This is a genomic window from Pseudooceanicola marinus, assembly GCF_002786295.1.
GTDB classification, from domain to species: Bacteria; Pseudomonadota; Alphaproteobacteria; order Rhodobacterales; family Rhodobacteraceae; genus Pseudooceanicola; species Pseudooceanicola marinus.
The window spans coordinates 1-57261 of sequence record NZ_PGTC01000024.1 but is presented as its reverse complement, the minus strand read 5'-3'; the positions used below and the strand labels follow the sequence as shown (position 1 = coordinate 57261).

General features: G+C 66.7%; 46 protein-coding genes, 2 tRNA genes and 3 pseudogenes (1 of these 51 only partly in view). 29 read left to right on the top strand and 22 right to left on the bottom strand.

Annotated features, from left to right (window positions below):
• A protein-coding gene (locus CVM50_RS18030; RefSeq protein WP_085888759.1) for an NAD-dependent succinate-semialdehyde dehydrogenase crosses the window boundary here: on the bottom strand, positions 1-1400 show its 5' portion. The gene continues 76 nt to the left of window position 1, outside the view; the window shows 1400 of its 1476 coding nt (coding positions 1-1400); its start codon is at positions 1398-1400; the stop codon falls past the left edge of the window.
• Positions 1401-1460: 60 nt separating this feature from the next.
• Positions 1461-2450, bottom strand: a complete 990-nt coding sequence (locus CVM50_RS18025) for a P1 family peptidase (RefSeq protein ID WP_085888758.1) — start codon at positions 2448-2450, stop codon at positions 1461-1463.
• Positions 2451-2651: 201 nt separating this feature from the next.
• On the opposite strand from CVM50_RS18025, the gene CVM50_RS18020 reads away from it, so the two are divergent.
• The 10 genes from CVM50_RS18020 to CVM50_RS17975 all read left to right on the top strand — a co-directional run bounded on the left by CVM50_RS18020 (position 2652) and on the right by CVM50_RS17975 (position 13914).
• Positions 2652-3728 carry a hypothetical protein gene (locus tag CVM50_RS18020; protein WP_085888757.1) on the top strand — a complete coding sequence of 359 codons (1077 nt, stop codon included), beginning with the start codon at positions 2652-2654 and terminating at the stop codon, positions 3726-3728.
• Positions 3729-3860: 132 nt separating this feature from the next.
• Positions 3861-4991, top strand: coding sequence for a hypothetical protein (locus CVM50_RS18015; RefSeq protein ID WP_085888756.1), 1131 nt, complete (start codon positions 3861-3863; stop codon positions 4989-4991).
• 91 nt (positions 4992-5082) lie between these two features.
• Entirely contained in the window at positions 5083-7038 is a 1956-nt protein-coding gene (locus CVM50_RS18010; protein ID WP_085888755.1) for an AAA family ATPase, read from the top strand.
• A 169-nt stretch (positions 7039-7207) separates the two neighbouring features.
• Positions 7208-8032: a hypothetical protein gene (locus CVM50_RS18005; protein ID WP_085888754.1), complete on the top strand. Its 825-nt coding sequence runs from the start codon at positions 7208-7210 to the stop codon at positions 8030-8032.
• Entirely contained in the window at positions 8029-9423 is a 1395-nt protein-coding gene (locus CVM50_RS18000) for a DUF6638 family protein (protein ID WP_085888753.1), read from the top strand. Before CVM50_RS18005 ends, CVM50_RS18000 begins: the two co-directional genes overlap by 4 nt.
• Before the next feature lie 3 nt (positions 9424-9426).
• Positions 9427-9696, top strand: a complete 270-nt coding sequence (locus CVM50_RS17995) for a hypothetical protein (protein WP_232618295.1) — start codon at positions 9427-9429, stop codon at positions 9694-9696.
• Positions 9697-9707: 11 nt separating this feature from the next.
• A complete protein-coding gene (locus tag CVM50_RS17990) occupies positions 9708-10334 on the top strand; it encodes a DUF1523 family protein (RefSeq protein WP_085888752.1) in 627 nt (208 codons plus the stop codon).
• A 159-nt stretch (positions 10335-10493) separates the two neighbouring features.
• Positions 10494-11501, top strand: a complete 1008-nt coding sequence (locus CVM50_RS17985) for a diacylglycerol/lipid kinase family protein (protein ID WP_085888751.1) — start codon at positions 10494-10496, stop codon at positions 11499-11501.
• Positions 11502-11578: 77 nt separating this feature from the next.
• On the top strand, positions 11579-12418 hold the full coding sequence (locus CVM50_RS17980) for a metallophosphoesterase family protein (RefSeq protein ID WP_085888750.1): 840 nt from the start codon (positions 11579-11581) through the stop codon (positions 12416-12418).
• 221 nt (positions 12419-12639) lie between these two features.
• A complete protein-coding gene (locus CVM50_RS17975; protein WP_085888749.1) occupies positions 12640-13914 on the top strand; it encodes a glycerate kinase type-2 family protein in 1275 nt (424 codons plus the stop codon).
• Between the two features lie 32 nt (positions 13915-13946).
• Here the strand turns inward: CVM50_RS17975 and CVM50_RS17970 are convergent, their stop codons facing one another.
• Both CVM50_RS17970 and CVM50_RS17965 read right to left on the bottom strand, forming a co-directional pair.
• Positions 13947-14594: a GntR family transcriptional regulator gene (locus CVM50_RS17970; RefSeq protein ID WP_085888748.1), complete on the bottom strand. Its 648-nt coding sequence runs from the start codon at positions 14592-14594 to the stop codon at positions 13947-13949.
• Between the two features lie 60 nt (positions 14595-14654).
• Positions 14655-15341, bottom strand: coding sequence for a M48 family metallopeptidase (locus CVM50_RS17965; protein ID WP_085888747.1), 687 nt, complete (start codon positions 15339-15341; stop codon positions 14655-14657).
• Between the two features lie 118 nt (positions 15342-15459).
• Between CVM50_RS17965 and CVM50_RS17960 the strand changes: the two genes are divergently transcribed.
• From CVM50_RS17960 to CVM50_RS17950, 3 genes are all read left to right on the top strand, one after another.
• Positions 15460-15789: a TIGR02300 family protein gene (locus tag CVM50_RS17960; protein WP_085888746.1), complete on the top strand. Its 330-nt coding sequence runs from the start codon at positions 15460-15462 to the stop codon at positions 15787-15789.
• Between the two features lie 152 nt (positions 15790-15941).
• A tRNA-Ala gene (locus CVM50_RS17955) sits at positions 15942-16017 on the top strand.
• A 169-nt stretch (positions 16018-16186) separates the two neighbouring features.
• Positions 16187-16726 carry an AAA family ATPase gene (locus tag CVM50_RS17950; protein WP_085888745.1) on the top strand — a complete coding sequence of 180 codons (540 nt, stop codon included), beginning with the start codon at positions 16187-16189 and terminating at the stop codon, positions 16724-16726.
• A gap of 587 nt (positions 16727-17313) precedes the next feature.
• On the opposite strand, the pseudogene CVM50_RS17945 reads toward CVM50_RS17950, so the two are convergent.
• A pseudogene (locus CVM50_RS17945) lies at positions 17314-17484 on the bottom strand (IS5/IS1182 family transposase); the annotation flags it as partial.
• A 447-nt stretch (positions 17485-17931) separates the two neighbouring features.
• Between CVM50_RS17945 and CVM50_RS17940 the strand changes: the two are divergent.
• Positions 17932-19902 (top strand): putative bifunctional diguanylate cyclase/phosphodiesterase, encoded by a 1971-nt coding sequence (locus CVM50_RS17940; protein ID WP_100148542.1) that lies wholly within the window; start codon positions 17932-17934, stop codon positions 19900-19902.
• A 45-nt stretch (positions 19903-19947) separates the two neighbouring features.
• Positions 19948-22557 (top strand): CheR family methyltransferase, encoded by a 2610-nt coding sequence (locus CVM50_RS17935; RefSeq protein ID WP_085888743.1) that lies wholly within the window; start codon positions 19948-19950, stop codon positions 22555-22557.
• Here CVM50_RS17935 and CVM50_RS17930 read toward each other — a convergent pair.
• Entirely contained in the window at positions 22551-25412 is a 2862-nt protein-coding gene (locus CVM50_RS17930; protein ID WP_159457062.1) for a S8 family serine peptidase, read from the bottom strand. The genes CVM50_RS17935 and CVM50_RS17930 overlap by 7 nt on opposite strands.
• 301 nt (positions 25413-25713) lie before the next feature.
• Here CVM50_RS17930 and CVM50_RS22190 point away from each other — a divergent pair, with 301 nt between their 5' ends.
• Positions 25714-28296 carry a M10 family metallopeptidase C-terminal domain-containing protein gene (locus tag CVM50_RS22190; protein WP_143515621.1) on the top strand — a complete coding sequence of 861 codons (2583 nt, stop codon included), beginning with the start codon at positions 25714-25716 and terminating at the stop codon, positions 28294-28296.
• A gap of 90 nt (positions 28297-28386) precedes the next feature.
• On the top strand, positions 28387-29262 hold the full coding sequence (locus CVM50_RS17920; RefSeq protein WP_085888740.1) for a sulfotransferase family protein: 876 nt from the start codon (positions 28387-28389) through the stop codon (positions 29260-29262).
• A gap of 166 nt (positions 29263-29428) precedes the next feature.
• Here CVM50_RS17920 and CVM50_RS17915 read toward each other — a convergent pair whose 3' ends face one another.
• Positions 29429-30778, bottom strand: a complete 1350-nt coding sequence (locus CVM50_RS17915; RefSeq protein ID WP_085888739.1) for a glycosyltransferase — start codon at positions 30776-30778, stop codon at positions 29429-29431.
• The gene (locus tag CVM50_RS17910) at positions 30775-32073 is read right to left on the bottom strand and encodes a glycosyltransferase family protein (RefSeq protein ID WP_232618294.1); all 1299 of its coding nucleotides are present in this window, start codon (positions 32071-32073) and stop codon (positions 30775-30777) included. Before CVM50_RS17910 ends, CVM50_RS17915 begins: the two co-directional genes overlap by 4 nt.
• 193 nt (positions 32074-32266) lie before the next feature.
• On the opposite strand from CVM50_RS17910, the gene CVM50_RS17905 reads away from it, so the two are divergent.
• Both CVM50_RS17905 and CVM50_RS17900 read left to right on the top strand, forming a co-directional pair.
• The gene (locus CVM50_RS17905) at positions 32267-33187 is read left to right on the top strand and encodes a glycosyltransferase (protein ID WP_159457061.1); all 921 of its coding nucleotides are present in this window, start codon (positions 32267-32269) and stop codon (positions 33185-33187) included.
• Entirely contained in the window at positions 33174-34517 is a 1344-nt protein-coding gene (locus CVM50_RS17900; protein ID WP_085888736.1) for a glycosyltransferase family 4 protein, read from the top strand. Before CVM50_RS17905 ends, CVM50_RS17900 begins: the two co-directional genes overlap by 14 nt.
• Positions 34518-34675: 158 nt before the next feature.
• Here CVM50_RS17900 and CVM50_RS17895 read toward each other — a convergent pair whose 3' ends face one another.
• The 3 genes from CVM50_RS17895 to CVM50_RS17885 all read right to left on the bottom strand — a co-directional run bounded on the left by CVM50_RS17895 (position 34676) and on the right by CVM50_RS17885 (position 38319).
• On the bottom strand, positions 34676-36469 hold the full coding sequence (locus CVM50_RS17895) for a PAS-domain containing protein (RefSeq protein ID WP_232618293.1): 1794 nt from the start codon (positions 36467-36469) through the stop codon (positions 34676-34678).
• A gap of 2 nt (positions 36470-36471) precedes the next feature.
• Positions 36472-37521 carry an FIST signal transduction protein gene (locus CVM50_RS17890; protein ID WP_159457060.1) on the bottom strand — a complete coding sequence of 350 codons (1050 nt, stop codon included), beginning with the start codon at positions 37519-37521 and terminating at the stop codon, positions 36472-36474.
• Positions 37522-37638: 117 nt separating this feature from the next.
• Positions 37639-38319, bottom strand: coding sequence for a response regulator (locus CVM50_RS17885; RefSeq protein ID WP_085888734.1), 681 nt, complete (start codon positions 38317-38319; stop codon positions 37639-37641).
• Positions 38320-38557: 238 nt separating this feature from the next.
• Between CVM50_RS17885 and CVM50_RS17880 the strand changes: the two genes are divergently transcribed.
• From CVM50_RS17880 to CVM50_RS17870, 3 genes are all read left to right on the top strand, one after another.
• On the top strand, positions 38558-39037 hold the full coding sequence (locus CVM50_RS17880; protein WP_085888733.1) for a (2Fe-2S)-binding protein: 480 nt from the start codon (positions 38558-38560) through the stop codon (positions 39035-39037).
• A 99-nt stretch (positions 39038-39136) separates the two neighbouring features.
• On the top strand, positions 39137-41503 hold the full coding sequence (locus tag CVM50_RS17875) for a xanthine dehydrogenase family protein molybdopterin-binding subunit (protein WP_085888732.1): 2367 nt from the start codon (positions 39137-39139) through the stop codon (positions 41501-41503).
• A 60-nt stretch (positions 41504-41563) separates the two neighbouring features.
• Entirely contained in the window at positions 41564-42352 is a 789-nt protein-coding gene (locus CVM50_RS17870) for an FAD binding domain-containing protein (RefSeq protein ID WP_085888731.1), read from the top strand.
• A gap of 67 nt (positions 42353-42419) precedes the next feature.
• Here CVM50_RS17870 and CVM50_RS17865 read toward each other — a convergent pair whose 3' ends face one another.
• From CVM50_RS17865 to CVM50_RS17855, 3 genes are all read right to left on the bottom strand, one after another.
• On the bottom strand, positions 42420-43619 hold the full coding sequence (locus CVM50_RS17865) for a winged helix-turn-helix domain-containing protein (protein ID WP_085888730.1): 1200 nt from the start codon (positions 43617-43619) through the stop codon (positions 42420-42422).
• Positions 43620-44645 (bottom strand): LacI family DNA-binding transcriptional regulator, encoded by a 1026-nt coding sequence (locus CVM50_RS17860; protein ID WP_085888729.1) that lies wholly within the window; start codon positions 44643-44645, stop codon positions 43620-43622.
• 267 nt (positions 44646-44912) lie between these two features.
• Positions 44913-47285: a methyl-accepting chemotaxis protein gene (locus CVM50_RS17855; protein ID WP_159457059.1), complete on the bottom strand. Its 2373-nt coding sequence runs from the start codon at positions 47283-47285 to the stop codon at positions 44913-44915.
• A gap of 243 nt (positions 47286-47528) precedes the next feature.
• Here CVM50_RS17855 and CVM50_RS17850 point away from each other — a divergent pair.
• Positions 47529-47605: transfer RNA gene (locus CVM50_RS17850), tRNA-Arg, on the top strand.
• Positions 47606-47618: 13 nt separating this feature from the next.
• Here the strand turns inward: CVM50_RS17850 and CVM50_RS22035 are convergent.
• From CVM50_RS22035 to CVM50_RS22025, 6 genes and pseudogenes are all read right to left on the bottom strand, one after another.
• Entirely contained in the window at positions 47619-48185 is a 567-nt protein-coding gene (locus tag CVM50_RS22035) for a site-specific integrase (protein ID WP_232618299.1), read from the bottom strand.
• Between the two features lie 285 nt (positions 48186-48470).
• Positions 48471-48653, bottom strand: a complete 183-nt coding sequence (locus CVM50_RS22030; protein WP_232618292.1) for a hypothetical protein — start codon at positions 48651-48653, stop codon at positions 48471-48473.
• 14 nt (positions 48654-48667) lie between these two features.
• Positions 48668-48811, bottom strand: a pseudogene (locus CVM50_RS22280) (helix-turn-helix domain-containing protein); the annotation flags it as partial.
• Complete coding sequence (locus CVM50_RS21515; protein ID WP_157792224.1) at positions 48811-48963, bottom strand: hypothetical protein; 153 nt, start codon at positions 48961-48963, stop codon at positions 48811-48813. The pseudogene CVM50_RS22280 and the gene CVM50_RS21515, both read right to left, overlap by 1 nt.
• Positions 48956-49150, bottom strand: a complete 195-nt coding sequence (locus tag CVM50_RS17835) for a hypothetical protein (protein WP_085888726.1) — start codon at positions 49148-49150, stop codon at positions 48956-48958. The genes CVM50_RS21515 and CVM50_RS17835 overlap by 8 nt, the downstream gene beginning before the upstream one ends.
• Before the next feature lie 137 nt (positions 49151-49287).
• On the bottom strand, positions 49288-49677 hold the full coding sequence (locus tag CVM50_RS22025) for a DNA cytosine methyltransferase (protein ID WP_232618291.1): 390 nt from the start codon (positions 49675-49677) through the stop codon (positions 49288-49290).
• Here CVM50_RS22025 and CVM50_RS22020 point away from each other — a divergent pair.
• The 3 genes and pseudogenes from CVM50_RS22020 to CVM50_RS17815 form a co-directional block, all read left to right on the top strand.
• On the top strand, positions 49667-50194 hold the full coding sequence (locus tag CVM50_RS22020) for a hypothetical protein (RefSeq protein ID WP_232618290.1): 528 nt from the start codon (positions 49667-49669) through the stop codon (positions 50192-50194). The genes CVM50_RS22025 and CVM50_RS22020 overlap by 11 nt on opposite strands.
• Before the next feature lie 496 nt (positions 50195-50690).
• Positions 50691-51197 carry a ClbS/DfsB family four-helix bundle protein gene (locus tag CVM50_RS17820; RefSeq protein WP_085888724.1) on the top strand — a complete coding sequence of 169 codons (507 nt, stop codon included), beginning with the start codon at positions 50691-50693 and terminating at the stop codon, positions 51195-51197.
• Positions 51198-52051: 854 nt separating this feature from the next.
• Positions 52052-52152 (top strand): annotated as a pseudogene (locus tag CVM50_RS17815) (transposase); the annotation flags it as partial.
• 39 nt (positions 52153-52191) lie between these two features.
• On the opposite strand, the gene CVM50_RS21780 reads toward CVM50_RS17815, so the two are convergent.
• The gene (locus CVM50_RS21780) at positions 52192-52878 is read right to left on the bottom strand and encodes a hypothetical protein (RefSeq protein ID WP_085888723.1); all 687 of its coding nucleotides are present in this window, start codon (positions 52876-52878) and stop codon (positions 52192-52194) included.
• A 12-nt stretch (positions 52879-52890) separates the two neighbouring features.
• Complete coding sequence (locus tag CVM50_RS21775) at positions 52891-53208, bottom strand: hypothetical protein (protein WP_085888722.1); 318 nt, start codon at positions 53206-53208, stop codon at positions 52891-52893.
• Between the two features lie 445 nt (positions 53209-53653).
• Between CVM50_RS21775 and CVM50_RS17810 the strand changes: the two genes are divergently transcribed.
• From CVM50_RS17810 to CVM50_RS17800, 3 genes are all read left to right on the top strand, one after another.
• Positions 53654-54823 (top strand): hypothetical protein, encoded by a 1170-nt coding sequence (locus tag CVM50_RS17810; RefSeq protein ID WP_143515619.1) that lies wholly within the window; start codon positions 53654-53656, stop codon positions 54821-54823.
• A gap of 531 nt (positions 54824-55354) precedes the next feature.
• The gene (locus CVM50_RS17805) at positions 55355-56167 is read left to right on the top strand and encodes a hypothetical protein (protein WP_085888720.1); all 813 of its coding nucleotides are present in this window, start codon (positions 55355-55357) and stop codon (positions 56165-56167) included.
• Between the two features lie 530 nt (positions 56168-56697).
• Positions 56698-57261 (top strand): NYN domain-containing protein (locus CVM50_RS17800; protein WP_232618289.1); only part of this gene is annotated, 564 nt, incomplete at its 3' end.

Below are 57261 nucleotides of genomic sequence, written 5' to 3'. Positions count from 1 at the left end.
GACTGCTTCACCCCGCCGAAGGGCGCCACCTCGGTCGAGATCAGGCCGGTGTTCACGCCGACGATGCCGTATTCCAGCGCCTCCTGCACCTGCGTCACGCGGGACAGGTCCTTGGCGTAGAAATAGCTGGCCAGGCCGAAGATCGTGTCGTTGGCCAGTTCGATCACCTCTTCGACCGTCTCGAATTTGAACAGCGGCGCGAGGGGCCCGAAGGTTTCCTCGGTGGAGAACTTCATCTCCGGCGTGGCGCCGGTGACGATGGTGGGATCGAAGAAGAGGCCGCTTTCGCCCTTCTGGCCGCCCAGGATCACCTCGGCGCCCTTGGCGCGGGCGTCGGTGATGTGATCCTCGACCTTGTCCACGGCCTCGGCGTTGATCAGCGGGCCCAGTTCGGCGCCCTCTTCGAAGCCGTCGGCGACCTTCATCTGGGCCACGCGGTCCTTCAGTTTCTGCGCGAAGGCGTCATAGACGCCCGATTGCACGTAGATGCGGTTGGCGCAGACGCAGGTCTGGCCGTTGTTGCGGAACTTGCAGGTGATGGCGCCCTCGACGGCGGCATCCAGATCGGCGTCGTCGAAGACGATGAAGGGGGCATTGCCGCCCAGCTCCATCGAGCATTTCATCACCTGGTCGGCGGCCTGTTTCAGCAGGATGCGCCCCACCTCGGTGGAGCCGGTGAAGGTCAGCTTGCGCACCTTGGGGTTCTCGCAGAATTCCTTGCCCGCATCGGAGGATTTCGAGGAGGTGACCACGTTGAAGACCCCTTTGGGGATACCCGCGCGATCGGCCAACACGCCCAGCACCAGCGCCGACAGAGGCGTTTCCTTGGCGGGGCGGGCGACGAAGCTGCAACCGGCCGCCAGGGCCGGGCCGGCCTTGCGGGTGATCATCGCATTGGGGAAGTTCCAGGGCGTGATCGAGGCGGCGACACCGATGGGCTGCTTCAGCACCGTGATCCGCTTGTCGCGCTGGTGGCCGGGGATTGTCTCGCCGTAGATCCGCTTGGCTTCTTCGCCGAAGAACTCGATGAAGCCGGCACCGTAGGCGATCTCGCCCTTGGCCTCGGCCAGCGGTTTGCCCTGTTCGGCGGTCAGGATGGTGCCCAGGTCGTCCTGGTTTTCCATCATCATGTCGAACCACTTGCGCAGGACCTTGGCGCGTTCCTTGCCGGTCCATTGCGCCCAGTCCTTCTGCGCGGCATGGGCCGCGTCGATCGCCTTGCCGATCTGGGCACGGCTGAGGTCGGCGACCTGGGCGATCACGTCGCCCCGGGCGGGGTTCACCACGTCGAAGGTGCCCTCTTCGCCGCGGATCCAGTCGCCGTTCACATAGGCGGCGTCGGCCAGCAGGCTGGGGTCCTTCAACAGGGATTTCAGGTCGGTCTTGGCGGCGTCGGGCATGGGGCTCTCCTTCGTCTGTTGCGCAGGAGGGTAGCGCGGTTTGTGGCAGGTGCCAGCCCGTCAGAGATCGGACCAGCAGGGGAAGGGGTTGCCGGGCAGCGGACGGGCCGTCTGCACGCCGCGCGCGATGGCGCGGGCCATGCAGATCGCGGCGGCATGGCCCAGCTCCAGCAGGCCAGTGCCCTCGCCCAGCGGTTTCGCGCCGGTGGCGGCGGCAAAGATCAGGTCGCCGTCTTCGGGGGCGTGGCTGGGCACCAGGGCGCGGGCGTAGCCGTCATGCGCCGCCGTCGCCAGCCGCTTGGCCTGGGCCTGGGTCAGATCCGCATCTGTGGCGACGATGCCGATGGTGGTATTGGCGCGGGCATTGGCCGCCTCGCGCGCCAGGCCGGCCTTGGTGACCGCTGTGTGCGGGTCCGGGAACTGCGACGGCAGGCCCAGCCCGCCGAATTCCTCGCCCATCTCCCACGGGGCCGCCCAGAAATGCCGGGTGCCGCCCACATGGGCCGCGCCGAGCGCATTCACCGCCACCAGCGCCGCCACCACGTGGCCCGAGGGAAGCCGGACGGAGGCCGAGCCCAGCCCGCCCATGATGCCAGCGGTGACACAGCCGGTGCCCGCGCCTTCGGTGCCAAGGGCCACGTCCTGCCCGCGCGCGGCATAGGCCGCCTGGCCGAGCGCCTTGTAAGGATTTTCGTCCCAATCCTTGTCGCCGCCGTTCACCAGGTCGAAGAGGATCGCGCCCGGCACGATGGGCACCCGCACGGGGCCGGCCTGGAACCCGCGCCCGTCCCGGCGCAGCGCATCCGCCACGCCGCCCGCCGCATCCAGGCCGAAGGCCGAGCCGCCCGAGAGCACCAGCGCATCCACCTGCTGCACCGTCTTGTCAGGCGCCAGCAGGTCGGTTTCGCGGGTGCCCGGCGCGCCGCCCATGACGTGCACGGCAGCGGTGAAGGGCGCCTCGGCCGTCAGCACCGTCACCCCGGTCTTGACCGACAGATCCTGCGCCTGGCCGACCAGCAGCCCCTCCACATCGGTGATCGTGTTGCGCATCCCGCCTCTCCTTCTTCCGGCCCACATTCCCGGCGCACTAAAACCCGCCGGTGCAGGCACCGCAACGGGCAAAGCGGCTTGTGTTGCGCGCCGTCCCGTCCCATGAACGTGGCCAAGGGATTTTATTCGGGGACGGCCAGGTGGATGTAAATCCGATTAACTCTCCCCATATAGTTGACGACATTTCCGACGGAGGACGCCATGTCGAGTTTCGAGGCCCAGCTTGAGCAGAGCCAGAAAGAGGTTGCCCAGGCGCAATCGAAGATTTCCGAACTGACCGGCCGGATCGAGACGGCGCGCGCCAAGATGGACACCGGCGAGGACGTCTCGATCGAGATCGAGAACGCAACGCTGGATGACGTCCATGCCCATACAGAAGCGATGAACGCCAATATCGCCGAGCTGATCATGGGCCTCGACGATGTGACCGCGCAGTTCTCGAAGGACTTCGACGAGATGCGCAACAAGACCGGCTGGGAGAGCTTCGTCGGCATCTTCTCCAAGGCGAAGGCGGACAACATGCGGCAGGAGCGGATCCGCACCGCCTCCATCGACGACAAGCTGCAGGACCTGATCGCCAAGTCCGACACCATCACCCGCCTGCTGGAAGGCCAGCTGGCCGTTCTGGAAGAGCAGAAGGACAAGGTGGAAAAGAACCTGACCGCCACGCTGGATGAACGCGAGGCGACGGTGCAGGGGCTGGAGGACCTGCGGTCGGAGATCACCGACATGGATCCGAAGATCATCGAGCTCGAAAACAAGATCGCGGTGGAACAGGACGCGGCGGCGCGTACCCGGCTGGAATCGGAGCTGGCGGCGCTGAACACCAAGTACAACGCGCTGGTGCAGGACGAGCAGGTGAAGATCGCCAAGTCGCAGACGCTGGAACGCTACATCGAGAAGGGCAAGACCTGGGTCGACAGCCTGCAGAACCAGGCGGCGACGCAGATGGTACTGATCAACAAGCTGAAGACGGACACCAACCAGCGGGTCATCCTCTACGATGCGCTGACCAAGTCGCTGAAGACTGCGCAGCAGCAGGAAGTGGCCCACCGGATCAACGAGATCGGGGTGGAGACGGACAAACAGGCACAGCAGGCCATGGCCCAGATCGGCGCGGCGACGAACTCGCGCATGGCCGACATGATGGAGGCCCACGAGGGCCAGATGGTCTTTGCCCGCGAGGTGCTGGAGGCCAAGGCCAAGGCGGATGAGCGGTTTGCCCGGCGGTTCCAGAAGATCGTCGAGACCCACGACAAGAACCTCTACGGCGCCTGAGGCGGGGCGGGCGGTGCGGCGCTGGCGCCCTGCGGGACGCCTCGCCCCGCCCGCCGTCCCGTCCCCCTGCGGGGATGATGTGCCAGCTGGGACAGGCAGGCCCCCGATGACGACCACCAAGGCCGGGAAGCGATGCAACAGGACGATCTGAACGACCGCGTGGGGATCACCGATTTCCATGCCTCCCGCCGCTACTTCCGCAAGTTCGAGGCGATCATGGCCCACCTGGCCCATGTCGCTGCCGCGATGCGCGCGGAAAGGACGCTGAGCGAGCCGGAGACCGAGGTGCTGGCCCGCCATATCTCGGCGCTGACCTTCACCTTCCGCGCGCTGTCGATGAAATACCTGCTGGCGGGGCGCGACACCGGCCGCTTCTTCGGCTCGCTGACCATCGACAACCACGAAAGCGGCTTTCCCACGGCGCAGGAGCTGATGGTGATGGCCAATGACGCCGGCCAGGCGGGCAAGCACCTGGCCTCCATGCCCTCGGTCGAGGCGCTGAAGCGGCAGATGCTGGATCAGATCCTGTCGGATCACGCGGTGCCCACCAAGACGCAGTTCGCCCTGTCGCAACGCCTCTACTACGAGGAGCTGGCGCGCGGGGACCTGTTCTGGCCGCGCAACGATCCTGACGCCGTTTGGCTGGAAAACCTGGGCGGCAAGGGCGCGCAGCGGCGGCGTTACCTGCTGCACTGGTCGGTCTACGATAGCGGCACCAACCTGCCGGTGATCTACCTGATGGAGGTGGAGGACAGTGGCCGCACCGGCCTGCCCAAGGACCAGAGCCGCTGGCCGCAGGTGCAGGCGCATCTGGTGGCGCAGAGCCTGGGCGGGCTGAAACTGCTGACCATCGCGCAGGGGTTCGACCAGGATTTCGACGACCTGCACCCGAAACGCCTACGCCGCATCCATATCGGTCCGATGTATTCCCACGCCTTCACCCGCCAGTCGGGACCCATCCGCGACGTGCTGGAAGGCGCGGGCGGTGCCGAGGGCGAGGATTGGGCGCTGGCCTGGACCTCGGAGGAGCTGTTGTCGGAACGGGTGAAGACCGAGAAAAGCGGCTGGTTCGGGCAGGTGGAGCGGGAAATCTTCGCCCTCGACCCGCTGTCGGGTGGGGCCGAAACGGGCGCCACCTCGCAGGACCGGGCGCTGATCCTGCCCGCGCGGCCCTTCCAGGTGCTGTCGGAACTGAACCCGCCAGGCTTTGCCCGTATCCGCAAGTTCGTCGTCGGCGCGGGGGACCGCGTGCTGCGCTACTGAGCTGATTGTTTTCAGACCCGTCCGCGCCGCGCGCGGATGTCTTTCGCAGGTTTGAGTATTTGGAACGAAGTGAAGAGGGGAGGGGCGCGCCATGAGCCTGACCGGAGACCAGATGGAGCTGCGCGAGGAGGACATCCGGCAGCACTACGCCGCCGCCGAGGCCCTGCTGGAGGGGTTCGACCACGCCCCCCGGCTGGCCCGGGAAAGCGCCGCGTCGGCGCCCGCGCAGGGCGAGGAGCGGTCTCCCGGCATCGGGCTGTCGCGCCGCCGCTTCCGCTCTACCACGCCCGGCCTTGCGACGCGCCGCACCCGGCCCGCCGGGGGCGTTCATCTGCTCGACACCATCGCTGCCTGTGACGGTGACGACCCGCTGACCTCGCCCCGCCAGGCCGCCGTGGCCCGCGCCATCCGCCGGGCGCTGGCCATCGCCATGGCCCTGGGCGACAGTTTCGCCGAGGCCACCGCCCTGGCGGAGCTGAAGGGGGCCAACCTTGCGGGCAGCCTGCCGCGCGACCGCGCCGCCGAGTTTTCCGAATTGCTGGCAGCCCAGTCGCTGCTGCAGCTGCATGTCACCGCCAATGCCCTGTCCTACCTCCTGTCGTCGCAGATGGGAGAGCTGACGGTCGACCCGGGCGACGCGGAGGAGATCCTGACCGACAACGCCCCCCTGGCCCTGCAGGGGATGCTGTGGGAGCTGGATCAGAAGCTGGCAACCTTCGCCACGGGCGAGGAAGAAAAGCTGGTGCCGACCCTCACGGGTTACGCCGCGCTGGTAATGGAAAAGACCGCCCTGCGCGCCGACAGCCACCCGCACCTGGGCGCCTTCACCGCCGCCACCTGGCGCATCGAGGCCGATGACCTGACCATCCGTGGCTTCACCCCCGCGGCCCATGCGAAATCCACCCAGCTGGTGATGACCTTCAAGAAGCCGCATGAGGTGGTGGGCAACCATATCGCCAAGTACCAGGCCATGAAGCTGGCCAAGATGCTGATGGCCTATGATTTCGACCGCAAGCTGAACCCCTTCGCGGAACTGGGCGGTTTCATCTTCACCTTCATGGGCGACGGCATGCCCGGCACCGGCAAGACGACCCTGATCCAGATGATGGCGGGTCTCTTGAACGACTACTGCCAGACCGCCGGCTACCCCTTCCGCTACCGCAACCTCTCGACCGAGAACATCGACAGCTATCAGGGCAAGTCGGGGCAGAACGCCAAGGCCTTCATCTCCGACATCCTGGACCCCGCCGTCATCGGCTTCGGCACCATCGACGACATCGACCAGATCGCGGGCAAGCGCGGCGACCGGCAGTCCTCCGCAGGGCAGCAGGAGATCACGGCGGTGCTGATGGAAAGCTTCGCCGGCGCCAATACCGTGGTGCGCGGCAATTGCACCTTCGGCATGTTCTCGAACTACCCCGAGAACGTCGACGACGCCCTGCGCCAGCGCGCCGGCGCCCGCTTCCTGGTGGACGGGCCGCAGACCCGCGACGACTACGTCGACATCCTGGCCCTTCTGCTGGGCAAGCGGCACGAGATCCCGCTGGGCGATCACGAGCTTTACGCCGCTCAGGAGATCCAGCGCGCCGTTGCCGAGAGCTTTGCCAGCCACGCGCGGCCCAAGGAGGCGCAGCTGGTCGAGGTCTACGACGAGATCCAGCGCCGCACCGGTCCGCTGGACACGATCGCCAAGCTGGGCAGCTACCTGAAGGCGATCCAGCAGGCCGACCCGCGTTTCACGGGCCGCGCGATCAAGAACATCACCGACGCGGTGAAGGTCCGCGCGATGGATTTCGAGCTGCCCGACGAATGGATGGAGGAGCCGGAGCTGTTCCTGTTCAAGGACTACGACACCAAACGCGCCATGATCGAGGAGCTGCGCCAGCCGATCACCGTCGAGATGGTGGTGCAGGAAATCAACCGCTACGCCGACAGCGAATTCCGCTATGCCGACAAGTCCGATGCCGCGGCCATTGACGCCATGGTGCGCGACATGGAGCGTACGGAAGAGGCGAAGCGGCGGTATCTGAAGGAGCGGGGAGAGTGATGGGGAACTGTGCCCCATGACCGATGGCCGTGACGGGTTGGCCCAAAGTGCCGAGGGCAGCGCCGGACCCGAGGGTGGGCGTGTAGCGCCCGCCCTGGGGGGCGGGTCGGGCGCTGCCCGGCGGTGCCCGCCGGGCGGGACAGGGGGAGGGGGGGAGAGGATGAAGGGGATGGCCTGGCATCTAAGGCAAAAGCTGACACCTATGCGTTTCGGTGCTTTAGGGACTCTTGCGGTTTTCGTGGGTGTCTACTGGCTCGGTCGCCAGCCCGCGCCCGGTGAGTCCGGGGAAACGCGGGCATCCGAGTTTTGGTCTCTGCCCCTGAATTCCATGGGAGACGCCCTCGCCGGGCTCGCCGCTTCTTTGGCTTTCCTCTGGCTGATCGTAACTGCCTTCATTCAGAAGAACGAACTGAAGGAGCAGCGCGCAGCGCTTGAGGCGCAGCGTGATGAGTTGGAGCTTGCGCGCGAGGTCCAGGGCAAGCAACTCAAGGCGATGGAAGCGCAAGCCGACATCTTTCGGGGCGAACAAAAGCAGCGAGCTGAGGGGGCGGCCCGACGAGTCTTGTTCCGCCATTTGGAGCAGCTCGTCATCTTCACTTCGGAATTGAAAGTCGAGGACAATGTCTGGGCCAGAATAGGACGCACAGGCACTCCCATTACGCAATATGAAGCTGCAATCCCGACCATCGCAGACCAACGTGTCTTAACTCAGGGAGAGGCGACGCTTGGGCTGGCTGTTCGCCAGTTTTGCAAGCAGTCAGTTCGTCTTGAACAACAGCTGTTGGGAAGCGGATTGGCGGGGGAATGCGAGAGGCAGCCGGAACTGCTGCCTGAGCATCTTGAAATCTCTCTCATTCTGAACAGAATTTTGCAGTTGTCGTCGGATCTCAGCGAAGACGACAACATCTGGCTGGAAAGCCTCTGGCTTGAGCAGGCTGCCTATGCTTGGTCGGATCTAGTTGGCTCGGAAGAGATTTGGAGTAACATGCCATGAACCGCCTCATCCAAGCCGGCCTGATGTTCGCCAACCTCACCCGCGTCGACACGCCCGCGCTGGTCGAGCGGTATAACCGCGCGCTCCACCATCTGACCGGCAAACGCACCGCGCTGACCGAGTTCGCCATCGACATCTCGGGCTATTCCCCCGAGGTGGCGGATGAGCTGGGGGATCCGCAGTACCTCAACCGCAACGGGGTGAACCGGCAGATCATACTGCTCAGCACGCGGCAGAAATCGGCGCCGCTGCTGAACGCGCGCTTCTCGACCACGCGGGCCCTGCTGCGCCAGTTCATCGATCGCAACGAGGCGCAGCTGTTCGCCCTGACCGCCCGCGATGCCGTGGCGGGGGAGATGGTGAACGGGGTCTTCGATATCGACAGCGCGCAGAAGCTGATGGATGTCCGCCGCCTGACCATCGAGGCCGACACCACCACCGGCACCCTGCGCGATGCCGAGGCGCTGGCCGCGCGCGCCGAACGGTTCCTCGATGAGGAGGACGCCTGGTTCGATGATGCGCTGATTGACGAGATGATCGCCCTGGCGCGCAAGACCGGCGACGTGACGCGCAACCCGATCCGGCTGAAACACACCGCCTTCCACCAGGACAATTTCTGGACCTCGCATCTGGGCGGCGTCTACCTGTTTTCCGAATGCGACACGCCGGCGCTGCTGGCCCGCGAGCCCGCGCGCCTGGGCAAGCCGCCGCTGCCGGTGGTCGACATGGGCGACCCGCGTGACGTGGCCGCCTGGCTGCATGGCAACGGCCTGGTGCAGCCGCTGGTCACCGCGCGCGGCTTCGATGCGGCGCGGGTGCTGCGGCAGAAAATGGATTTCATCGTCGTGGATGCGGCCCAGGACGGCGGGCTGGACCTGGCCGGCGCCACCGCCCGCGACCTGCGCGCCCTGGCCCGTGACAATGCCGAGCGGCTGCCCGCGGAATACCACCAGATCCGCCGCGTCGTCGCCTGGCTGGAGGAGGGAGGCCGCCGCCCGCGCCATTCGCCTGAGGACCCGGCCTATTTCTACCTGCTGCGCGCCGCCGATACCCCGGACCGCGACCTGGTGAACATGCTCCTGGCGGAACTGGCGCCGAAGGACGTGCGGCAGCTGTTCATCTGCCACAAGGAGCTGTTCTATGCGCTCTACGCCGGGTGGAGCGACACCAAGAAAAGCTATGTCGCGGATTTCCTGTCGCGCGATTACCTCGCCGACAAGGCCGGTACGCGTGAGGCGCTCTTTGGCCATGATGCCCCGGCGCCCGCCCCCGCGCCCGCCGCGGCGCCCAGTCGGCGCACCGGCCCCTGGTCGCGCACCAACAAGAGCCCGGCGCCCGATCCCGTGCCGATCGTCGGCCCCTGGGGCGCGGTGATCCGCGAAAGGAGGTAGCCCGTGGTCTTCGCCTTTGTCCGCCTGGCCCTGGTAGCCTTCGTCGTCATGACCCTGGCCTATGTCGTGATCTCTATCTGGTCGCGCCAGGTCCGCCGCCGCAAGCTGAAGCGCGCCTGGGAGGAAGAGGGTCGCCCCGGCGACCGCGCGGACTATGTCGAACGGGGGCTGGACGACTACGACGATTCCCTGCGTCGCAAACTGATCCTGCTGATCTACATCCTGCCGGTGGTGATCGTGGGCTTCATCATCTATCTCGTGAACTTCATGTAAGGGAGACCGCCATGCGCTACGTGAAATGGGCCCTCTGGGCCGTCTTCTGGCTGCTGATCGCGGCCTTCTTCCACTACACCCTGCCGCAGCGCGACATCGTGCGCATCACCGACACCTTCGAGCGGCGTGTCGATTTCGGCGAGAATTCGATCTTCTGGGCCAAGGCCGACACCGGCAATGCCAGCGAAACCGTCAACCGCGACGTCTTCTTCATCCAGTCGATCCGTGAAAACGGTCGTCCGATGGTCTATCGCAACGAGGACACGGGCTGGGGCTGGCCGCCCTATTTCAAGTTTGACACCAACAACCTGCAGACCGAGGCGGCCGACCTGCGCTCCACCTCCGCCAACCCGCAGTGGGTGGCGGTGACCCATTACGGCTGGCGGAACGAGTTCATTTCGATCTTCCCCAATGCCGTCGGCGTGCGCGCCCTGGACAGCCCCGACGTGACGCTGATCCCCTGGTTCAACATCATCATCCTGCTGATCTTCGCCGCGATCTGCTGGGCGATCCGCGTACGCTGGATCCGTTTCCGCGAACGGCGCATCGACCCGGTTATGGAGAACGTCGAGGACAGCTGGGACGACGGCCGGGGCCGTGTCTCGGGCTGGTTCGCCAGTTGGCGCAAGAAGAAGTGACCCCGGGGGCGGGGCCGGTTTCGCCCCGCCCCGCCTGTCTTCGGTCCGCCCCTGCACCCGCCGTTTTCGGCGGGTGAACCTTTTGTGGCCCTGCGGCGTTGTCCTGCCAGGACAGTCCCCAGCGACATCAGGCCCGGAGGGCAGAGCTTGGCTCAGGCAATGGCAATAGATCCCGACCGGGCAGAGGCCCCGGACACCCCCGAGCGGGCTGGTGAGGCGCGGCGGAATGGCCCCTTCCTGGTGATCGCCAACGAGGCCTCGGGCACCAACGCCCGCGACGGCGACGCCATCCGCCGCGCCATGGCGGTGCTGGAGGACGCGGGCGCCCGCCTGCGCCACTGGTCGCCCGGCGATACCGATGCGCTGAACGCGATCCTCGACGAGGAGATCGCCGATGGCGCCCGTACGGTGGTAGCCGCCGGCGGTGACGGCACCGCGATGGCCCTGGCGGATGCCATGGTCGGGCGCGACGCTGCGATGTCGGTGCTGCCGCTCGGCACCTTCAACTACTTCGCCCGCGGCCTGGGCCTGTCGGAGGCGCCGGAGGAGGCCGCCCGCACCCTGCTGGAGGCCGAACGCCGGCCGATCCGCGTGGGCGAGGTCAACGACCAGGTCTTCCTGAACAACGCCTCCCTGGGGATCTACCCGTCGATCCTGAAGGAACGCGAAGACGTCTACCGTCGCTTCGGGCGCCGTCGTTTGATGGCCCATTGGTCGGTGGTGCGCACCTTCTGGCGCTTCCAGCGGCCGATGCATCTGACCCTGACGCTGGCAGACGGCGAGCGGAAGGAGTATCGCACACCGCTGCTCTTCGTGGCGCGTTCGGCCTACCAGTTGCAGCGGTTCAACCTCGCCGGCTGCGACGCGATCCAGCGCGATCACCTGGCCCTGCTGATCGGGCGCGGAAAAAGCCGCGCGGCGCTGTTCCGCCTGGCCTGGCGGCTGGTGACGCGCAGCATGCAGCAGGGGCGTGACTACGACCTGGTGGAGGCGGAAAGCGTGCGGGTCGAAACCGCGCGCCGCCGCCCGCTGCTGGCCTTCGACGGGGAGAAGCGGCGTGATACCAGCCCCTTCGATTTCGCCATGACCGACCAGAAGCTGACCATCCTTCTGCCGCCGAAGGACACCGACGCCAGCTCTGAACCCGGCCCCGAGAGTGGCACTTAGGCGCCCGTTGAGGCCAGCTAGGGCGACCCTGTCCGCGGCGTTGCCCCATGGGACGTGAACACGATGAAAGACCGCCGATGAAACGCATTCTGCATCTGTCCGACCTGCATTTCGGCCGCGCCCGCCCGGATCTGGAGGCGCCGCTGCTGGCCGCCATTGCCCGCAACCGGCCGGACCTTGTCGTGGTCTCGGGCGACTTTACCCAGCGGGCCCGCCACGTCCAGTTCCGCCGTGCGCAAGACTTCTTGGCGAAGCTGCCCGCCCCGGTGCTCTCGGTGCCGGGCAACCACGACACGCCGCTGGACCGCCCCTTCGAGCGTCTTCTGGCCCCCTTCCGCCGCTACCGCCGCTACGTTGACGAGGACACCGAGCCGGTCTTCTCGGACGGCAAGCTGACGGTGGTGGGGGTGAACACGGTGAACCCGCTGGCCTGGCAGCAGGGGAAGTTCTCTTCGCGGGCGCGCGACCGTGTGGCGCGGCGCCTGGCGGAGCATCCGGCGGATCTTTCGGTCGTGGTGGTGCACCATCCTCTGGAACATGGGCCGAAGGTGGACAAGCGGCTGATGCGCGGGGCGCGGGCCGCCCTGGCGCAGCTGTCCGATTGCGGCGCCGACGTGGTGCTGTCGGGCCACCTGCACAGGGCGTCCTCCGCGCCCTTCCGCGCCGCGCCGGGGCTGCTGTTCGTGCAGGCGGGCACGGGTCTGTCGTCGCGCACGAGGGGGGACGACAACACCTTCAACCTGCTCGACTGGGAAGAAACGGGCGCCCTGCGGGTGACCACCTGGGGGGCGCGTGGTCAGGGGGCCCAGGCGGTCTTCGCCCCCGAGGCCTCTGCGATGTTTCGCCGCGAGGGCCGGGTCTGGGCGCGCCAGCCCGCTGCGCCGGGCGCTGCCGCCCTGTCGCGCCGCTGTGCCTGAGGGGGAGGGGGCTCTGCCCCCGCCACGCCTGCGGCGCGCCTCGCCCCGGGATATTTCCGGCAAAGAGAAGGTTGGGGTCGGGCGCGGTCTGCAGCCTTCTGTCGGTCGCCTGTCGCTGCGCGGATCAGCAGGGCCGCCACAGTGGGCCGCCGGTGCCACCTTCGGGGCTGGTCCTTCTTGGGCGGGCTGCTAAGCTGATCTTTCGTGACCCGGAGACCTCGATGACCCCCGACGACCGCGCCTTCCTCGCCAGCCTCTTCCGTGCCGCCGTGGCGGCGGCGGACCCGGCCCGCGCGCTGGAGGGGCAACTGCCCGAGGCGCCGCGCGGCCGCACGGTGGTGATCGGGGCCGGCAAGGGGGCCGCGCAGCTGGCGCAGGCCTTTGAAGAGGCCTGGGAAAAGGCCGGCAACCCCACCCCCGAGGGCCTCGTCGTGACCCGCTACGGCTATGCCGCCCCCTGTCGCCACCTGGAGGTGCTGGAGGCCGCGCACCCCGTCCCCGACGCGGCAGGCGAGGCCGCCACGGCGCGCATCCTCGACCTGCTGTCGGGGCTGACCGAAGATGACCTGGTGGTGGCGCTGATCACCGGCGGCGGCTCCGCCCTGCTGGCCGCGCCGCCCGAGGGTCTGAGCCTGGAGGATGAACAGGCGCTGAACACCGCGTTGCTGTCGTCGGGCGCGCCGATTTCGGCGATGAACGCCATCCGCAAGCAGGTCTCGGCGGTGAAGGGCGGGCGCCTGGCCGCCGCCGCCGCGCCTGCGCGGGTGGTGTCGCTGATCGTGTCGGACGTGCCGGGGGATGACCCGGCGCAGGTGGCCTCCGGCCCGACGGTGCCCTGCCGCAAGGGACGCGCCGAGGCCATGGCAGCCATCGCCGCACATGACATCCCGATCCCGCAGCGCATCCTCGATTTCCTGCGCGACGCGCCGGAGGATGCGCCGGATCCGGACACCCCCTTCTTCGCCCGCAACGACGTCCGGGTGATCGCCTCCGCCGCCCGGTCGCTGGAGGCCGCCGCGGCCCTGGCCGAGGCGCGCGGCCTGCCCGCCGTGATCCTGTCGGACGCGATGGAGGGTGAGGCCCGCGAGGTGGCCCGCGTCCAGGCCGCCATCGCCCGCGAGGTGCGTCTGAAGGACCGGCCCTTCCGCGCCCCGGTGCTGATCCTGTCGGGGGGCGAGACGACGGTGACCCTGCGCCACAAGGGACGCGGCGGGCGTAACACCGAGTTCCTGCTGTCGCTTGCGATGGAGATCGATGGCCAGGAGGGCATCCTGGCCCTGGCCGCCGACACCGACGGCATCGACGGGTCCGAGGACAACGCGGGCGCCTTTGCCGACGGGGAGACCGCCGCGGCCATGCGCGCCGCCGGCGTCGATCCTGCCGCCGCCCTGGCGGGCAATGATGCCTTCACCGCCTTCGAGGCAGCCGGCAGTATCTTTGCCCCCGGTCCTACGGGTACGAATGTCAATGATTTCAGGGCGATCTGGGTGCAGTGACCCGGGGGGGCTGAGCCAGATGGTCAGCAGACTCAGGTCGTCAGCATCCGCAGACCCTGGGTCACGTCCGAGCGCACCGCCAGGCGCAGCCCGGGTTCATCTCCGGCCTTCAGCGCGGCGATGATGTGACGGTGGAAATGGGGCGCCTCGCTGCGCCGCATCCGCCCGTAGAGCTTGCACATGGTCGGCCCCAGTTGCAGCCAGACCGTTTCCGTCATCGCCAGCATCGCGGGCGCCTGGGCGCGCAGATAAAGTGTGCGGTGAAATTCCAGGTTGGTGCGGATATAGCCCACGGGGTCGTGGGCGCGCACGGCGTCGGCGATGGTGCCGTTGATCGTCTGCAGCCGGTCGATCAGCGCCATATGGGCCCGCGGCAGGGCGCGGGAGGCCAGCTCGACCTCGATCAGCGCGCGCAGGGCCGCCAGCTCTTCGATCCGCTCGTTGGACAGGTCCGGGGTGGAGACACGGCCAGACGACGACAGCTGCAGCGCCCCCTCGGCCACCAGGCGCCGCACGGCTTCGCGCGCCGGCGTCATCGACACGCCGAAGTCCTTGCCGATGCCCCGCAGCGTCAGGGCCTGGCCTGGCGGGATCTCCCCATGCATGATGCGGCTGCGCAGCCCGCGGTAGACGCGGTCATGGGCCGAGGGAGAGGGATCGGGGCGCGTCTGGATCAGCATGGACGCTATGTGATCACAGTCGCACCCGCCGTCAAGCGCCGACCGCCCCCGCTCCGACCGTCAGCCGTCGAACCGGTAGCGGTGCAGCACCGTGCCCTCGCTCTTCAGCCAGCGGCGCGCGGGACGGTGATCGCCGTAAAGACGCGTCACCACATCCCAGAAGGCACTGGAATGGTTCATCTCTTCGAGGTGCGCGACCTCATGGGCGGCGACGTAGTCGAGAATGCGGGGCGGGGCCATCACCAGACGCCAGGAAAACATCAGCGCGCCGTCGGCGGTGCAGCTGCCCCAGCGGGAGCGCGTGTCGCGCAGGGTCAGGCGGTTGTAGGGGCGACCCAGGGCGCGGGCGTGGCGGTCGCAGGCCTCGGTCAGCCGGTCGCGCGCCAGCTCCCGCACCCAGGCGGCCAGCCGTGTACCGACGCGGTGATCGGGCACCTCCAGCCGGTCGCCGTCGAGGCGCACGCGCCGCGTGCTGCCCATGCAGATCAGCCGCGGCACCCCTTCGACCGGCAGGCGGGTGCCCAGGTCGATCACCTCCGGCGCGGCATGGCGCGACAGGTTGCGGCGCAGCCAGGCCTCCTTCTCGGCGGCGAAGGCCAGTGCCTCGTCCTCGGCCACGCGGGCCGGCAGGGTCAGGGTCACGCGTCCGTCCAAAGAGGAGACACGCAGCGAAATCCGGCGCGCCCGGGCGGAGCGGCGGAGAATCAGGGGGATCGGGGGGTTGCCCGGCAGCATATGCTGGCCCATATGGCTCCTCGGAGTGTGTTGCGTCCGCGTGGCGGTCGAAAGGTCTTGATAGATCGGGACCGTTATGGCAGGTGGCGCAGATCCTGGACAAGTGATGTCAGCCAAGAAGGAACCAGAAATGCCCAAGGAAGAATGGGGCACGAAGCGCGTCTGCCCGACCACCGGCAAGCGGTTCTATGACCTGAACCAGAACCCGATCGTCAGCCCCTACACCGGCGAGATCGTCGAGGTCGAGACTGGCAAGAGCCGCATGATCGCCGCCGATGCCGCCGATGCCGCCTCGTCGAAGAAAGCCGCCTCGCGCGAGAACACGTCGGACGGCGATGTCATCGAAGAGGATGATGTCGATGTCGAACTGGACGATGATCTGCTGGACGACGATGACGATGACGACAACGTCTCGCTCGACGAGCTGGCCGACGTCCCCGGCGACGACGACGAAAGCTGATCCAGCGCCCGTCGGGCCGGTGGCCTGGCGGGGCAAACAGGGGGCGGAGGATCCCCTTCAGAAATTCCTCCCCGTGGCGCGATTTTTCGCTTGATCCCGCCCCGGCCTTCCCATAGATAGCGCCGCACAAGGTCGAAACGGCCTTGCGGAACGGGGCCTTAGCTCAGCTGGGAGAGCGCTTGCATGGCATGCAAGAGGTCAGGGGTTCGATCCCCCTAGGCTCCACCATTCCCCTATTGAAAAGCACCAGATAGTTCTGCCTTTCTCGTCAGAGGTTTTGCCTCTTCCACGCAGACCGGTGCTGTTTTCCCTACGAAAATCCATGCTGCTTTGATCCGCGCCTTTCGGAGCGTCGATCGCTGCGCAGCCCTTCCCCTGTCAAACCTGAGGATGGCCCATGAGCGACCATTTCTTTGTCGTGACGGGCGGCCCCGGTTCGGGCAAGACCAGCCTGATCACCGAGCTCGCCCGCCGTGGCCTTCACACGATCCCCGAATCCGGCCGCGCGATCATCCGCGAGGAGATGGCGCACGGCGGCGACGCCCTCCCCTGGGCGGACCGCATGGCCTATGCCGAACGGATGCTGGAGCGAGACCTGCGCGCCTACGAGGACGCACAGGCCCTCTCAGGCCCCGTGATCTTCGACCGCGGCATTCCCGACATCATGGGCTACCTGACCCTCTGCCGCCTCCCCGTGCCGCCCCACGTCGCTGCAGCAGCCAAGGCAGCCCGCTACAACGCCCGCGTCTTCCTTACCCCCTACTGGGATGAGATCTTCACACAGGACACCGAACGCAAGCAGACCCGCGCCGAGGCCGAAGCGACCTGCGCCGTCATGCGGGAGACCTACACCGCTCTCGGATACAAGATCACGGAGCTGCCGTGCACCGACATCGCATCACGCGCCGACTTTGTCTGCAGGCAACTGGCCAGTTGACCGTCACCCCGGATGTCACGGCTAAACCGCCAAGGCTGACAAACTGCACGCTCCCTGCGGCTTCCTCCTGCCCGAGGCCTCGGCCCACGGTCGACCTTCGGCACCGGTTCACAATGCTGAAGCGCGCCAATTCGAAAAAGTCGGCTGCTGAGGTTTCGAGCCTCGGCGGGACCGAAGTTCGCACGCGGACGGAGTTGCCGCAGCTTTTCCACGGTCGATGACCGCTGCTATACTGTCGTCAGTAGTTGATACGTGCCGACCACGCTTCGGCAACCCTCTCCGCGTCGGGGATTTTACCATCGTCGAACGCGTGCATAAATGCACGTCGCGCAAGTCGTGCAGTCAAATCTACCGGCGCCAACTTCGGCGGACGTGCAGCATGCACGATTTGCCCTCGCGTCTCGTGAAGTTCCCTCACCAACTGGTAGAGCATTCTTGCGTCAACATCTCCGCGCTCCGAGCTCAACATGGTGCGATAGTCGCTCATCGGCTGTGGCGTGCAACTCGCACTTAGGTGAATGCCACACATGTTGGTGGCTCGGCGGGTTTGCGAAGAAATGGTTTAGGCTCAGGACACATAGCCGGTGGATGACATCAGCGGCGAGAGCGTTGGCCGAGAGGACGACCTCGGGGCGCCTGTCGTATCGCGTGGCCACCCGCCGCCAGTCCTTGAGATTGTCGAACATGATCTAGATGCGATTGCGCCGCTTGTATCAGCGCTTGTCGTATGTCTCCGGCGCCTCCCGTTGTTTCCGGCCAACGCTGCCGGCGCGTACCGAAGCATCTGCCGTTAAGGGCTCCGCGCTGCTGTTCGCGGTACCCCGCGCTGGACCTACGTAGGGGCGCCATGGGGCCGGTGGTCCCTTGCGGGCCTCGTGACCTCAGGTCATTGGTTAACGACATCTTAACACTTTCTTTCGATCCTCTTTCGGTGGGCATTCTCCGCCTGGCGCGCGTTCGGCGGGCGCGGCGGTGCAAAGGCATGAGCGAGGGGCCGAGGTGGTGGCCCTGCTCAGACGGGACAAGACGCTCCTTGCCGGAGCCGGGACAGGATCGGATGGGACAGTCACAGGGAGGAGTCGGCCCCGGGGCCGAAGGGCCGGTCGCGTATCCGGCCGCGCATCGCGTCGCCACGGAGACGCGATGCGCCGGGCCGTCCCGGTGCGACCCCAGGGCATGGGCCTGTGAGCGGAGAGGGCGGCGCGATGCCCTGGCGTAGGCTGTTCAGCGACCCAGCGGAGGATGACGGAGCGCGACCGGCGGCGCGGGCGCTGCGCGATGTGGCGCGCCTGACGGAACAGCTGACCGGCGCCTCCGCGGTCATCCTGTCGTTGACGCCGGATCGGGCGGCCCAACTGGGGCTCGGCGATTGCATGATCGGGGACGACGCGGGCGTCGATGCCCTGTTGCCCTTGGCCACCGAATGCCTGCAGGGCTTCGCCGGTGCTGGAAACGGAGCCGGGGCGGAGGCGCAGCCGCCGGCGATCTCCGAACCACTGATCACCGATCGCACCGTCGGTCCGGGGGACCCGGCCATGGCGCGCGCGCTGTTCCTGCGGACCGGCGCCTGCGCCGGCGTCCTGGCGCTTTGCCTCGGCTCGGCCCGCGGCCGCCCCCTCGATGCCGCCGCGCGGGACCGGATCAGCCGCGGGCTCGACCTGCTGGGCGCCACGGTCGAGACGCTTTTGAATGACCGGCTGCGCGATCTGGAGTTGCGTCAGCGCCTGGCAGCTGTCCACACCGAGATGCAGGCCCTGCAGCGCGCCAGCGAATGCGACCCGCTGACCGGGCTGACCAATATCAAGGCTTTCGAGAGCTACAGCCGCGCCCTGCTGCAGGATTCCGCGCGGCCCGCTCTCCTCGTTCTGTTCGACATCGACCGGTTCAAGGCGATCAATGATCGCTACGGCCACCAGTTCGGGGACCTCTGTTTGCGCACCGTGGCCGGGGCGGTGCGCGACTGCGCGCCGGAGGGAGCGGTCGTCGGTCGCCTGGGCGGGGATGAGTTCGGCGTGGTCCTGCCGCTGGACCAGCCGGAGGAGCTGGCGGCGCTGCGGCGGCGTCTCGATGCCTTCACCAATGCGATCCTGCGGGTCACCGCCCCGCTGGACAAGCCGGGCCTGGGTCGGGTCAGCATCGGCGCCGCGCAGTTCCCCCGCGACGCGGCCGATTACGAATGGCTCTACAACCGGGCCGACCTGGCCCTCTATGCCTCCAAGTCCGTCGGCCACGGGGCGGCAACGCTCTATGACGCGGGGATCGGTGCACGCTATGACCACGCCGAGCTGGCAAAGACCTTTCGCGATGCCTGCCGCGCGGGCGAGGTGGTGCCCTATTTCCAGCCCATGGTCGACCTGGGGACGGGCGCGGTGCAGGTGCTCGAGGTGCTGTGCCGCTGGAACAACCCGCGCCACGGCCTGATGGCGCCGGAGGCCTTTCCCTCGATCTTCACCGACCCACAGTTCGCCTCGGACCTCACCCGCCACATGGCGCGCGAATCCCTGGCGGTCTTCGCCGAGGCCCGGCCGGGGCTGGCGCCGGGGGTGAAGCTGTCGCTGAACCTGACCTATTTCGACCTGATGGACCGGGAGTTCGTCTTCGACCTGCAGATGATGCTGGCGGACACCGGGGTCGGCTGGTCCGAACTGGTGATCGAGGTGCAAGAAACCGTAGTGCTGGATGAAGGCAGCGGGCAGGTGTTCCGCTCGCTGACCGAGTTGCGCCGGCGCGGGGCCGAGATCGCCCTGGATGACTACGGCACCGGTTACGGCACGTTGTCTCACCTGCAGACCTGGCCCGTGGACATGGTCAAGATAGACCGGTCCTTCGTCGGGGGGATCGGCACCAGCCGTCGGGATCGCGCCATCGTCGCCTCGATCCTGCAGCTGTCGCAGGAGTTGGGCTTTCGCGTCGTCGCCGAGGGGGTCGAGGGGCCGGCGCAGGCGGCGGTCCTGCGCGACATGGGGTGCGATCTGGGTCAGGGCTATGGCCTGGGCTACCCGATGGAGCCGGCGGAACTGCTGCGACGCGCAACACCACGGGCGGACAGGTCCAGATCGGCGGAGCTGGGCAGGCCGGCAGGGGCGGGTACGGCGGCGCAAGCGGACGACCGTGAACCCTCTGATCCGAAGGACAAAAGCAGTGCAGGTACCCGCAAAGGTTGCATTTCATCCTGACGCGCGCGACACTTGCCCGGTAAAGGTGAAATTGGTGCCCTTGGTATGAATCGGTCCGATGGCCAGAGGCGATACGGCGACGTGCCGGTAATCGTGATTGGTGCCGCGGCAGGCGGGGTGGATCCCCTCGAACGTTTCATCGGCGCCGTGCCGTCAGGGTCCGGCTGGTGCTGCGTCGTGCTCCGGCGCCAGTCTGGCGATCTGTCGGGCGACGGTGGGGGCGCCTGGGCTGATGCGCTGGCGCGGCGCACCTCCTGGCCGGTCCGGCCGTTGGAAGACGGCGAACGCCCCGTTCCCGGCACGATCCTGATCAACCGGCCCGGTACGCGGGTCGAATGGCGCGACGGCCGGTTTCGCGTCGCGGCGCTGACCGAGGACCAGTTGTCGGGCTTCCCCTTGATAGATACGGCCATGGCGTCTCTGTGCTCCCGCGCGGCCGGCGCGGTGGCCGGGGTGACCCTGTCTGGGGCGGGGGAGGACGGCGCCCGAGGGGGGCGCGCCCTGCGGGCGGCGGGCCATCCGGTCCTGGCGCAGGACCCTGCCGAGGCCCTCTTTCCTGCCATGCCCGCCGCAGCCATCGAGGCCGGGGCCGTCGTGGCCACGCGGCCCGCCGGCGATCTCCCCGACGCGCTTGCCGCCCTTCTGGCGGAACGGCGCCGCTCGGCGCCGACGCAGCCGTCAGAGGCAAAGGATGCCATACTCGACCTGGTCAGCAGCCGGATGGGCGTGGATCTTTCGGCCTACCGACAGGCCCCGCTGCGCGACCGCATCAACCGGGCGCGCCGGCACAGGGGCATCGACACGCCCGAGGCCTTCGCAGCGATGTTGCAACGGGATTCGGGCATGATCCAGGCGCTGTTTGCCGAGTTGATGACGACACGCCGGGGCCGCTTCCATGGCGATGCCCGGGCGTTCCGGGCTTTGCGGCGGCAGGTGATCGACCCCTTGGTCGCACAGAGCCGCCCGGAGGAGGCGTTGCGGATCTGGGTGCCCGGCTGCGGCACCGGCGAAGAGGCCTACAGCATCGCCATGGAGGTGTGCGATGCCCTGCGCGCCGCCGGGATCCGGCGGCGGTACCGGGTGATCGCCACCGACGTGCAACCCGCCGCGATCGAGAAAGCCTCTGCCGGTATCTTTCCGACCGAGGCGGTGAAATCCGTCCCGGCTCGGATGCGGCGCGCCTACTTCCACCGTCGTGGCGCCGGGGTCCTGATCGACCCGCAGCTGCGCGAACACGTGATCTTCTCCGTCCACGACGTGTTGAGCGATCCGCCCTTCCTGAATCTGGACCTGATCTCCTGCCGCAACCTGCTGGGCGCGTTCCGGGACGAGGCGCAGGCGCGCGTCCTGTCCATGTTCCTCTTCGGGCTGCGGCCCGGCGGCCGGCTGATGCTGGACCCCGAGGAGGCCCCGGGCGCGCAGAGCTCGGCCTTCATGCCGATCGAAGGAGGGACGGGGTTGTTCCAGGTGCGGCCCGGCGACGCGCGGGGCGCGGCCGCCGCGTCTGCCGAGACGGGGGAGGGCCCTGCGGACCCGGTTCCCTCCGCCGCGGCGAACTGGACCGAGGCCGCGGATAGGGACACGCGCCTGCTGCACTCCTACGAGGCGCTGATGCGGCGCTACGCCCCCTCCTCGATCATGCTGCGCCCCGACGATGGCGAGGTCGTGGCCTGGTTCGGCAATGCCGGTGCCTATGTCGATTCCCTGGGCCGCTCCGGGCGGCATCCCCTCTCGCAGGTGGTGCAACCGGATCTCGCCCGGGAGATCCGGGCGGGCATGGAAAAGCTGCGCGAGGCGCCCGCCCCCCCGCTGGAACAGAGGGTGAGCCTGCGCCTGGCCGAGGGCGAAACCCATGAGCTGATCTTGCGCATGGATTGGCTCGGGGCCGGGCTGTCCGCGCCCGGGCTGATCCTGGTGAGGCTGTCAGGGCGTGAGGAGGTCACCCGCCCCGAGACGGAGGGTACATCCCTTTTGGGCGGCACCGACCGGAGGCCCCCGGGGGCCGTGGCGGCGCTGCCGGAGCGCGCGTTGTCGACCAGTGACAGGACCCTGGACTTCGTTCTGGGACGGTTGCAGGTCAGCGGCGCCGATCTCTCCCCAACCCCCTTCGCGCCGGCGCCGGTCGCTGTGACCGTGCGCCCGACCCGAAGCGCGGCCGACGGTCCCGAGGCGCCGCCACGCACGGATCACGGTCTGAGCGTGGTGCCGATGCAAAGCGCGGGCAAGGTCGCGCTGCTGGCGGGGTTGAGCCAGGACATGGAGGAGGTGCTGGAGTTCATGCAGGTGGCGGCGGTGGCGGTGGATGCAGAGCGCCGGATCCTCCGGGCCAGCCGGCTGTTCCGTGCCGCGATCGGCGCGACCGAAGACGTGGCGGGCTGGCCCCTGTCGCGGCTGGCGCTGCGGGTCGGCGGGCTGTCTCCGGACGGGGTCGCCGCGGAGGTCCTGCGTCAAGGGGTGGCGCTGCGCGGGTGGGGCCCCCTGTCCGGGGCCGGGCGGGCCGCCCGATCATCGCTTTACGAGCTGCGCGGTCAGCCGATGCCCGGGGCGCAGGCCGCGCCGGGGTCGGCGGCGGTTGTGCTGACCCTGGCCGCCGCGCCCGTGACGGGCGATGCGTCCGCCGCTTCCGTCCCGCAGACCGGCGAGGCGGATCAGTAGAAGGCGAAATCCGCCTCATCCAGATCTGCGAAGTTCACCCCCGCAAGCAGGATCGTATTGCCCCCTCCGTTATGGATCCGAACCGACCCGCCGAGATCCTCCATGTGGTTGGCCCTCAGGTCGTCGTAGTCGGTGATCGGGCTGGTCCCGGGCTGGAACACGATCTCTTCCAGGTCGTTCAGCGCATCGAAATCGGCGATCGTGTCCTGCCCGGCGAATGAGGTGAAATAGAACGTGTCGGCATTGAAGCCGCCGTAGTAGACATCGTCGCCCGAGGAATCGAGCAGGGTGTCGAAATCGGCGTTGCCGTAGAGGGTGTCGTTGCCGGCCCCGCCAGACAACAGATCCTTGCCCCGCCCGCCGAACAGCCGGTCGTCGCCGTCCTGGCCGCCCATGATGTCGTCGCCATCGCCGCCGAACAGCCCGTCGTCGCCACTTCCCCCATAGAGGCGATCCCGATCCTCGCCGCCGAACAGCCGGTCAAGGCCCTGCGCGCCGTAGAGCGTATCGACCCCGGTGCCGCCGAAGAGGTTGTCGGCCTGCCGGCCCCCGTCCAGCCAGTCGTCGCCGCTCTGCCCCTCAAGCCGGTCGAAACCGCCCTCGCCATGCAGCCGGTCATTGTCGATGCCGCCGTAAAGCCGATCCTCCTGCGTGCCGCCATTCAGCGTGTCCGCGCCGGCGCCGCCATAGAGCAGGTCGTTCTCGGCGTTGGCATAAAGCAGGTCATTGCCGGCCCCGCCATAGAGGTGATCCAGGCCCAGTTCGCCGATCAGCCTGTCGTCACCGCTGTCGCCATGCAACTCGTCGGCATTGCTGCCGCCATTCAGCAGGTCGGCCCCGGTGCCGCCATAGATCGTGTCGAACCCCGCGTCGGCAGTGATCAGGTCGTCCCCGCCGTCGCCATGGGCCACGTCGTCACCGTAGCTGCCGCTGAGGCTGTCCTCACCGGCGCCGCCTTCCAGCGTGTCGTCGCCGCTGCCACCCTGCAGGATGTCGTTGCCGCGCCCGGCCAGGATCTGGTTGTCGGCGTCATTGCCCGCCAGGGTGTCGTGGCCGTCGCCGGCGGCCATATGTTCGATCCGGCCGTCGAATTCAGTCCATGGCGCCCCGTTGACCCGCAGGGTGGCGCTGCTGTTCTGCAGGCTGATCTGGGCGTGGCCGGTCAGGGCGGCGGCGTTGATCCAGTCGGTGCCGCCGTTGCTCTCGACCACCTGGGCGCGGCCGGCTTCCTCATCTCGCAGCGCGCGAAAGTCGTCGGTGAAGGTATAGATGTCGTCGGCATCCAGGGTCTGTCCCTCGAACTCCAGCCTGACGCTGTTCACCCGCCCTTCATCGCCGGTGGCCGTGTCGGTCACCCGCAGCGACCAGCTGCCCCCGTCCGTCATGCCGCGCAGCGAGGCGACACCGAAGGTCCAGTCGCCGTCGTAGCTGCTGCCGCCCTCCAGCTGCTTCAGAGGGACCACGTATCCGCTGGCGGAGACCAGCGAGAAGGTCAGGTCGGACTCCCAGGAATGCTCGTAGTCGATGGTCACGTAGACATGGTCGATGCGCATCGTGTCGGCCCCGGCGTCGAGGCGGATCGTGCTTGTCGCGTGGTCCCGGATGGCGGCCGTGCCACTGCTTTGCAGGGTGCGCGCCGTCAGCGTCGCGGCGGTATCGGGCTGCATCCGGCTCCAGACCTCGGCCATGCGGACCGCCGCATGGGCATCGACCATGCCGTAGCCATAGCTGCTGGCATAGCTCATGCCGCCGCCGTTCCAGGTGGTGGCCCCGTTGGCCCCCCAGGCGTCGCGTTCATACCCGCTGGCGCCGGAGCCGTAGGTGGAGCCGGTCTGCGCCGCTGAGGCGGCAAGGATGGACTGCACGTCGCGCCAGTGGAGCTCGGGATTGGCCTCCAGCATCAGGGCGGTGACGCCGGCGGTCACCGGCGTGGCGGCCGAGGTCCCGCCGAAGCCGGAGGTATACTCGGTCCCGCTATAGCCCGCGCCGCCGCTGCGGTCGGTGGTCACTGCCGCCGCCGGGGCGGAGATCAGCAGGCTGTGGCCCCAGTTGGAATAGGAGGCGACGAACCCAGACGAGCTCGTTGCGCCGACGGTGATGATCTCATGCAGGTTGTTCAGCCCGTCGCCGTGGGCATTGCCGTAGACCCCCGCGGCTTCGGACCCGCTGTCGTGGGCATAGTTGCCCGCGGCCTTGAGGAAGATCGTGCCAAGCCCGCCGCGCCCCTCGACCACCGCGGTTTCGATGGCGTCGCGCTCGCGCCCCGCCTGCTGCGTCGGTTCGCCGATGTCGGTGTATTCCCGGAAGGCTGGCATGCTGCCCCAGGAGTTGTTGATCACGTCGTATCGGGCGGCCTGTTCCAGCACCGCCAGGTAGTCCGTGTAGCCGAGCTGGAAGGCATCGTTGAGGTAGTCCACCCCGACCAGGGTCGCGCCATGGGCCACGCCCACCCCGCCGACCGCGTTGTCGGCCGCACCGATCAGGCCGGCCACCGCGGTGCCGTGTCCGTCGCTGCTGCTGTTGGGGCTGGCGTCCACCAGGTTCAGTTCGGCCCCGTCATCGTAATTCGCGGCCAGGTCCGGGTGTCCGGCCTCGACCCCGTCGTCATAGATCGCGACGGTCACCCCGACGCCGGTATAGTCGTCCCAGACTTCCTCGATGTCGCCGATCAGGCGGAAGTGCCACTGCGCGCCGTAAAGCGGGTTCGCGCCGTCCGGCATCGGCTGCGGCGGGACCAGCGGGGCGCCCGGCGCGGCGGGGCTGCTGCCCTCGAGGCCGATGTGGTCGGGCCCGGTATCCTTCGGGGCCAGGGGCGGGGCAGGCTGCGGCTGGATCGACGGGGCGGTGAGGGGCATGGGGGTCTCCGATCTCCGGGGCGTTTCCCCTGGGATAGGACCAGCCTGGTAAACGCGGCGGTTAATCCCACAGGCCGAGATAGGCAGCCCTTTAGCGGCTTGGTTAAGGTTTCCGGAACTTTCCACCGCATTTGAGGTGAAGGCAGACAAAGCGCCCAGATTTCGCCGCGTCGGCGGCCTCACGTTCGCGTTCTGGTCCTGCATTCTCCTTCGTGAGACAGAGCGGGCCGCGGGCGGGACAGATCCTCCGGCGCCCCAGTCGGGGTGAACGATGGGAACTTTGCACTTTCAGAACAGCAGCTTGCTGCCCGGTGCCGGGGGCGCCTTCGACTGGGGGATCACCGATCTCCTGGTGGATGAGACCAGCCAGGGCACGATGCTCTATTCCCTCACGCGGGCCGGTGGGGGGATCGCCAGCTATGCCCTGACCGACAGCGGGGCGCGTCTGCTGGAAACGGATGAAATCGGTGAAAATCGTCTGCAACTGACCGTGCCGGAGCTGGAACTGATGGAGGTCGGCGGCAAGACCCTGGCCGCCGCGATCGGCCTGTCGGGGGAGGCGATTGAGACCTGGCAGCGGCAGGAGAACGGCACCCTGACCTGGGGCACGGATTTTGCCAGTGACGGCCTGTCCCTCGGTCAACTGACTGAGCTGGAGGTGCGCAGCGACGGCGCCGGCGGCGCCTGGGGCTATGGCGCCCTGTCGGGCGGCGGGCTGGTGCGGCTGGACCTGACCACCGGCCGGGCCGAGGTGACCGACGTGGCGCGCGGCGGTCCCGGGGTGGGGCATGCCGAAAGCGACCTGTTGATGACCTCGGCGGGCGGGACCGAGTTCGTCGTGGCAACCTATGCCACGGCGGATGCCATCACTGTCTACCGGGTGGAGGCCGATGGCGGGCTGACCCGTACCGCCGACATCGGCGCCGGCAATGGCATCTGGATCGACGCGCCGACGGCTGTGGCCGATGTCACCGCGGGCGGTGAACGCTGGCTCGTGGTGGCCTCTGCCGGGTCCAGCTCCCTCACCGTGATGCGCCTGGGTGCGGATGGCAGCGTGACGCCGACGGACCATGTGATCGACGATCTGTCGACCCGGTTCCAGAGCATCACCACGCTGGAAACGGTCGAGGTGGGCGGCCGGGCCTACGTGCTGGTGGGCGGCGCCGACGACGGGGTGACCCTGTTCGAGCTGCTGCCCAATGGCGAGCTGTTCCATCACTGCACCATCGCGGATCGCACCGACCTCAGCCTGGCCAACGTGGGCGCCATCGCCGCCGCGGTCTCCGGCAACGTGCTGACCATTTTCGCCGCGGGCGAGGGTGAGGCCGGCATCACCCGGACCGAGGTCGACCTGTCGTCGGCGGGAGAGGCCCGCGCAGGCGGGGCGGGCAACGACACCCTGCAGGGCGGTGCGCTGGACGATGCGCTGACCGGGGGGGCGGGCCATGACCTGCTGCGCGGCGGGGCGGGGGATGACATCCTGGTCGACGGGACGGGGCGCGACACGCTGCAGGGCGATGCCGGCGCCGATGTCTTCGCCTTGTCGCTGGACGGGGAAACCGACGTGATCGCGGATTTCGAGCGCGGCACCGACCGGCTGGACCTCAGCCGGATCACCCATCACGGCGACACGTCTCGCCTTCTGTTCGTCAGCCGCGACTGGGGCGGAGAGTTTCACATCGGCGACGAGGTGATCGAGGTCCACAGCGCCGACGGCGATCCCCTGTCGGCGTCCGATTTCGGCGCCGACACCCTCTACCTGCTGTCGCGCCTGTCGCTGGACAGCTACGTCCCGGGCGAGGTGGGCCGGCTCCTCGAAGGGTCGGAGGCCGCCGATCTGCTGCATGGAGGTGGCGCCGACGACACGATTCGCGGGCTGGCGGCGGCGGATCGGCTTTACGGCGGGGACGGGGACGACAAGGTCTTCGGAGATGCGGGCAATGATCGGATCCACGCGGGCAACGGCAACGATCTGGTGGAGGGCGGCACCGGGATGGACCTGCTGACCGGCGATGCGGGGTTCGACACCCTCTATGGCGGCGGCGGCGGCGATTTCATCAACGGCGGCGGCCAGGCCGACCGGCTTTACGGCGACGGTGGTGACGACCGGATGCTGGGGGAGGCGGGGCAGGACAATCTCTATGGCGGCAGCGGCACCGACCGGTTGATCGGCGGCGACCAGAACGACCGGCTCTATGGGGGCGAGGATGACGACCAGTTGCGCGGCGGCATCCATGAAGACCGGCTGTACGGCGATGCCGGGCAGGATGTGCTCTTTGGCGACGGGGGGTTCGACCACCTGGAGGGCGGGTCGGGGGATGACCTGCTCTATGGGGGCAACCAGGCCGACAATCTCTTCGGCGGGATCGGCAATGACGCGATGTATGGTGATGCGGGCTTCGACCGGCTGTTCACCGGCGCGGGAGATGACCTGGCCTACGGCGGGGACGGGCCGGATGCGCTCTTCGGGGAGCAGGGCAATGACCGGCTCTACAGTGGTACCGGCGGGGATCGGATCTGGGCCGGGGCCGGGAACGATACGCTCTACGGTGGATCGGGGGATGACGAGCTGGCCGGTGGCGCGGGCTTCGACCGGATCGACAGCGGCGCGGGGGATGATCGGATCAGCGGCAACTTCAACGCGGATGTCTTCGTCTTCGCCGACGGGTTCGGCGACGACACGATCACCGATTTCGACGCGTTGAACGTCTTCGAGAAGATCGACCTGTCCGAGGTCACGGCCATCACGGATTTTGACGACCTGATCCGCAACCATGCCTTCGACGTGGGCGGCGCAGTGCTGATCGCCGGGGCGAACGGCGATCAGATCCTGTTGCAGGGCGTCGCGATCGAGGACCTGGACGCGGGCGACTTCATCTTCTGATCCCGCCGGCGGGCGGACGCCGGAGCCTGGTAAACGAATCTACAGGTTTCGCCCCTAGACCGACCTGATCTGACGATCAGGAGGATTACCATGGGCGCAACGGATCGTCCGTCTCTTTTCGGGGATCTCTTCCTCAGCGCGGGGGCGATGAAAGCCGGCACCACCTGGCTGTTCTCGGTGCTGGAACAGCACCCCGATCTGCATTTCTCCCCCGAGAAGGAGCTGCATTACTTCTACCACCGCTACGTCGACAGCCGCCAACTGTCGGACCGCAACCGCCTGCGCCTGGCGAAGGACCGCTACCTGGACCGCTTCGATCCGGAGCGGGCCAATCCCGACCGCGTGCGGCTGAACCTGCACTGGGTCGCCGCCTATCTGTCGCGGCCCGTCGATGACCTGTGGTATCGCAACCTCTTCACCCGCCCGCGGGGAGAGCGCTACGCCTGCGATTTCTCCAACCTCTACGCGCATCTGCCGGCGGAGGCCTGGCCGCGCATCCGGGCCGACTGCAGCCGTTTGCGGGTGATCTATACCCTGCGCGACCCGGTGAAACGGCTGTGGAGCCACGTGAAATTCCACCTTCAGGTGACGGGACAGCTGGACCGGCTGGCGACCTGGTCCCCGGCGCAGGTGGACCGCTTCCTGCGGCAGGATTTCATCTGGTCCAATGCCGAATACGGCGCCGCCCTGCGCCGGATGCGCGCGGGCCTGCCGGAGGAGTGCTTCCTGCCGCTGTTCTACGAGGAGATGCGCGCCGACCCGCGCGCAAGCCTGCGCCGGATCGAGACATTCCTGGGCCTGTCCCATGTCGACTATCCGGAGGCGTTGATCGCCCGGCAGGTCAATGCCTCTGCGGCGCTCCCGATGCCTGACTTCTTCCCTGATCTGGTGGCTCGGGACGTGGCCCGCATCGCAGAGGAACTGCGCGCCGAAGGTCTGGTTCTGCCTGAAAGCTGGGGCCTGTAGACCTGCCGCTGGCCAGGGCGACGGATCCGCGCCCATGCCGAGATCGCGCGACCGCCCGGCAGAGGAGTTGGCGGTGATCTTGTTCGACGTCGTGGTCTGCTGCAGCGGTCTCCCTGCGCTGGACGGACGGGGGCGTGTCGAGCGTCACATCCTTAAGAGCAGCCGTTCAGGCGCGGTGCGCCCGTTGGCGTGCTGGCGCAATCTCTTCCACGAGCTCCCTGGCGCGCGGGCTGATCGGTGCAAGCGGGGCCATGTCGCGGGGCAGGGCGTTTTCCTGTGACAGGTCCTCGGGCCAGACGCCCCGCGGTTCGATCAGCGGCGCGCTCAGGCGAACTAAGGCCTCCGCCTGCGCGGCGAAGCCGGTGACGGGTACCGGCTCGGCGTGACGGTCCGCCCGGTCGAGGGCATGCAGGATTTCCCGCCGCAGCGCCTCTGCCCCGGCACCGACCGGGATCAGGCGATCCCGGTCCGGCCCGGCATGTTCCACTGTGCCGCCGCTGTCCGTCTGGATCACCCGCACGCCGCGCGCCAGGGCTTCCCGCACCGTCAGGCCGAAGGTCTCCTTCCATTGCGACGGGAAAAGCAGCACGTCGATTTCGGCCCAGAAGGCATCCATGTCCCCCTGGCTATAACGGGGCCGGACCTGCCAATCCCCTGGCAGCGACTTGAGCGGCACATCCTGCCACCAACTGCCCTCCAGCGCGCCATCGACGAGCCACACGCGGAAGTCCTGTCGCGTCAGCGGGGCGAAGGCCTCCCGGATCAGCGGCCAGCCTTTCAACTGCGACGGGCCGCCGCAGAAGCCGAAGGTCAGCCGCGGATCCCGCGCGCGGCGTGCCGCCTGGCGGTCCGCGAAATCCGGACCCGGAAGCGTGACACCGTTCTGCCAGACGGCATCTGCCCGGGCGCCCAGGCCGGAGGCGCGCGACAGGTCGCGGGCGAAGGCGGACGGGTAGGTGACCAGGTCCGCCTCCGCCAGGGCGCGGGCGAGGTGACGCGCCCGCGTGCGCGCCCGGTCATGGTCAACGACACACCCCCGACACCCCTCGATGCGCACCGGGGACTGTCCGCAGTAGCGCCCGTCGGGACGGATCATGAACTGTCGCTCGCAGAGCCACCAGAAGTCGTGGGTGGAAACGACGACCGGCACTCCGGCCTCCCGCCCGGCGCGGATCAGCCCGCTGCCCAGCTCCTGCAGGCAATGCAGGTGCAGCAGGTCCGGAGCCAGGCTGTGCAGGAGGCGGCTGACCGTCTCGGTCACCTGTGGATTGCTGTAATGCGCCGCGTAGCTGCGCCCGGGGGGCAGGTTGATAAGGTAGTTCGGCACAGGCCCCGTCTGCACCTTGCGCAGGGCATAGGCTGGCAGGTCAGCGCGGCTGACGGCGGAGACCGCGCTGACCTGCCAGCCGTGATCCAGGGCCAGGTGCCGGGCCACCTCCTCGGCGACGATCGTGGCGCCGCCGTAGGTATAGGGGGCGAAGAATATGTTGCCGACCAGAAGATGCGGTGCGCTCATGCCATCACCCAGCGGATCATCTCCGGATCGATCACCGGCGTGTCCAACCCGGCGGCCCAGCGGGTTTCCAGGTCGCCGCGCGCGCGCTGGCCCATCCGGGCGGTGGTTTCAGGGGCGGCGGCCATGGCTTCCAGCGTCTCGGCCCAATTCGCCTCGGGGCTCAGGACGTGCCCGGTCTCGCCGTCGCGCACCATGGCCCCCATGTCCGAAACTTGCCCCACCAGGCTGGGGACGCCCACCGAGGCGGCGTCGATCACACGCACGGCGCTCTTGCAGCGGTTGAAGAGGTCATCGGCCAGCGGCATCACCGCGGCGTCGCAGCTTGCCAGATGGCCGAGGTAGCCGGCGTAGTCGGTGAAGGGATGGCGCTCGACCTGACCGCGCAGCGCGGATGGCAGGCGGGTCGGGTCGAAATGACCCAGGATCACCAGCCGGCGCCCGGGGTCTCCCTGCAGGAAACGCACCACGTCCCCTTCGATCAGTGCAAAATCCACCTCATGCCCATGCGATCCGCTGGCAAAGCACAGGCGAAACCCCTTGGTCGGGCGCCTGACCTGCGCAGGCCGCGCCTCCAGCGTGGCACGATCGGCGAAGTTGCGGCGCAGGAAGACCGGGCGCGGGGTGAAATCCCGCGCGTGCGCACGCAGCGCCGGGGTGGAGACGCTGACCGCATCCGCCAGGTTCATCACCTCGGCGAAGAAGGGCGCCTCGGCCAGGAAATGCTGCTGCAGGTCGTGGGGCAGGGCCGTCATGTTCTGATAGCCCGCATAGGCCGGCACGGAAAACAGCGGGTCGTCGATGTCGTAGAGCACCCGCAGGCGCAGGCGGCGGGCTTCGTAGAGGTGGCGCGTGACCACCGGGTGGCTGCGCAGCCGGTAGAGGAAGAGGTGCGTGGTATCCTGCAGGATATCCATGCAGCGCGGCAGGTCCTCGTAGTGAGCGAAGCTGTACTCGGCCCCCGCCAGGGCCATCACCTCGGCCAGCTGTTCCACCCGGTACTTCCGGCATTGCGGCAGGTTCAGGTCGCCGATCAGGGCCACCTTCCGGCGTCGTTGCAGGACGGGCGCGGTGGCCAGGCGAAAGGCCCCGCGCGTGGCGCTTTCCACCCAGAACGCCTGCAGGTCGTCGGCCCCGCGCCACGCCTGCCCGCTGCCGGGCGCAACGCTGGGCGGCTCGTCCCGGAGCCTGCGGCGTAGCCAGAGGCGGGTGCGCGCCAGAGCGGCCCACGGCCCATCCTCGGCCAGGATCTGCAGGAACCGGCGCCCGAGGCGCAGCGAAAGGGTCATGGTCGACACGGCGAGGTCCTTCTGGAGCATCTCAGCCGGTCATACGCTCCCGGCCGTGAAAGAAGGGTTTACCGCCACCGTTTCCCTGCGCTCCGCGCCCGGTATGGTCGCGGGTCGGGTTGCGCATACCTCGTGTTAACCGGCCCGGGGCAAGGATCCGGGTCAGGGTCGCGTCGGGCGGCCCGTCATGGGAGAGCGGCGCATGCTGATCCTGATGGGGCTCTACAACGGGGCCCGCCACCTGGAGCCACAGCTGACCAGTTTGCTGGCCAGCGGCCTAGATGCCTGGGAGTTGCGGGTCAGCGACGATGGCTCCGCCGACGCGGGGCCGGAGCTGCTCGCGCGGTTCGCCGCGCAGCTTGACGGGAGCGGTTATCGGATCCGCCTGACCGAGGGGCCGGGCCGGGGCTTTGCGGCCAACTACATGGCCTTGCTGGCGGACCTGCCGGAGGTGCCGGGCTACGTGGCGCTGGCGGATCAGGACGACATCTGGCTGCCCGGTCGCCTGGCGCGGGCGCGAGAGGTGCTGGGCCGCGTGCCGAACAGCCTGCCGGCCTTCACCTTTGCCCGCCGCATCGACTGGCAGCCGGAGGCGGGCCGCTATCGCACATCGCCCCCGCTGCGCAGGCGCCCCTCCTTCGCCAATGCGCTGGTGGAAAACGTGGCCTTTGGCAACACGCTGGTCCTCAACCCGGCGGCGGCGCGGCTGGCTCGACGGGCCGCTCCGCTGGCGCAGGGGATCTATGCGCACGACTGGTTCCTGTACCAGCTGCTCAGCGGGGCCGGGGCGCTCTGCCTGGCCGATCGTGCCCCGGCGCTGCTCTACCGGCTGCACGGGGACAATGCCATCGGCGCGGCGCGGGGGCTGCGGGCCTGGGCCGGGCGCAAGGGGCAGGTGCTGCGCGGGGCCTACGCGGCGCGGCTGCAGGCCCAGATCGATGCGTTGACACGGTGCGAGGACCTGTTGCTGCCGGAAAACCGCGCGATCCTGCGCACTTTGTGCCGCGTCCGCCAGTCGGGCCTGGGCGAGCGGCTGCGCCAGCTGCGTCGCGCCGGGCTCTACCGGCAGGACTGGCAGGGCAATCTCGGCTTCTGGGGGGCGGCGATCCTTGGAAAGGTCTGAGGCGCAGGCGGCGCGCCCCAAAGTGGTGCTGATCGGCGGGGACGGCGGGCGTTCCGGCGTGCCCCGGCATCTTGAACATCTGGTGCGAGCCTGCGGCGGCCAGGCCCGTTTCGTGGTCCTCTCGGCACCTGACCGGGGCGGCTACAGCGCCCTGCGCGGCGCGGGGGTGCGTCACATTCCAATGCCGGGTCTGGCCTCGCGCCTGCGGCCCTGGCAGATGCTGACGACCGCGCGCCGGCTGGCGCGGCTGCTCCGGCGGGAAACGCCGGATCTCGTCTGGGCCCATGCACGCATGGGGGTCGTGCTGCTGCACCTGATCCTCCTGGGCTGGGCGCTGCGCTTCGCCCTGCCAGGCGCCCGGGGGCATGCGTTGCCGCCGCCTGCCATCGCCATCACCTACCACGGGCTGCCCTTCGGCCCGGGTCACCGCCGGCTTCTGGCCCGTCTCGCCCTGTGGCTGGAGCGGCTGTCGCTGCGCAACGGCCCGGCGCGCTGCCTGATCTTCCTGTCCGCCACCGCCCGCGACAGCTATGTCGCTGCCACCGGCGCAGGCCTGATCCGTCGTCACCGGCTGGAGGTTCTGGCCAACAGTTCCACCGTCGGTCCCCTGCCGGCCCCTCCCGCCGCAGACCGGCCCGGGGCGGTGCGCCGCATCCTCGTGACGGGTCGGGCCTCGCGCCAGAAGAACCTCGACCGAGCGCTACATATCTTTGCCGCGCTGCCGGGAAGCTACCGTCTGAGCTTCTGCGGAGAGGGGACGGAGACCCATGCTTTCCGGCAGCGCGCGCGGCGGATCCTGGGCAGTGCCGGCTTGCGCCGGATAGATTTCAACGGCCCAGTGGAGGACCTGCGCCCCTGGCTGGTGGCGGCGGATTGCTACCTGCTGACCTCGCGCTACGAGGGGCAACCGATCGGGGCGCTGGAGGCTTTCGAAGCGGGATTGCCCGTGGCGCTGCCGGACCTGCCGGGGTGCCGCGATGTGGCACGGCACCACCCCCATGCCTGTTTTCTGACCGGCGCGACCGGGGGAGAGGATGCGGCGGAAGATGCCCTTCGCGTCGTCGCCCTGGCGGAGGCTCATGCCCGTGCCGGCTCGGCGCAACCTATGGCGATCCGGGAGGCCTGGGAAAGGCATCACGGTTTCACCGCATGGTCGCGGCAGATGGAGGCCTTGATGGCGAGCCTTCTGCCACCCCGCCCGACGGAACGGAAGCCTGCGCAGGCCTCAGGGGGCAGACCCCCGCTGTCGGTCGACGGCGCGGCGCCCGCTGTTGTCCTACCCTTCCCATCGGAGACGAAAGGCTCGTCCGGCGCCCGGCCGGGCTCGTAACCTCGATCCGGGCCGTGACGCCCCTGACGCCCGTGACCCGGGCGCGGAGCTATGTTTTGGCCGGAGGGCGATCCGCGCCTTTTGCGTTCTGGCCCTGTCGCATTCGGGGGGACGCCCTCCGCACGTCGGTTGCGCGCCGGTGAACCCGCCTGCTGCGTCTACGAATCGAACCGCAGGACGGGCAGGGTCACGGCGAACCGCGTGCCCTTGCCCAGCTCGGACGTGAGGGTCAGGTCGTGGTTCAGCAGGCTGCAGGCGCGTTCCACGATGGCCAGGCCCAGCCCCATTCCTTCCGACGCGCTGGCGGCGGAATCGAGGCGCTGAAACTCCCGGAAGATGTCGCGCATGCGGTCCTCGGGGATGCCGGGGCCGGTGTCGATCACCTCCACCGTCACCCGGTTGGCGTGCCGCCGGGCGCCCATCAGCACGCTGCCCTCGCGGGTGTAGCGCACGGCGTTGGTCAGCAGGTTCTGCAGGATGCGGCGCAGGTACGTCGGATCGCTGGCCACCACGGCAGTGGTCGGCACCACCCGCAGGTCCAGCCCCTTGGCGCGCGCCTCCGGCGCCAGTTCATCGGCCAGCTGCCGCATCAGCCGCGACAGGGAGACCTTGCCGACATGCACCTCCGTTCGCCCCGAATCGAGGCGCGAAATGTCGACCAGCGCGTCCATCAGGTGTTCGACGCTTTCCAGCGCCCGCCGGGCCTTGCCGAGCACCGGCGCCGCCTCCTCGGAGGCCTCGTCCTCGGCGGAGGCCAGGAACAGCTTGGCCGCCGACAGTGGCTGCAACAGGTCATGGCTGGCGGCGGCGACGAAGCGCGACTTGGTCTCGTTGGCGAGGGCGGCCTCGGCCAGGGCGGCCTCCAGCTCCTCGGTGCGTTCCGACACCCGCGCCTCCAGCGCCTCGTTGAGGAAGCTGAGCGCGCGGACCGCGGCGCGTTCATTGGTGATGTCGGTGAAGCTGATGACGAAGCCACGGTCGGGCATTTCCTGGGCGAAGACCCCCAGCGTCAGGTCGTCGGCGCTTTCGATCTCGAAGCTCAGCGGTGGGCGCCCATCCTTGCGGCGGGTCCAGTTGCGCACCATGTCGCCCTCGATCCCGTCGGTAAAGGTGAAGCTTTCGCTCATCCAGTCGATCAGCTTCTCGGCGTGGATGCCCATGTAGAACATGCGCAGGGGGAAGGCGAGCATCTCGCCCACGCGGCGGTTCCAGCCGACCAGCCGGGATTGCCGGTCGAAGATGCAGACCCCCTGGTCAAGATGTTCCAGCGTGGCGCGGATGAGCCGGGCCTGGTCGTCCAGCATGCGTTCGCGTTCCTGCCGCTCGATCCGCATGATATCGGTCACATCGGTTTGCAGGATGACGATGCCCCCGTCGGGGGTGCGGTGTTCGCTGACCTGCACCCAGCGGTTCCAGTTCAGCCGCACGTTCAGGCGCAGGTTCTGATCCTGGTGGCGCGCCAGGCGCCGGCGTTTCCAGTCCTCGCGCGACTCGCCCGGCGGCAGGGTCAGGTGCGGTGACCGGCTGACAAGGTCGATATAGTCCGCGAAGGTCAGCCCGGGGGCCAGGGCGGCGCGCAGGTCGGGCATATGCATGCCGAAGCGCGAGTTGCACAGCACCAGCTCTTCGTCGCGGCTGAACAGGGCAAAACCGCCCTGCACCGCCTCGATTGCGTTGATCAGGTTGGTGCGCACCGCCTCCTTTTCCCGGTAGGAACTGGCCAGGCGTTCGTTGGCGGCGTTCAAGAGGTCCAGCGTCTCTTCCAGCTCGCGGGTGCGATTGTGCACCTCCTGTTCCAGCAGGGTGGTACGATGCAGCTGAGCAAAGGTGGCCTCGGACAGGTCGGGTTGCTGTTCGACGCGTCGCATCAGCGCCTCGGCGATGACCCGTAGCCGGGCGATCTGGTCTTCCGGCGGTTCGCCTGGGTCGATGAGGTCGGACATTTCGGTCATGGCTATGCGTCTGGCGGTGGCGGGTAGATCGCCAGGCCCGCCAGGCTGTGGTTCAGGTGGCGACCGCCCTGTTGTTCGCCATGGCTGGACAGGCCGCGCAGCCGGTGCCGGGCCATGATGGCCGACAGGCGGTCCGACTGGCCGCGGGCGGTCGCTTCGCTGCGGCGCAGATGGGAATCGAAGGCCAGGATCATGTCGGGCGCGGCGCCCGTCGGGCTGTCACGGCGCAGGGCCTCCAGGTCGCGGTTCAGGCTTACGGCCATGTCGCCGGCCCGCGCCAGGGTCAGCACCATGCCCTCCCCCACGGCGGAGCGGAATTCCAGCGCGCCCTGGGGCGTCACCCGGCGGATGGCGCGGATGAAATGCTCTTCGCCGACGCGCACCAGAAGCGGGTGGGCGATGAAGTCGGCCGGCCCCAGGCGGGTCGGGTCCAGCCCTGTCAGGCGCGCATATTCCTGTGTGGCCGGCGCGCCGTTGATCCCGGTGACCAGGCGGAGGGCGGGATCGGCGGCGGTGACGACCATGCGCCGGTCGGTGGGGGTGAAGTGATCACTGCGAAAGGCCCGGACCGGACAGCGCCCGCGCACCATCAGCAGCATGGCGCCGCAGGCAACATTGCCGGAGCCGAAGATCACGCGGGCGGTGTCCGCATGGGGGGGCGACGGGACCGCCGCGGGGGCGAGGCTGGCGCCGATCATGGGGATCGGACCCAGGGCGGAGGCGATGCGGGCTGCCACGGTTTCCGCAGTCAGGCGGGCGCCGTCGATCAGCAGGACGGCGAAATCTTCCGACCAGTCCGGGGCCTCCTGTTGCAGGGCCCCGCGGGCCTGCAGGATCCGGCGCACCAGGGTGGTCGTGGCCTGGGCTTCTGCCTCGGTGAAGGCCAGGGCCCGGGCGCGAAAGTGGCTGCGCGGCAGACCCAGGCCGACCAGCCGGCCCGCGGCATAGCCAGAGGCGTCGATCTCGCCGCCCGCGTGGCAGCCGATGGCACGGCTGTCCCGAAAGGCGCCACCGGGCGTCGTGGTCTCCGGTGCGGCCTGCGGTCCTGACACCCTACCGTTCGATGGCCTGGACCGGTCTGCGGGCGCGAGCGGCCCTGCCCCTGTCGGCTCACGGCCCAAGGTCAGGGGCACGCGTTGCATGGGAGGGGCCTGGACTCTCACCGTGGCTCACCCCTCTCCCAGTAGGACGTTCCTGAAACTGGCCTCGCTGGCCAGAAGCGCGGCCTGAGTACGGCTTTGCACCCCCAGCTTGCGCATGATCGCGGTGACATGGGCCTTCACCGTGGTCTCGGCGATCGACAGCTCGAAGGCGATCTGCTTGTTCAGTTTGCCCGCCTTGATCAGGTCGAGGATCCGTGCCTGCTGATTGGTCAGCGTGGCCATGCGCGCCAGCGCCTCGTCGCGGTCCATCGCGCTGCTGTCGTCGGGGCTGTCGCTGCTGCTGAGGTAGCCCTCGGGCACGAAGGTGTCGCCGCGGCGCAGGTGGTCGAAGGCGGTGCGGAAAACCTCGCGATCGCTGTGCTTTGGAATATAGCCAGATGCCCCGGCGCGAATCGCCGAGGCGATCAGCCGGTCCTCCGACATGGAGGACACCACGACCACGGGCACGCCCGCCGCGTTGCGCAGCCTGACCAGGCCGTCCAGGCCGGTCACGTCCGGCAGGTTCAGGTCCAGGATGATGACATTGGGCACGCCATGGGCCTGCAACTGCTCCAGCGCCTCCTGCAACGTCGCGGCCTTGCGGATGTCGCTGATGCCGGCCACGCTGCGCAGCGTCAGCGCCAGCGCCTCGCAAAACAACGGGTGGTCATCGACGACCAGCGCGGTTTCCATGCGGTTATGATCCATCGGCGTGTCCCTCCGCCTTCATATGATCTGATGCTACATGACGTCGGCCGCTCTGGCAAAGGCGGCCATCCCCATGGCAATCGATCCACACCTATGGGTGACTCACAATAGCGTCTCTTCGCTACTACGACTTTAGTCGTATGGTCTCCGCCCCAATCCCGGGCCTAGCCTTTTTAACAAGGCAGCTTCGGGCGCGGCGGGGAGGCCGCGTGACCTTGCGCCACCTAGGGAGGAGAGAATGAAAGTCACGATGCACGTCAATGGCCGGCAGGTCAGTGGCGAGGCCGAGGGGCGTACGCTGCTGTCGGCCTTCCTGCGAGAAGAGCTGGGGCTGACAGGCACCCATATTGGCTGCGACACCTCGCAATGCGGCGCCTGTACCGTCCATGTGGACGGCAAACAGGTCAAAAGCTGCACCATGTTCGCCGCCGAGGCGGAGGGCGCGGAGGTCACCACGATCGAGGGGATGGCCAATGCCGATGGCAGCCTGTCCGCGATCCAGCAGGCCTTCCAGGATTACCACGGTCTGCAATGCGGGTTCTGCACCCCGGGCATGGTGATGGCCGCCGCGGCGCTGCTGGAGGAGATCCCGCAGCCCACCGAGGCGCAGATCCGCCACCACCTGGACGGCAACATCTGCCGCTGCACCGGCTACCACAACATCGTCAAGGCGATCCAGGCGGCCTCGGGCCAGCCGGTCGCGGTGGCGGCCGAGTAAGCATCCGGTTCCGCGCCCGGAGGAGGGGCGCGGCCCGTCTGGCGTGCCACGCGGCGCGTCGCCACGGTTGTCGTGGCAGCACCCAAGGGAGGAGAGACCATGCCCAAGGACGGCATCGGCGCCAGCGTGAAGCGGCGCGAAGACCTGCGTTTCCTGACCGGAACCGGACGTTACACCGACGACATCAATCTGCGCGGCCAGGCCCATGTGCATTTCCTGCGTGCCGATGTGGCCCATGCGACGCTGAACGCGGTCGACACCAGCGCCGCCGCCGAAATGCCCGGCGTGCTGCGCATCTTCACCGCGAAGGATTTCGAGGGCGTCGGCGGCCTGCCCTGCGGCTGGCAGGTGACGGACAAGCACGGCCAGCCCATGCAGGAGCCGAAGCACCCGATCCTGGCCGAAGGCAAGATCCGCCACGTGGGCGAAATCGTCGCCGCGGTGGTCGCCGAGACGCTGGAGCAGGCCCGCGACGCCGCCGAGGCGATCGAGCTGGACACCGAGGACCTGCCGGCGGTCATCGACATGAAGCAGGCCGTGGCCGAAGGTGCGCCCAAGGTGCATGACGAGCTGACCTCGAACCTGTGCTACGACTGGGGCTTCGTCGAGGAGAACAAGGCGGCGGTCGAGGAGGCGTTTGCAAACGCTGCCCATGTCACCACGCTGGAGCTGGTCAACAACCGCCTTGTCGCCAACCCGATGGAGCCGCGCGTGGCCATCGGCGACTACGCGTTGCACGACGACAGCTCGACGCTCTACACCACCTCGCAGAACCCCCATGTGATCCGCCTGCTGATGGGGGCCTTCGTGCTGGGCATCCCGGAACACAAGCTGCGCGTCGTGGCGCCCGATGTGGGCGGTGGTTTCGGCACCAAGATTTTCCACTATGCCGAAGAGGCGTTTTGCACCTTCGCCGCGAAACAGCTGCGGCGGCCGGTGAAATGGACCTCGACCCGGTCCGAGGCCTTCATCTCGGACGCTCACGGGCGCGACCATGTGACCAAGATCCAGCTGGCGCTGGACGCCGACAACAACTTTACCGCGCTGCGCACCGACACCTATGCCAACATGGGCGCCTATCTGTCGACCTTCGCCCCCTCGGTGCCGACATGGCTGCACGGCACGCTGATGGCGGGCAACTATCGCACGCCGCTGATCTACGTGAACGTGAAGGCGGTCTTTACCAATACCGTGCCGGTGGATGCCTATCGCGGGGCCGGGCGGCCCGAGGCGACCTTCCAGCTGGAACGTGTCGTCGACAAGGCCGCGCGGGAGTTGGGGGTGGATCCGGCAGAGCTGCGGCGGCAGAATTTCATCCGCAAGGACCAGTTCCCCTATGCCACCCCGGTCGCCGTCGAATACGACACCGGTGACTACGAGGCGACGCTCGACAAGGCCATGCAGATGGCCGGCTATGCGGGCTTCGAAACGCGCCGGGCGGCCTCCGCCGCGAAGGGCAAGCTGCGCGGGATCGGCCTGTCGCATTACATCGAGGCCTGCGGCATCGCGCCCTCGAACCTGGTGGGTCAGCTGGGCGCCCGCGCGGGCCTTTACGAATCCGCCACGGTGCGGGTGAACGCCACCGGCGGGCTGGTGGTGATGACCGGCAGCCATTCCCACGGGCAGGGGCATGAAACCTCCTTCCCGCAGGTGGTGGCGGATATGATCGGCATCTCGCCCGACCAGGTGGAGATCGTGCATGGTGACACCGCCAACACGCCCATGGGCATGGGCACCTATGGCTCGCGGTCGATCGCGGTCGGCGGTTCGGCCATGGTGCGGGCGACGGAGAAGATCATCGCCAAGGCAAAGAAGATCGCCGCCCACCTGATGGAGGCCTCCGAGGCCGACATCGAGCTGAAGGACGGCGCCTTCAGCGTCGCGGGCACCGATAAATCCGTGGCCTGGGGCGACGTGACCCTGGCGGCTTACGTGCCGCACAACTACCCGCTGGATGACATCGAACCGGGGCTGGAAGAGACGGCCTTCTACGATCCGGCCAACTTCACCTACCCCTCGGGCTGCTACATCTGCGAGGTGGAGGTCGACCCCGACACCGGCCGGGTCGAGGTGCAGAGCTTCGCCGCTGCCGATGATTTCGGCAATGTCATCAACCCGATGATCGTCGAGGGGCAGGTGCAGGGCGGTGTCGGTCAGGGGATCGGGCAGGCCCTGCTGGAAAACTGTGTCTATGATGCGGATGGGCAGCTTCTGTCGGCCAGCTACATGGATTACGCCATGCCGCGTGCTTCCGACCTGCCGATGATCGACGTGGATCATTCCTGCCAGACGCCCTGCACCCACAACCCCCTTGGGGTCAAAGGCTGTGGCGAGGCCGGGGCCATCGGATCACCGCCCGCGCTGGTCAACGCGGTGATCGACGCGCTGCAACGGGACGGGAAATCGGTCTCGCATATTGACATGCCGCTGTCGCCCGCCAGAGTCTGGGCCGCGATGAACGCCTGATCCGTCAGGGACTTCGCGGGGCCTTTCGGGCCTCGCGGAACCTCAACAGGGAGAGAACCCATGTACAATTTCGACTTCGTGAAACCTTCGACGGTGGAAGAGGCGGTGGCGGCCCTGGCGGATGACGAGGCCCAGCCCCTCTCCGGCGGTCAGACCCTGATCCCGACGATGAAACAGCGCCTGAACGCGCCCGAAACCCTGGTCAGTCTGCTGGGGATCGAGGCGCTGAAGGGGGTGACGGTGGGCGGCGACAGGGTGACCATCGGCGCGGCGACCACCCATGCGACGGTGGCAAGGGAGGTGGCGGAGGCCTACCCGGCGCTGGCCGCGCTGGCGGGCAACATCGGCGACCCGGCGGTGCGCAACCGGGGCACCATCGGCGGCAGCCTGGCCAACAACGACCCCGCCGCCTGTTATCCGGCGGCCGCCCTGGCCTCGGGCGCGACGGTGGTGACCAACCGCCGCGAGATCCCGGCGGACGAGTATTTCGAGGGCATGTTCGCCACCGCGCTGGAAGAGGGCGAGATCATCACTCGCGTCACCTTCCCGATCCCCGAGGCGGCGGCCTATGTGAAGTTCGAACAGCCCGCCTCACGCTTTGCCCTGGCCGGGGTTTTCGTGGCGAAATTTGCGGGTGGCGTGCGCGTGGCCATCACCGGCGCCTCCGAAGAGGGTGTGTTCCGCTGGTCCGAGGCCGAAGAGGCGCTGTCGGGCAATTTCTCTGCCGGGGCCGTTTCGGCGCTGTCGCTGGATGCGGATGGCATGATGGCCGATCTGCACGGCTCCGCCGAATACCGGGCGCATCTGGCCAAGGTGCTGACCGGCCGTGCGGTGACCGCGGCGGGCTGATCGCGCCGCCATCCCGTTGAAAACGGAAGGAGGGTCGCCGCGGGGCGGCCCTTCTGCTTTGGTCCGGCTATTTCGGATCTGCCAGCCAGTCGGGGGCAAAGCGGATCTGTTCCAGCCCGGCGAACCGCGCGACGCGGGTCAGTTCCGCTTCCAGCCGGGCGATACGGCCCTGGCCGAACCGGATGCCGCGCTCGGGCCACAGACGGGTGACGGCCAGGGTGCCGCTGTCCCGCTCCGCCTTCATGTCGATCCGGCCCACCATCCGTTCCCCTTCCAGCAGGGGGAAGACGTAGTAGCCGTAGATCCGTCTCGGCGCCGGCACGAAGATCTCGATTCGGTAGTGAAAGCCGAAGAGCCGCTGCGCCCGCGCCCGGTCGCGCAGCGCCGGGTCGAAGGGGCTAAGCACGCGCAGGCGGGGCGGAGCGGGGGGCAGGGTAGCGGCGGCTGCCGCCATGCCAGGGCGGGCGATGCTGCGCCGCAGTTTGCCGTCGTGGCCCGCGATCTCGATCTCTTCGACCTGACCGGCGTCCAGAGCGCGCTGCGTCCAGTCCTTCGCCTCCGCCGGTGTCGCGATATCCCAGAAGGCGGCCAGTTCGCCCGGCGTGGCAAAGCCCAGCCGGTCCAGCGCGCCGGCCATCAGCCAGTCCAGGGTCTCCGCCTCGGGCGGCTGGTCGGGCCAGCCCAGCACCCGCTCGGTCAGATCGTAGTATTTCCGGAACCCCTTGCGCCGCGAAATCGCCAGCTCGCCGCTGCGCCAGAGGTACTCCAACGCCGCCTTCGACGGGTGCCAGTCCCACCAGCCGGTGGATTTTTCGGCTTCCGCCGCCTTCAGGTCAGCGGAACAGACCTCGCCATGGGCGGTGACATGGTCGCGGACCTGCTGCAACTCGGCCAGGAAGGCCTCGCCCTGCCAACGCGGCCAGCGGCCCCGCAGGCGCGCCGCGTCGCGCTGAAACCGCAGGCGCCAGTGCGGCAGGTAGGCCGTGGGGATGACGGAGGCGTCATGGGTCCAGTGCTCGAACAGGCTGCGATCGCGTTCGATCAGCCGCGAAAGATGCGCCGGGCGATAGGCCGGGCGGCGCGCGTAGAGGATCATGTCGTGGGCGCGGGCCAGGGTGTTCACCGAATCGACCTGGACGAAGCCCAGCTGTTCGATCAGCGCCAGCAGGTCGGCGCCCTTGCCGGGGCCGGCCGGCGTCTGGCCCAGCTGGTGACGGTGCAGGAACAGCCGCCGGGCTGTCGCATTGTCGAGCTGCGGGCGTGTCACCTAGCCCAACCGCAGGGTGTCGCCGAAGTTGATCTTCGGGCTCAGTTCCACCTTGCCGGCGGGGGGCGTGTCCGGGTGTTCGACGCGCTCCAGGATGATCTCGGCGGCGCGGCGTCCGATTTCTTCGCGGCAGGAATCCATCGTCGCCAGTTTCTTCGGCAGGCCCTTCAGCAGTTCGACATCGTTGAAGCCGGCCATGCCGATCTGACCGGGGATGTCGTAGCCCTGCTCCATCATCCACAGCAGCCCGCCGGCGCCGACGATGTCATTGGAATAATAGAGACAATCGAGGTCAGGGCGGCGTTCCATCATCGCCTTGGTCATCTCGCGCCCTTTGCCGAGACCGGACCCCTGAGTGTAGAACTCGGTGTCGGCGATCTCGATCCCGCTTTTCGCCAGGGCCTCGGTGAAGCCCTCAAACCGTTTGCGGGCGCGATGGTCGCGGCCCAGCCTGGTGCCCATGAAACCGATCTTACGATACCCGGCGCGCAGGATGGCACGGGCCATCTCACGCCCGGCGCGGCGGTGCGAAATGCCGACCGCGCTGTCGATCGGCGTGCCGTCGGTATCCATGATCTCGACCACCGGAATGCCAGAGGCCTTCAGCATGGCGCGCGAGGCGTCGGAATGTTCCAGCCCGGCGATGATCACGCCGGACGGGCGCCAGGACAGCATCTCATAGAGGACGGTCTCTTCCTTCTCGGGCTGGTAGTCGGTGACGCCGACCACCGGTTGCAGAGGCGATGTTTCCAGCACGCGGGAGATGCCGGTCATCACTTCCGGGAAGACCATGTTGGACATCGACGGGATGATGACGGCGACCAGGTTCACCCGCTGGCTGGCCAGGGCGCCTGCGATCTTGTTCGGGACATAACCCATCCGCTTTGCCGCCAGCAGGACCTTCTGCCGGGTGGCTTCGCTGACATCGCCGCGATTGCGCAGGACGCGGCTGACAGTCATTTCCGACACGCCCGACGCTTCGGAGACATCGCGAAGGGTCAGCGGGCGGTTCGTCGGTCTGGTCAAGGGCGCGGTCCTGTCTGTCATGCCCTGCGCCTTGGCGCGCGCGGGCCGTGGTGAACAGATCGTATCCCGTCCGCGCGCCCTTCAGCAAGCCGCCATTGCCAGACCGTTCCGCTTTGCGGAAATTCACCGTCCAGACCTGCATCTGGCGCACCCATCGGCAGCAGCATCAACGGATGGGGTGTCCCGGACGGAGGTCACCAGGGGCGCCCCTCATCGGACACGCCCCTGGTCTTGCCTCTCCCTGGGGGAGGTCGGGAGAGGAAGCTCTCAGAACTCGGCCCATTCGTCGGCGCCATGGCTGTCCACGGCGGCGGGGGCATTGGCCACCGCGCGGGCCTGGCTGGCTTTTGGCACCGCCGTGCTGGTGCTCACGGCGCGGCGCATCTTGCTTTCGTCACAGCGGAAGCCGGCCGAGATGCGGTTCAGCTTGGCCGCCTCGCTGACCATCAGCTTGCCGGTGCCATGCACCGAGGAGGCCACCGCCGCGTTCTTCTGCGTGACCTGATCCAGCTGGTCGACCGCGGCATTGATTTCCTCCAGGCCCACGGACAGCTCGCGTGCGGCGGTAGCGATGGAGGAGACCGAGGCGGAGACCTTGTCAAACTCTCCGATCAGGCTCTCGAAGCTCTTGCCGGCCTTTTCGACCAGTTCTACACCACCGGACACATTCTCTGCCGCCTCCTGGATCAACTGGTTGATTTCCTTGGCCGCTTCGGAGCTACGCTGTGCCAGAGCTCGCACTTCGGAGGCGACGACTGCGAAACCGCGTCCGGCTTCGCCGGCCCGGGCCGCCTCCACCCCGGCATTCAGGGCCAGCAGGTTGGTCTGGAAGGCTAGATCCTCAATGACCGAGGTGACCTGAGTGATCTTCTGGGAGGAGGTCGCAATCTTGTCCATGGCGATCATCGCCTGGGTCACGACCTCGCCGCTTTTCTTGGCGCCTTCCTTGGCACGGGTCATGACGTTGTCGGCCTCGCCGGCGCTGTCCGCGGTGGATTTGACCGAGGCGGACAGCTCGGTGATCGCCGCCGCGGTCTCTTCCAGGTTGGCAGCCTGTTCGATGGCGCGCTGGCTGAGGTCGTTGGAGGCGTTTTCGACGTCATGGGCGGAATTGTCGATTTCCCGCGAGGAGGTCACCAGTTCCGAGATCGAGTCGTTCAGCTTCAGCAGGGCCGTGTTGAAACCGTTGCGCAGGCCCTCGTAGTCTTCCGCGAACTCCTGTTGGATCACTCCGGTCAGGTTGCCCTCGGCCAGCTGGGCGATGGCGCCGGTCAGGTGTTCGACCACTGCATGCTGATCGCGGGCCTGCTGTTCCTGGCGCCGCCGCATGTCCGCCGCCGCCGACAACTTGCCGCGCAGGTTTTCCAGGTTGCTGGCCAGGGTGCCCACGTCGTCACGCCGCCCGGTCATCGGGATGGCGGAGGAGAGATCGCCATCGGCTACGCCACGGATCGCTTCGCCGATGCGAACGAAGGGTTTGGAGATCGACTGGCCGATCAGCACCCCGACGATGCTGAGCACGACCATCAGCCCCAGAGCCTGCGTCAGCAGCTGGTTGCGCAGGTCGAGGACCGGCGCATAGACTTCCTCCTGAGCCTGTTCCACCAATAGGTTCCAGGTCACACCGTCGAATGCGATGTCATTGCCCATCATCTCCACCTGATTGCCGCGCAGTCCGACGCCGGACACGAAGACCTCGTTCTCACCGCCCAGGATGGAGCGCAGCGACGGGCCGCCGGGCGCAAGGTCAAGCATGCGCGGGCCGTCGTCGAAGCGCGAGTTGCTGCGCAGGCGCAGGTCATCGCCGATCAGGAAGGCCTCTCCCGTCTCGCCAAGCCCGTCGGCGCTGTTGAGGATCGCGTTGAAGCGATCGGTGGGCATGTTGTAGACCAGTACGCCCAGGGGGCTGCCATCCCGGCCCAGCACGGCCCGCGCCATGAAGCTGGCGGGATCGCCCTCGGCCCCGGCATAGGCGGTGAAATCCTCCAGGATCGTTTTCTGGCCGCGCGCTTCGATCGCCCGGCTGAAGGCGCGGGCCAGGGCGCTGTCGCGGTAGGGGCCGGTCAGAACGTTGGTGCCGAAATCGGCCTCTTTCTCTACCGAGTAGACGACGCTGCCGTCCCGCTCGATCAGGTAGACGTCCTCAAGATCGCGGACAGAGGCGAACTGGTCCAGGAACGGGTGATATTTCTCGTGCACCCGGTCAAACTGGGTGCCGGCGGGGGAGGCGCGCAGCATGTCGCGGTCACCACGCGGATTGGGATTGTCGCGAACGTAGTTCTGGCGAACGACCTCGCCGGGATCTCCCTCCAGCGCGGTCCAGGCCAACATGAAGCTGTTGAGGGCGGCGACCACCGTCGGATCCTCCGCCTGGGCACGCATCAGCCCCTCGGTTTCCTGCAGGGCGTCGGTGATCTGGGTGGCTCGGCCATGGACGGCGATCAGGAACTTCTGCTCCAGCTCATCTTCCAGCAGATTGCGGGAATTATTGTAGGACGTGAAGGTCAGGACCGCAGCGACAATCAGGCCAAAGGCCGTCAGAATCAGCGGTAGCTTCACGGCGAGTCGCATGTTGCCCAGGAGCGAGAAGGCCGCGCCATCCCCCCTGTTTGTCCTGCCAAGGCCCTTGATTGCCGTCATGTCGTCAACCCTCTTGAACGCTGAGATGGCCCTAGTCATGCGCACGCGCCGGGGGTCCCGGGCGCGGCAGGCCCAGGCTGCCATCCGAAAATCAGGGGAAGCTATGGCACCGGCACTTTAAGGACAGCTTAAACCGTCCCCGCTTCCCCGGCTTGGAGGGGTTTTTTTGTCTTGGATTAGAGCGTTCCCGGCCCGGAAAGCGCGTGATGACAAGCGGGAACGGAGCGGGTAAGAGGGGCCCGTGGCCCCGTGGCTCAACTGGATAGAGCAGCCCCCTCCTAAGGGGCAGGTTGCAGGTTCGAATCCTGCCGGGGTCACCATAAAATCAATGACTTACGTTGGCCTTAGGGTTTTCCCTATGGTTCGTTGAACCGAAGATGGCCCGCCAAACTCCAGGGAACCAGCGGCTCGGCGCAGATAGTCCGGTGAAAATTGGCTGTATGTCGATCTGGTTGTATTCGGATTGGAGTGCCCGAGATATTGGGCGATTTCTTCAATTGGCACCCCAGCCTCTGCCATGAAGCGCCCCGCGGTTCGTCGCAGGTCATGCGGGGTGCAGTGGTCGATTCCGGCCCGCGCGACGGCTGCATTGAAGCCGGTCTTGATCGAGCCAACCTGCCGCCCGCCCCACTCGACTACAAAGCCGGAGCGTGCAGCGGTCTGTGCAGCCGTGAGTGCAGTCAGCAGAGTGTCGTTGATAGGAACGGTCGCCCGGCCCTTGCGAGGTCCTAAGTCTGAGGTTGAAAGCTTGATGATGCGTCGGTCCAAGTCGACACGCGACCAAGTGAGCTCCAGCAACGCACCAATGCGCCCTGCGGTGGTGAGCATCAGCAACATGGCTAGGCGGAGGTGCGGCCCTGTAGCGGCATCGAGAAGTGCTCCAACCTCCTGCCTGTTCAGATAGCGTTCTCTAGGTGGCGGAGTTTATGGAAGCTCGATTGCCGGGGCGGCGTCGATCAACTTGGACTTCTCGGCCCATCTCAGCGCTGTGCGCAAGCACCCGAATTCTGTCCTGATCGTTGCATCCTTGCGCCCATCTTTTCTGCGCTTTGCAATGAAACGACGGCAGTCTTCGATGGAGGCATGTGCGGCAGACAAGTGGCCGAAGTCCGGCAACACGTTCTTTCCGGTCTGAGCCAGATTGGCTACTTGTCTGCGGCCTTCCACCTCAAGCTGGTAAGCCTCTCAGATTTGCTGCACGGTCTTCCCCTGGGCAGGGGCAGTTCTGCTCAGGATCAGATCGCGGACTTCGCGTTCGGCCTCCTTGGCCGTGTGTGCCGCAAGACGAAAGCGTCGCCTCTTTCCATCGGCCTCGTTCCACATGACGACGAAGCGGCCATTGAGCTTTCCGATTCGGTATTCGCGCACTCGTGTTGCTCCACAACTTCGGGCCGGATCCGGTACATTCGACCAACGCGAAATGCCGGCAGGCTCCCATTTCGGATCATGCTGCGTACCGTTTCGCCGCTACAACCCCATCGTGCAGCGAGATCGTCCGGCGAGTAGGGGCGGCTTTGGTTCTTCATCAAAGCACCCAGCGTTGGAGCGCGGCGCCTGCGATGAGTCCCACGATGAGCATCAGCCAGCAGATGGCGACGACCAAAAAGCCAAAGCCAACCTGTCGCCAGCGCGCCGCGTGCGGGGCTGCCAGTGGGAACAGAAGGGGGGCGTCACGCATGCTCGGCTTCCTTCATCTCTCCCTGTTCCTTGAGGCACTCGCCGCAGATCGGCTGGCCGTCGATGATCCGTGCGCCGAACTTCAGGTAGGCGAGCTCCTGGCACTCGATGCAGGTGTGGCCCAGGCCGGCGCGAAGCCAGTCCGCGCCGGTGAACTCGGGAAGAGCGTCCCAGGCCTCCTGGCGCAACGCGACGACCCACTCGGGCAGGTCCTCCTGGCCGTTCCGTTCTGCTCATTGCGCCCGGGCGCCTGCCTCGGTCTGGGCGTTGATCGCTTTCCACCCTTCGCCGTCTTCAGGGCCGACTGCCCACATCATCCGGTCGGTCATGCCACTTCCTCCTTCTCAGCCAACTGCCTACAATTCGGCTTCACCACGGCTGCGGCGACGGGCGGGCAGACGGAGTTACCGACGCAGCTGACCTGTGTGTTCTTGGTGAAGCTGCGCCAATCCCACGCACCGCTATCGTCCTGTTCCCAGACGCCCTCGATCACGTAGTCGCGGGGGAAGCCCTGGGCGGTGAAGACCTCGCGCGGGGTGAGCATGCGCATGCCAATTTCGGCGATGACGTAGCGTGTACCGGCGATGTCGAGGATGACCAGGTCGCCGCTGTCCCAGGCGCCATGGGCGCGGAGGGAGGTGGCGACCTTGCGGGCCCGCGCTTCGTGCGCTGCCGTGAAAGGCGGGGCCTGCAGGGCGGCTTGCATGTGGGCCATCCGGTCCTTCACGGTGATGGTATGGCAGGCCGAGCTCGGCTGCCGCGTGCAGGGCGGGGGAACGTCTGAGCCGCACCCTGATGCGGACGCGGTGGTCGACGCCCTGGCGCAGCTGCCTGAAGGCATAGGTGGCTGGCGCATAGCGCTGGTCACCGCGGATCTCTGCCGCGCGGGCGAAACCCTGGGGTGGGGCTCGAATCTCGCCCCGCAGGTGCAGCCCATCGACTGGAAGCAGACAAAGCACGGGCGGTCCGCCGTGACCGCGACCTGCGGCAAGGCACGCTACACCAGCCGCGGCAAGGTGCGCGAGGTGGACCTGCGCTGCTGTCCGATCACGATCGAGAACCACCCACGAGATCAGGCGCGCGCCCGGCGGGATTACCTGCTGTGGTGGTCGGCGCTGACAGAGCTCCGGGACACCTTCCGGATCTACGGCGGGCTGACCGCGCACCAGGTCACCGGGGCCCTGCCGCCAATGAAGCCATGGGAGGCAAAGAGGGCGGCGCGGGCGGCTTGAGGGCCGGGCAGGGCAGGGAGAGAGAGGGGCCGGGGCATTGCCTCAGCCTTCCTCTTCCAGGGATGCCGTTAGTTCAAAAGAAGACCTTCCTAACGCAATGCTTCAATGGCAGCTTTGCGCTGGTGGCGGACATGGCTGCGGGCGGACCTATGGCTTGGCCTCCTGGCGCTTCCGGCCCATAGCCGTCTTTCGATAGGCTGCGCCCGCTGCGGCGCGGCTTCCCCAAACCGGACATCGGTGGCAACGTGCAGCATTAAGTGACAGCCCAAGGTCAGCAGTGCGGGACAAAGCTTCCGTTGGGTGCAGGTGCGCCGATGTCTTCTATAGCAAGATCGTTGAGCAAATGGTCCTTTTAGTGAGTATGACGCGATGGACCAGTTTTGAGGCTAGAACCTCGTCACGAAAATATCGGCTAACGCAGCCCAACTGATCGCCAAGCGTGCCCACTTGACCAACTGAGAAAGCTTATATTCTCTTTGCTATGAAGGAGAATATCATGGCAATTCCAGCCTCAAAAACAGAGTTGTTAGATGCAATTTCAGGGACGTTTGACAAATTAGTCATCGACTTGTCAAAGGTGCCGACGAATCGTGCGCGAGAATGCTCACTCGAAGGTCACGTTAAAGGGACAACCATGAGTCCCGCCGATCTTGTGTCGTATCTCATCGGCTGGAACGAGCTTGTTTTGAAATGGCTGGATCAGGACGACAAAGGTCAGGATGTCGATTTTCCCGAAACGGGTTTTAAGTGGAACGAACTGGGACAGCTCGCGCAGAAATTTTACAAAGACTACGATGACGTCGGCTACCATGAGCTTTTGGATCGTTTGAAAAAAGCCAAGGAAAACCTCGTTGAAACAATCACGGCACGTTCGGACAATGAACTCTATGGCGGGCCCTGGTACGACAAATGGACCAAGGGTCGGATGATCCAGTTCAACACGTCATCGCCTTATGCAAACGCGCGTGGTCGTATCCGCAAGTGGCTCAAGACCCAGACGTAAGTTAAGCTTCGCCAAAGTCGTGGATAGCGGTCATCTGCGCATCGCGCAGCATCGGTCACTCTGGGCTCGAAGCCGATCATTCGTGCATCGCGCTGCATTTTTCGAGCGCCAACGGCAGGCCTGCGGCACTGCAGCACTCGCGTTGTGACTCGGACCCTATGTGGCGCAACCAAACAGTGAGCATCGGCGTCTGGCTGTGTAGATTGCGCGGGCATCATGAAGATGATAGCCAGATAGTCCCAAGCTGTTGCTAAATATGTAAAAGCAGAACCATTCAAATGTCGATGTCATGCCCCAAATTTGAGAAAGCCAGCCCTCTTAAGGTAGCGGTCTCAGTCTGCGTTCTCTGTCTGTCTTTAAACCCCGCTTTTGCCTGCATTGCTGTCAACGAGCCTTTTGGGGCTTTCGATGTGTCTTGCGGATACGTCATGGGAACTGCGCGAAGCTGAGGGAGATGATTTCCTCTTTTACTGTGCCGTAGATGAATACGCTGGTAGCGTCAGGGTTTTTGAGGGGGCACGAAGGACGGGCTGGAGAGCGAACGCGCTGCACGTGCCATGGTGATGTCCGACAGTCAGGAAACTCAGGATTTTACTCTTTTGAAAGCAGGAGAGGTTCCAAGCGGCAACTTTGTCTACGCAGCGCGCGGTTCCTTGAATGGCCGGTCCAACATTTATGTGACTACGGTCTCTGTGGGCCCAACAAGAACGCTATGCATTACCACTTGGCGCATAGGTGAAGCGCTCACGGATAGAGATCGTGAGCTGCATGTTGTCTTTGGGACGTTGCTGAAGACCGAGCAGTAATAGCGGCGGATTTGGCCGCCAGCGTACCCTTTGCAACATTGGCTGGAGAAGGTTCTGTTTGGCCCGCCGCTCAGGCAGACGACTGGCTTCGTCGAGAGCCTTCTGCGTCTGATGGCTTGGACTGGGAGGTGCCAGACTACAGCACCCTTTGCTGCCACCCGGCCCTGGAATCTGTCTGCTCCGGTATCTCAGGCTTGTTGTTCCGCGACCGCGAACCGATCCACATAGGCTTTTGCCTGCCGGACCCGTTCCTTGTCTTTTATGCTGTACCCCGGTGCGGATCGCACACGCATGTTCCAGTCGCTCATGACGGGTTCAAGGTAGGCAAAGGCGGCCTGATAGGCGCTGATGTCCTCATTCAGGTTCAGGTCGCCCCAAATCGGTGCGGGCCCGGCGGTGAGGGTCGTAAAAGTTCCTCTGTCATCAATCGTCAGGTCCGGCCCAAGCGCCTCGGAGGTGACAGCCAGTCGGTCGCGCAAGGCGCCGCCGATATAGGTCCGACAACCGACGTCGGGCAGGCCGGGGACATAGTCGAACAGGCCCGCCTCGCCAATTGCCCGACCCTTTGCGGCGCGCTTTTGTTCAAGCCGGCGCATGGTCACGAAGGATTGGTCGTGACGGACCAGAGGCGAGAAGGGCACTGGGTCCATCATCAATGCGCAGCGATAGCGTCGCTGGGCCGGCGGGACGAAGCTGACATAGTTTACGCCAAGCGCGCGCGGGGCAAAGCCGTAGCCCATATAACCGGTAGGGACCGGCACCCCCTCGAGAGCAGCATCAACCTGGGCCATCAGGTCCAGCGCTCCCTCCGCCTGCCATGGCAGCTCGATCCGGATCTCGGCCATTGGCAGAGGCGCATGCGCAAGGGCCAGCATTGGGTGGCCCGGCTATCCCTCCGCGTCCGTCCCGGTCAGGTACAGATAGCGATGATCTGGCAGCCCGGTAGCGACGGCTCGGGAGATCTCGGTCAGCCTTCCCTTGCCCGCGCGGGCCAGTTTCAGCGACTTGGACCCTGTCGGCCGGACCATCGCGTAAAAGGTCTGGGTTTTGCCTAGATGGTCGATGAATGCCTCGACGGCCCGCGCGGAGGCCGTGCGGACTGGCGCATCGGCAAAGGTCCCGGCAATCCACAAGTGGAACCGCAGGACTGGCGTCGCGATCGCTGGGCCGTCCTTATGGCACTTCTCGGAGTATAGCGGTTCCAATCCATATTCCCCAAGTGTGGTGGTGCATCGAGTAGGGATTGCCTGACGAAGCCAGCGAGTCAAGTTTTGGACGCTCCAAATGTCGCCTGCGGTCATCGCGCCATTCGCTCCGCCGCCATCCCGGCGCTCTCTTCGGGATCTGGGCCGCGAACGGGTCACACCACTTCTGGCGTGGCATGGTGACCGGCGCGAGATCACACGCCTGGGCCCCTGGAAAAGCACTTATGCTGTCGTATGGGAGACCCTGTATTGGGTCGAGCGGTTCAAAATGCGCCGCCTTCTTCATTAAAACGCGGATACCCCGTCAGCCGGGGCAAATGAGAAGGTTAATGAACAATGTGACGTTATTCGATAATGTCGCGTGAAACCGAGAAACTCTCTCGGGAAAAACCGGGACGGTTCAGATCGGCTGAACAACGGCGTATGGCGAGGACGCGACACTGCTGTGACACGTATTGAACACGCAAGTTGCGTGCGCTTGATCGCGCAAATTGGCGGTGCGCTGATGACAAGGAGATCAGCCGGCTCAGAGAGGAGTCCGCGCCGCGCTTGGCTGTTCGGGGTTGTCCTCATTGCCTTGGCTGCATGTCGGCCAGGTGATCAGGACTGCACCAACATACCTCAGACACGGGCCTATTTCGACCTGCCGGAAGACGAGCAGACGATGGACAAGGTTTTGTCCAACATGGTCCGGTGCCTTGATGAGGCCCCTGCCACCGGCCGGGCCTCTGCAGTCGCGGGCGACGAGGATGCGCAAATGCAGACCATGCTCAAAGCCCTCTATACCGATGCCGCCACTGACGTGGCCGGCCTCCGGGACATGGGTGGGCGGCTTGATCGGGTGATGCGTGCGCCGCAGGGCGTCTCGCTGCCGGTGACCACGCTGCTGAATGAGGCCGTGCGGCAGCAGAACATCCGCTGGACCCGGGCGCTGCTGGAGGCCGGGGCCGACCCGAACGCATCAGGCAGTGTCATGGCCTACTCGGCGGTGCAGCTATTCCACCCCGGCTCGCCGTCGCTGCACATATTCAACGACGGGTCGCCTGCAACGGTGTTCCTGCGGGCCTATATTGACCATGGCGGCTTGGTGAATACCGCCGAAGGCGGCGGGACGGGCGACTTACCTTTGCTCAGCGCCACAACGTCAAATCTGGCGGCCCGGGTCTTCCTGTTGGAGAACGGGGTCGACTCTTGGTACACGTCCTATTCCCCTAGTCGACTTCGTTTCCCGACCTCGGCCTTGGGCGCGCTGATCTGGGGGGGCAGAGCACCTGATTACGCGGAGCAGATCACGCAATTGGCAGAAAAGTGTTTGCTGCGCCCACCTGATCAACCGCTCTATCGCGAGATCAGCCAGCAAACCCTGCGGGACCATCTCGAACTCTACGGAGAGGCCAGCGGCCCCACTGAACGACACAAGCTCTGGCAGGTGCAAAAGGCGGTGCGTGCCCCGATCGATGCTGACGTTGTCAGACCGTCCCCGGCGATCCTCGACCTGCTGGACCGTCATGCCGTGCCCGACGCCGAAGGGGGCTGGATCCTGCATGAAGGCGCGCTCTGGCAGCGTCATGACGACCCGCACGAGGGCTCGGTGCTCGGAACGAACATCCACTGAGATGGCGTGGAAGCCTCCGACGACGGCTGCTCGGCAGTCGCTATCCGAGGTTGCTTTGTGCTCTACACGGATTTGCTGCACAAATGCGCTGAGTGAGTGCCATTGTATTGGCCGCCACGCTGATCGCGTCCCACTGGAGGCGTGGGGAGCGGGTCTTTGACGATGAATCCCCCCTCTTGTCGATCGAGCTGGTCCTGGTCGTTATTCTCGCCTGAATGTCCGCTTCCACGGTGCGGTAGGGATGCCATCGCGACCGCGGCGAACGGCAGCTCTCCACCCTTCCAGCATGACCTCTCGCAATCGCCGCATAGATCGGGCAATTGCAGCGAATGGCAGGAAAGTCCGCTATCGCGAAAGTGAACTCGAAATTTTGCGCCCGCAGCGAATGTCTTCTTCCCGCCCTTCGTGTCGGCGCCTGACGTCATGCTGCGGCTTGCACAAATGCCGTGGAAGCGTTGGAAGCGGATATGAAGAACGCTGGGTCTCTGACGAACCTGGATGGCGTAAGCGGCCCTTAGCCGCCGGCCGGCCTTGGCTTATGCCGCTTTGCCGCATTCCTTTAAGCTGTTGTTCGGCTTGCTCCGCAGCAAACTCCCCGCCAAGAATGGCCTCCATTCGGCCGAAGCGGTCGGTTACTTCTTCATAATCACGGCGCATTTTCGCCGCACTGACCAGCTACATGAGCCGTGCAAGGTGCAAGACAAAGTGAATAGCATGGGCATAAAAGAAATTTTCTGGGCAGCGGTCACATTGATATTGGTCTGGCTTGGGCATCTTTTTGCTCCGCACATCATATCCCTGACCGAAGCTCTAGGGGCTTTGGTCGCTATGGCGGCATACCCTATCGGTTTGCGTTTCAATAGGAAGCTGGCCTCTGCACAGCCGATCATGGTTTCAAGCTGTGGTCAAAGTGTCTTTCCTGTCCGGCGCCGAGGTATGCTTTGGCTCGGGTGGTTTTTTATTGCATTGGGAGTTGCGAGTTGCGCGATGATCTGGGCGCGTGAGTTCGCCGACGTTGGTGTCTTGCTGGCCTCCCCCGCATTGCTGTTCGCCGGAGTTTTTTCGATCGTCATGGCCAGAAATGTGCGGGAAATTAGAGTGGACGGCGACCGCATTCAGTTCCTGCCAGTGGGGGCTTCGCTGCCGCTTGATGAGATTATTGCGATTAAGAAACCTGCCCAAAGCGGTGCTCTAACCCATATCGAACTGTCCACGAAAGCCGCACGTAGCCGGTATGTTCCGGGTGCTCTCCTGCAATGGAACCGCGGGTGCAGACTGACAATCACAGGCAGCAATGGCGCCGCTGTGTTGGCGGCGCTGTCTCAGCGCTTCCCGGTCGCTTAGAGCACCTCGCCGCTTGGCATCGGTGCTTGTCTTCTAACGAAAGTCGTCTGGCGGATGACCTCTCTTGGCCGCCTGTCCCCAGCTTCGCTGTGACCGATTGGGTCAGGCCCCCGCCCTTTGTGCCGCCGCCTGGCGTAGTGCTGCGCCTTGTACGAATGTCGCGAAAGGGCTGCGACCATTCATCCGCTGCGCTTCGCCCGACCGACCGGTGAGGGCCGATCAAGACCGGTCCGGCGGCCCCGCCTGTCGCCGATAGGGCGTCTGCTGCCGACGTCTCACTGCCGTTGGCTAAAGTGCATCAGATGAAAACTCGCCACGCTTCGTATCGAAGGCACCCCTTCATGTAGCACTTTGGGAGGATGTCTCGTAAGGGGCTGAGCCTCACCGTTCCTTTGGAGCTGTCAGGTCGGGGCCTTCGACTGCCTTTACTCTTTGCCTGAAGGCGGGAATCCGAGGGGCCAAGGGGCCCGCGACATCCAGCTTGCTGGGCTGCTGCTCACGTAGTTATCTGTCGCCGAAGGAGAGCTCCTGTGTTCGGATTGATCTTCATTTTCGCCTTATCCCTCTCAGCTCTCCTGGCTAGCTTGTTCGTGCCTGGGCTTTCGGACCTTGTGCTTCTGGCGGGACCTGGCGTGATTGGCAGCCTGCTTCTTCTGCTCTGGCGTGTCTGGGGAACTGGCCTTTCGCGGCGTGTGAAGACGCCGTGGATCCTGCTGGATGGCTCCAACATCATGCACTGGAAGGGACGCGGTCCGGACATCGCTGCGGTTAGAGATGTCACGCAATGCCTGAGCACCAAGGGCTACGCGCCTTGCGTGGTTTTCGATGCAAATGTTGGATACAAGCTGGTCAATCGGTATCAGGGCGATGTCGAGCTTGCGAAGCTCTTGGGGCTTCGAGTTGGCAGGGTAATGGTTGTCGCCAAAGGTACACCTGCAGACGAGGTCATTCTCGCTGCGGCCCGCGATTATGATGCGCGCGTGGTCACCAATGATCGCTTTCGAGACTGGGTTGAACAGTACCCGGAGCTCGCCCGCGGCAACCGTCTCGTGCGCGGAGGTTATCGCTCCGGGGAGCTTTGGTTGGCGCTGCCT

What these genes read in the sequence shown, in the direction of transcription:
- CVM50_RS18025 (WP_085888758.1), bottom strand. Translation starts at nt 2,450, where the DNA reads ATGCGCAACACGATCACCGATGTGGAGGGGCTGCTGGTCGGCCAGGCG.
- CVM50_RS18020 (WP_085888757.1), top strand. Translation starts at nt 2,652, where the DNA reads ATGTCGAGTTTCGAGGCCCAGCTTGAGCAGAGCCAGAAAGAGGTTGCC.
- CVM50_RS18015 (WP_085888756.1), top strand. Translation starts at nt 3,861, where the DNA reads ATGCAACAGGACGATCTGAACGACCGCGTGGGGATCACCGATTTCCAT.
- CVM50_RS18010 (WP_085888755.1), top strand. Translation starts at nt 5,083, where the DNA reads ATGAGCCTGACCGGAGACCAGATGGAGCTGCGCGAGGAGGACATCCGG.
- CVM50_RS18005 (WP_085888754.1), top strand. Translation starts at nt 7,208, where the DNA reads ATGGCCTGGCATCTAAGGCAAAAGCTGACACCTATGCGTTTCGGTGCT.
- CVM50_RS18000 (WP_085888753.1), top strand. Translation starts at nt 8,029, where the DNA reads ATGAACCGCCTCATCCAAGCCGGCCTGATGTTCGCCAACCTCACCCGC.
- CVM50_RS17990 (WP_085888752.1), top strand. Translation starts at nt 9,708, where the DNA reads ATGCGCTACGTGAAATGGGCCCTCTGGGCCGTCTTCTGGCTGCTGATC.
- CVM50_RS17985 (WP_085888751.1), top strand. Translation starts at nt 10,494, where the DNA reads ATGGCAATAGATCCCGACCGGGCAGAGGCCCCGGACACCCCCGAGCGG.
- CVM50_RS17980 (WP_085888750.1), top strand. Translation starts at nt 11,579, where the DNA reads ATGAAACGCATTCTGCATCTGTCCGACCTGCATTTCGGCCGCGCCCGC.
- CVM50_RS17975 (WP_085888749.1), top strand. Translation starts at nt 12,640, where the DNA reads ATGACCCCCGACGACCGCGCCTTCCTCGCCAGCCTCTTCCGTGCCGCC.
- CVM50_RS17970 (WP_085888748.1), bottom strand. Translation starts at nt 14,594, where the DNA reads ATGCTGATCCAGACGCGCCCCGATCCCTCTCCCTCGGCCCATGACCGC.
- CVM50_RS17965 (WP_085888747.1), bottom strand. Translation starts at nt 15,341, where the DNA reads ATGGGCCAGCATATGCTGCCGGGCAACCCCCCGATCCCCCTGATTCTC.
- CVM50_RS17960 (WP_085888746.1), top strand. Translation starts at nt 15,460, where the DNA reads ATGCCCAAGGAAGAATGGGGCACGAAGCGCGTCTGCCCGACCACCGGC.
- CVM50_RS17950 (WP_085888745.1), top strand. Translation starts at nt 16,187, where the DNA reads ATGAGCGACCATTTCTTTGTCGTGACGGGCGGCCCCGGTTCGGGCAAG.
- CVM50_RS17940 (WP_100148542.1), top strand. Translation starts at nt 17,932, where the DNA reads ATGCCCTGGCGTAGGCTGTTCAGCGACCCAGCGGAGGATGACGGAGCG.
- CVM50_RS17935 (WP_085888743.1), top strand. Translation starts at nt 19,948, where the DNA reads ATGAATCGGTCCGATGGCCAGAGGCGATACGGCGACGTGCCGGTAATC.
- CVM50_RS17930 (WP_159457062.1), bottom strand. Translation starts at nt 25,412, where the DNA reads ATGCCCCTCACCGCCCCGTCGATCCAGCCGCAGCCTGCCCCGCCCCTG.
- CVM50_RS17920 (WP_085888740.1), top strand. Translation starts at nt 28,387, where the DNA reads ATGGGCGCAACGGATCGTCCGTCTCTTTTCGGGGATCTCTTCCTCAGC.
- CVM50_RS17915 (WP_085888739.1), bottom strand. Translation starts at nt 30,778, where the DNA reads ATGAGCGCACCGCATCTTCTGGTCGGCAACATATTCTTCGCCCCCTAT.
- CVM50_RS17905 (WP_159457061.1), top strand. Translation starts at nt 32,267, where the DNA reads ATGCTGATCCTGATGGGGCTCTACAACGGGGCCCGCCACCTGGAGCCA.
- CVM50_RS17895 (WP_232618293.1), bottom strand. Translation starts at nt 36,469, where the DNA reads ATGACCGAAATGTCCGACCTCATCGACCCAGGCGAACCGCCGGAAGAC.
- CVM50_RS17885 (WP_085888734.1), bottom strand. Translation starts at nt 38,319, where the DNA reads ATGGATCATAACCGCATGGAAACCGCGCTGGTCGTCGATGACCACCCG.
- CVM50_RS17880 (WP_085888733.1), top strand. Translation starts at nt 38,558, where the DNA reads ATGAAAGTCACGATGCACGTCAATGGCCGGCAGGTCAGTGGCGAGGCC.
- CVM50_RS17875 (WP_085888732.1), top strand. Translation starts at nt 39,137, where the DNA reads ATGCCCAAGGACGGCATCGGCGCCAGCGTGAAGCGGCGCGAAGACCTG.
- CVM50_RS17870 (WP_085888731.1), top strand. Translation starts at nt 41,564, where the DNA reads ATGTACAATTTCGACTTCGTGAAACCTTCGACGGTGGAAGAGGCGGTG.
- CVM50_RS17855 (WP_159457059.1), bottom strand. Translation starts at nt 47,285, where the DNA reads ATGACGGCAATCAAGGGCCTTGGCAGGACAAACAGGGGGGATGGCGCG.
- CVM50_RS21515 (WP_157792224.1), bottom strand. Translation starts at nt 48,963, where the DNA reads ATGCGTGACGCCCCCCTTCTGTTCCCACTGGCAGCCCCGCACGCGGCG.
- CVM50_RS22020 (WP_232618290.1), top strand. Translation starts at nt 49,667, where the DNA reads ATGTGGGCCATCCGGTCCTTCACGGTGATGGTATGGCAGGCCGAGCTC.
- CVM50_RS22025 (WP_232618291.1), bottom strand. Translation starts at nt 49,677, where the DNA reads ATGGCCCACATGCAAGCCGCCCTGCAGGCCCCGCCTTTCACGGCAGCG.
- CVM50_RS17820 (WP_085888724.1), top strand. Translation starts at nt 50,691, where the DNA reads ATGGCAATTCCAGCCTCAAAAACAGAGTTGTTAGATGCAATTTCAGGG.
- CVM50_RS21780 (WP_085888723.1), bottom strand. Translation starts at nt 52,878, where the DNA reads ATGCTGGCCCTTGCGCATGCGCCTCTGCCAATGGCCGAGATCCGGATC.